The organism is Pseudomonas kitaguniensis (assembly GCF_049199985.1).
In the GTDB taxonomy this organism is placed as follows: domain Bacteria; phylum Pseudomonadota; class Gammaproteobacteria; order Pseudomonadales; family Pseudomonadaceae; genus Aquipseudomonas; species Aquipseudomonas kitaguniensis.
In genome coordinates, this window is the sequence record NZ_JBLZPT010000028.1 from 1 (window position 1) to 56274 (window position 56274).

Genomic DNA, 56274 nt, shown 5'->3' on the forward strand with positions numbered 1-56274 from the left:
ATCTAGACCGATGGCTCAGCCCAAAAATGGAAACCCCCGTAGATACGGGGGTTTCGGCCTTGTGTCAATCTATGTTGTGTCGTGTCAATCTTTATTGTTTTGTGTCAATCTTTATTGTTAGAAACCAGCTGGCTGTTGCCATCACCAAAAACACTGTTGCCATAGGTCGTTTTCCGTTGTTATTCGGCATCGGCCGGCGCGTAGTCGTCGGGCTCGCCCAGCGCGATCTGCGCCGCCGCTCCGATGAAGCTCATCAGATTATCCGCCTCATCAGCCATCAGGGCGCGCAGGCGAATCTTTTCGGCGTTGTTGCCCTCGCATGACAGCCAAGCGTGCCGCGCCTGGCGGTAGGCATTGAAGCCATCCAGCTTATGGTCATCCAGGGTGATGGTCAGCGGTTCAGTGAGCAGCGCAGGGGGCTCGGTGCGGATGTACTTACGGGTGATGGTGGCCATGTCGTCATTCCGTCGATGAGGTGGACGCCAGAGGGGCATCCTTCTACTGCGTTAGCCCCACGTTTTGACGGCGGGGCTTGTGGTGGGCCTGGGCGGTTTCCTATGCTTCTGCGTCGGCTCGCCGCTGAGCCTCGATCTGGTGGTAAGCGTCGGTGTCGATCCCCCCGCAGCGCTCGATCAAAGCCATTTCTTTGCAATTCGTACGCAGTTCCTCAAGCGTTATTGTCGGGTCGTCATCCACAGGGTTGTAACCCACTGTGTTCTCGTACCACGCCGCAAGCTGTGCTTGGTCCATGCTATCGAAATCAATATTCAGCACAGCACGAGCTAAAACCTTCGCATCTGCCAGCGCATCACCGTCACACGGGTTTTCGTCCAACCAGCTTTCAGCTGCCAAAGCTTTCAGTGCAGCGAGGGCGTTTAATTGGACTAATGCCCTGAATTGCTGGTTAAGAATGATCATTGTGATGTCCTTGAACTGATGAGGTTGCCCGGCGTACCGGGCTGGTGGAGGTAAATGGATCAGTCAATTAAGAGGCAGCTTGCACCGTCGTGATAGACGTAATCAGTGCAGTTAACAGCTTCAAAACCCTCATCCTGACTTTTCACCACCACAGCAATATCGCCCTGCGTTTCAAGCAATTCTTGCAGCTCTTTAACCAGTTCACTCAGCAGCATTTTCAGCGTCCTCATTGGTGTGTTTCAATGAGGTTATTTTGAACTATAGTTAATTAATGATCAAGCTAAATATTAACTATAGTTCAATTAATTGCGAGTCGGAAGCCCCTTTACGGCATCGTCCCAGTGCGCCGCACGCTGCGGATTTTTGATAATTTTGCTGATCCACGCTTCGGAAACCTCCCAGCGCAAAGCGAGGGTTTTGCCAGTCCAACCACGCTGTTTGAATACAGCTTTGAACTCATCCGGCGTCAGGCGCTGAACTTCCATCAAATGACTCTCCGAACTATGTCGCCCAAGCGCGCAGGATCGCCCGCACAGAGCTTTTTAACCGCTTCCAGGCTCTCGATGCCCAGTATCTCGCTGATGTGCCGCAGATCTATGCCGTGACGTTTGAGTTTTACCGCCAATGTCCGCCGCCCTGACTGCGAGCTGGCCCCCTCGATGCCCGCCATTGAGAGCAGGCGGGTGTAGAGTCGGGTCAGTTGATTCGCGCTGTAGTAAGTCTTCCCGTCGCGCACCTGGGCGCTAATCTTCAAGCCTTCGCCAGTGCGACCAGAAACGAACAATGGCGAGTAGGGATCGAGGCCACGAAAAGCCATCGCCCTGGTGGAAACCCCGTGACCGCGCACAAGCCGCTCTGAGAGGTGTGCGTCTATCGCATTAGTCAGCTTCTTGCTGGTCCAGCACAGTGGCCTTGAGCGATGGTTGTAGGCAATCTCTGCTCGTACCTGAGAATCGACCAGTACCGGGCCCGCGTCGGTGAGATAGTCGCTCACGCGCAGGCGACAAATTTCAGTCACAGTCATGCCGGTGCCGAAACAAGTCAGCAACAACGCGGCATCCCGGTTGCCGTTCTCAGAGCTGCTGACCCTGGCAACCTTCACCGCGTGTTCAAGCTGTTCATCTTCAATAACGATGGCCTTGGGCATGTATCACTCTAAGCGACAAATAGTCGTCAATCCTAACATAGCTGGATAGCAAAAAGGCCGAGGATAGCCCCGGCCTTTTGTTGTTTCTGCTGTTCACGGAAAATTATTTGGTCAACAAAAGATCAGGACAAATATTTCCGACATAGAGGGCGATAGTTTCCATCTGCGCGCTGCTGATTTCATCTCGTGCTGATGCGCCAGTAATCATTCCTATAGCAATGCCGGTGTGGTAGACATCGCGCTTGGAGTTCACCTCACTGATCGTTGCAGCAAGCATCCATCGAGCTGCGAACGGTAGACACTCAACAATAGTTCGAATGTTTGCCGGAAGTTTGGCTAGAAATTTTTGCGCATCGGCTTCGGCGATGCGGCGGTGTTCTTCTGTATCAAGCGTCAAAGTAATTCTCCAAGCTGTTAAGGGGTTAGTAGCACCTGCAGCGGTGATCACTGATCTTATACGTATCCAGGCTCAGACCAAAGGCGAAGGGGCACGGAAAATTAATCCTTGGCTTGCAGTTCCTTTTCAATATCGGCCAAGTCCTGCGCGAAAGCTTGGTCAAGCAGGCTCGGTTTCTTTTTCCACGGTTTCGTTTCCGGGTCAGGCTCTGCTGCGTAACGCGTAACGGCATCAGGATGGGCTCGCAGGTGCTGCTCTAACTGTTCCTGCAGCTGTCGACGCAGTTGTTCTTTGGTCATTCAAACAGTCTCGTTTTTATAAAATCGGGTCAGTTATTGGCACAACTTAAATTCACATGGCCACCGCCATGCGATCGGCCGGGTACTGGCGCATAAACTCCATGCTATCCCCGGCCGGGGCCTTCAACCAATCCCCGTACAACCCTTTCGGCAATATCACCACCATGCGCTTTTCATCCTGGGGCTTGTGGTAGTTGCGCATGAACGGGTGATCGTCCGCGTTGATGGTCAGCATGGTGTAGCTGTGCAGGATCTGCCCGGTACCAGGATCGCGCCATTGCTCCCACAAACCTGCAATGCCTAATAACTCACCGTCTGTACGGGTGATACGCGTTGCAATTGATTTTCCTGATCGCCAATCAGGCTCATAGATCGCCGCAGCAGGGATAATGCAGTGCTGGGCCTTTTTCCAAGCCGTGCGGAACGATGGTTTTTCGCTCGCCGTCTCCGATCGGCTGTTGTAAGTGTGCTTGGCGATTTTGGTGTCTTTGCTCCAGGACGGAATCAGCCCAAACGAGCCTGAAAGCGCTTCCACCGGCGCCGGTGATTCTGCATCGAGGTCAACGTGTTCCGCGCGGCGGATGAAAGGTCCGATGTAGCCTGGATACAGGTCCAACTTGCCCTGCTCATAGGACTCAACGCCAAAGGCCTCAGCCACCAGGTGCGGCGCCGGTGCTTCGTAATGGCTACACATACACAAACTCCCTTCTAAACCTGACGCGTTAATTGGCGTTAACGGTCCACAACTGATCAAGCCTGGTGGTGTAGCTCTGGCTCATCAACTCACGGCGCATCGCCCAGACCGGCGCCGCCGGCACTGCCGCTGCGCGCAGCGTGCCGCGTCCCCACCGATTGTTGATCTCATCGAGAACGTTCATCACTTTGTCTGCAGCAGCTGGCTGCGTGTGCGCAAACAGGTCGTCGGTGAATTCACCAGGTTGACGCAGATCCATCAGCAACACCTCAGCCTTGCTGTATCGGAACCCTGGCCGGAACAGGCGTTCCACCGCCTGCGTAGCGGCCTTAGTGATCACACGCACGTCATTGGTGGGGTAGGGCAACTCCACCAACACGCCGTTAGCGTAACGGGCTTCGTCAGGGTTAAACATGCCGGTGCGGATGCTCACGCGAATTTTCTTGCACAGCGAATGCTGGGCTCTCAGCTTTTCTGACGCACGCTGCGCGTAGGTGGCCACCGCCTCTTTGATCGGCTCTATCTTCTCCAGACGCACGCCGAACATTCTACTGCAGCAGATTTCCTGCTTAGCCGGTGCCGCATCTTCCAGAGCCAGGCACGACGTGCCCGCGAGCTCACGCACAGTTTTCTCCAGAACAACGCTGAATTTTCGCCCGAGCAAGAGCGGATCGGCCTTGGCCAAGTCCATTGCCGTGTGGATGCCGAGGGCATTCATGTGCGCGGTCATGCGTCGACCAATCCCCCACACTTCCTCAACGGCCGTGTTGCGCAACACCCAATCGCGTTTAAAAGGGTCACACAGATCCACGACGCCACCGGTCTGCGCCTGCAGCCGTTTTGCGGTGTGATTAGCCAGTTTTGCCAAGGTTTTGGTGTGGGCAATGCCCACGCCTACGGGAATTCCGGTGTGTTTTAGGACCTTGGCACGAATCTTCCGCCCAAACTCGGTGAGGTTTCCGGGCATGCCGGAGAGGTCGCAAAATATTTCGTCAATACTGTAAACCTCGCTTTCGCAAACCATTGATTCTATTAGAGTCATCACGCGTTCAGACAATTGACCGTACAACGCATAATTTGAAGAAAACGGCACAATTCCGTGACGCCGGAGTGTGTCCTTAATCTGAAAAAAGGGCGCGCCCATTTTGACAAAAGGCTTAGCGTCATAGCTCCGCGCGATGACGCAACCATCGTTGTTGCTGAGTACCACGATCGGCGTATTGGACAAGTCCGGCCGGAACACACGCTCGCAACTGGCGTAAAAGCTGTTGCAGTCCGCGAGTGCGAACACGGGGGTAGCTGAATCGAGCGGGCCGTTCACGCTCACGATGATCGCTCGTGGTCACGCACGCTGTAGTTGACCACTCCCCAAATCACCAGCTCGTCGCCTTCCATGACGTACCTTGGCGGAAATTTTGGATTCTCGGCCATCAAGACCACTTGGCCATCGCGCTTATTCAGACGTTTGCACACGCACTCGGTATTGAGTGCCGCAATGACAATATCGCCATGACGCGCCGTTTTGCTTCGGTCGACGATCACCAGGTCACCGCTAAAAATACCTGCACCTTGCATGCTGTCGCCAAGGATCTTTGCCAAGTACATATGCGGTGCACGTATATCAAACAATTCATCCAGCGATATTAGCTTTTCCAGGTGATCCGCTGCCGGCGACGGGAAGCCGGCGGATACCTGTGACGAGTAAAGTGGTAAGGCTTCACCACCGCTGTCGATTGGACCGAGTAGGGTCACGTTCATGCGCCTGACCTGAGAAAGATAACTGTATGAATAGACAGTTAACTGTTAACGGCGAAGCGCGTCAATTTGAACCGACCGAATGCAGCGTCACCACGTTGGCCACGTCGAACAGACTTTTCAAAACGCATGCCTTCACCGAAGGCACATCACGGTCTACGGATACCGGATACCTTGACCTAGCCTGTGCGCACACGCACCCGGTTGAGGCGCAGGGCGGCTTGCCGTCCTGGGGCGATTTATCCGGGTCTTAGCGCCCGAAGGGTGGCCGAAGGCCAGGGCAGGGCAGCTTCATCGCCCTGGGCCGCTTAGACAGGCTTTAACGCGGTAGTCGGGTTTGCTTGATTGCTGCGGGTGCAGGGGCCGCAGGCTCCTGCCGGGGTTTGGGGCTTGGCCCCATGCATTGTCCGCGCCGTGCCTTCGGCACGACAATGCGCGGGCATTATCAGAGAGGTGTTTACACCTCGGAAATCTCTGCTTTTCCCGAAGGGGGTAGCTGAAGGGGGTATAAAATTCCATTTATTTCTAAAGCTCTTGGTTGGGCCTGGCCAGGTGCCTATTCTCTTGCTGCCGGCACGCAAAATCAGTGGCACTTTTGCTCTCGCCGGCGCCGGCCGATCGAGGGTGCTGAAACACCATAAAATACAGGCGTGACAATGCCTCCGCGTGAGCGGATAAGAAAAAAGGCGGATTTTGATTGGGGAGAGTATTAAGAGCGTTTGCCCTCTTTGGCCACCCTGTCGAGCAACTGGTTCATCCTATCCATAGCGTTAACCGGCCCTTTAGGCTTCCCTGGCACGTTGCCTGAGGTTTGCGGCGACGTTGCCGGCGATGAGCTGTCCTGATTTTCTTTGGCCTGCCAGCGAGCCCGGGAAACCTCACGTCTGTGCTGCTCGCGAGAGTAGCTTGCTATGTCATCCAGACGCCGCTGGTTGATTGTCGCCAGTTGCACCTGCCGGCGTTTACGCGCCGAGTTCTGCACGCGCTTGAACACGGGCAACAGGCCCAAGTCCTTCCAGAATAATTTTGTGAACCGGACCAGCACGCGCGTACGCACCAGGTGCAGGCCGTTTTCATCCTTTTCATCCAGTCGCACACGCTCGATCCGGCGATAGACGTAGCCGGCGGCATCAAGAGTCTTGAACAGACGACACAACACGGGTGCTGAAATGGGCGAATCCTCTGCGATTCGTCGCTGGGTATTCAATACGTAACGGCCGTTATCCTCATCGAGGAAGCCCAGCACACCGGTGGCCAAGTCCAAGCGGACCAGAATCTGCTCGGCCGCTTTCTCGATGGCCACGAATTTTTCAATGCGCGTGCGGCGATCGCCATTTACGCGATCGAGGCCTCGCAGGTAACGACCGCGCAGCGTCGCGATGTTGCTCAACCGCTCGTACGCGGATCTGATCAGTGGGTTTTTTAGTTGTTGCTCGGACAAATGCCGGGGGGCCGCATAAACGGGTGGCATTGCCCGCGCGGGACGCCGTAAGGCGGAGTGCGGATTAGAGGGGTCAAGTCGTACGACTTTTAGCTTTGCCATTAGGCATGCCCTCCACGATAACTACTACCGTTCAGGGCAATCTGTGCTGTGTGTTGCGTGCCGTTACCGTAACGGGCATGCACAGCGGCTGAGGATACGAAGTCCATTTTTAAACGCCATTCGGCGGGAAGCTAATTTGGTTGACATTTTCCGGGTTGCAAGAACCCGAAGTGCCAGCCATAATTGGCTCACCTGATTGTGATGTGTGAACAGGTTTCCCCCGTCGAAAGAGAAAAACCTGTTCAAGATTTTCCAAAAAGCCCGGTTACCAGCCGGGCTTTTTGGTTTCTGCTATTCCGTTATGCCACTTGCAAATTCTCCACCTGTGTTATCACTTGCGTGAATCCAACTCTTGCCGCATCGGCATGCACCGACTCAAGACTTTTGTAGACTTTTCGCCGATCCGACCGGGCGATCGTCATGTGTTCCTTCGAACCATCTTTACAGACGGCGATCAGTTCCCATGCGTTTAGCTGCATAGGAACAGGGACAACGAGGGCGGATTTAAGCCCCCCTTCCTGGAACAATTTGCGCATCGCTGAGAGATCCACGGCCATCACGCCCCTCGAATCGTTGTGGTAATAACGAGCCAAGCGTAAGCGTGGTCGCATGAAAAAGCAAATTCATGCAGCCGGATTTTGATGAAGTGCAGTATTTGCAGGTACGTGAATGCAGGATTTTCAGCTTTTATGCTAATGGCTTGTCAGAGCAGAAAATGCTCACGAGGCAGACTTTGAGGAAACCAATCATCCGCGTTCCATCGGTCCAGTGCCGCCTGTAGTGAATCACCACCCTGTGTTACGGCGCTGTCGGTGTGGTTCATACAGACCACGAGGACGACGCCTTTGGCAGTGCTATAACCCGGACCGAAATCAGGCCTTTGTCCGCACTCTGGACATGCTTTTACAAACGGGTTACGAGCCTTGAGTAGGTTAATTTCAGCAACGTTTTCAACGTGCATGACCTTCTCAAGAATCGCGCGCTGCTGATCAACAAGATCACTATATGCTTCGGGGTTTTGTCTGAGGATCTGCGCTAACGTATCCAATAATTCCCCTCGGCTACCCGCCGGCAGATTCTCAAACCCTGCCTTGGCCAGCGCTCTTTGAACTTGGAGGTCTTCTTTTTTCACGTTCGATACTCCTTCACGTTCAAAAACCTCCCCCAAACAAGGGGGGAGGCTCGGCTTTGCTTAATCCATCGCGGGTCCGAAGTCTTCCTCGATCTCGGTTGCGTCCTGGATGAAAGCGGAAGGTGCTTCTTGCGTTAGCTCGGAGCTTTGAGTTACATGTGCCGAATCGGCCGATACAACCTGGCTAATCCCTAGGGAAGCTGCTATCGCGGCAGGGGCGAGCTTCTGAAGATTGCTTTCAGCGCTAGCCATAATGGTTTTACCACCCTCGATGAAGCGCTTGGCATCGCCAATCTCTACGTTGCATTGGTCGATATATTCCGGACCTCGATGCGCCGAGTGGTTATCACGCATGTTCTCCAGCATCCCAATTTGTCGTGTCGCTTTAGCGATGTTTTCGCCCTGCACTGCCACCTCATTAAGTAACTGCCTGGTGTGCTTCGCTACATCGCCGGCATCCGCCGGGTCGACCGTCACCGAGTCGCCTTTGTGGTCAACCAGAACGATCGGGGCCCCTGGACTTACCTGAACCGCTTCAACGCTGCGTGTTGGTAAGTCCTTAAGGCCAAGTGACGCCGGCTCGCCGTTATGCGTGAATTGCAGAGGCGCAGGCGGCTCTGCATGGGGAGATGTCGAAGACTTGACAGGCGAGGCTTGAGCCGCGTTCAAAGCTAAAGAAATAGCTGTAGGAGCAAGCTTTTGCAGATTGCTTTCTGCGCTGGCCACAATGGCTTTTCCAGTCTCAATGAAGCGCTCTGACTCACCAATTTCTGCGTTGCATTGGTCGATATATTCAGGCTCGCGACCTGCCGCGTGGTTATCCCGCATGTTCACCAGTCGCCGAATATGGTTTGTTGCATCAGCGATTTTCTCGCCCTGCACTGTCACCTCATTAAGTAACTGCCTGGTGTGCTTCGCTACATCGCCGGCATTCGCCGGGTCGACCGTCACCGAGTCGCCTTTGTGGTCAACAAGAACGATCGGCGCCGCTGGAATTAACGGTGTTGCTTCGACGCTGCGCGTTGGCACGGGCGTAAGCCCAAGTGAAGCAGGCTGACCGTTGTGTGTGAATTTCAACGCCTCTGGTGCGGCATTACTGAGCTGGCGTAAAGCTAACTCAGCCTGAGTGAGCTTCATCGTTCCACTTTTTATAGTCAGCTCAGCAGCGCTTATAAGGGCATTGCACTGGTCGATGAATTCAGGCCCACGGTCAGCTGCGTGGTTGTCACGCATATTGGTGTTCAGGTTGATCTGGTTGTTTGCACTGGCAATCGCTTCGGTCTGGTGGATCACCTCGGCCTGCAGCTGGCTAACCTGCTTAGCTACAGCAACCGCATCGTTTGGATCTACCATGAGCGCGTTGGCAGCGACACTTCCCGGTTCTGCGATGAGTCGACTCTCAATTTCGTTGACGATTGGAACAACGAAATCAATAGCCTCGTTGATTGAATCAATGGCTTCCGGTGACTGTTCAGCGCGCTCGTACAAACCTTCAATTGTGCTTTTGAAGGTTTCGCGGTAATCGGCATGCTCAAGGTATTTGCTCACCATTGCTATGCCTTCGGGAGTATGGTCGTTTGTCGCGACCAACCACATGGCATGATCCTCCCCGCGAAGGCTCATCATTGCGCCGGCAGAAAGCACCTCAGCCTCGGTCAGAATTGTTCCTTCGTTAGCAGGGAACTGTTTGCGCCAAGCTTCTTCACGACGCACCATTTCGCTTGGGCTTGGAGTTGCTGCTGCGGCTTGCTGCTCAAGAGCGCTTGCAAGTTGTTCCACCAGTTGAACAATGTCTTCAGGCAATGCAGTAGCAGCTGGAGTTTGTGCAGCTGGTTGCGGGGGTGCTGCTGCAGGTACTTGTGTGATGGCCGCCTCAGGTACTTCTACTGAAACAGTTACCGCCGGTGCAGCTACCTTTGGATCTGCTGACGTACTGTCCGTCTCGGCTGACCAAGCGCGTCGGAAGCCTGGAACCTCCTGGATAGTGCCGTCGGCTTGTTCCTTAGGAATGTTTACGGGTATTTGGCCAAGGTCTTTTAGCTTAACGCGGTCACCCAAGGAAAAAGCCTGTTCGGACATCACTTCTTCGAGTGCTACCCCCCAAAGTGTTTTTTGTCCACCCTCGGTGTTGATGGTTACGAAATAACTGAGCCCTTTGGATTCGTCATCCTTGTACGGGGCAGGGCCATGAGCGACAAGCTCACCGACGACAACGGAACGGTCAACGGCTACAGGCGCCGGTTGAACAACAGGGGCAACAGGCGCGCTTTCTGGTACAGCTGCTTCTGCGGTGCCAGGAGACTGAATTTGCTCACCTTCCTTGGCAATATCCAGCTCTGCAACACGCAACGATAAAGCATCGTTCATTTTCTTATCGGTGAAATGAATGTCCATGCCACCCTTAGCGGCAGCTTCAACGACAAGACGCTTAAATTCATCGGTACCATTAATGGTCAGGGTACTGCCAAATCTTTGTGTTGCGAGCTGCAGTGCAACTCCAACGCCGTCTACTGTGATACCTGTTCGACGCATGGCGATAACAGTACCAGTATCAACAAACAGAGTTTTGTCAGTGGATTTACTAATGTAATGAACATTCTGACTAAACTTCGACTTGCGCGTATAAAGATCTTTTGCAGCGAGTTCACGCGTACGTTCTTTGCTCTGTTCAGGATCAATTTGACTGCTAAATCTTTCCATAACCTTTTTAACTTGATGTCGAATGCCACTGCGCTCTGGCCCTCGCGGTGCTGTAATTGAAAAGGCTACTTCATCTTTGTCGTCGGTAATCAACTGGCGAATTTGTGCGCTACCCATAGAATGAACCTCGGTATGTATTGATGTTTTAATAAGTTCGCTGGCTTTCAAGCGCTCAAACGTAAGCACCGAAAGAAGTTGTGCTTTGTCTTGACGGGTCAAACGTTGATCCGAGAAAAGTGCTCGTCGTACGTCGAAGTACTGCTGGTTGATACGCCTCAACGCATGACGCTGTGCCGGTGCCAACTGATTCTGCTCAGCCTTGCGACTGAATTGGGCCGCTACTGAAGATGCACTTCGGTTTACCGTAAATGGAGTAACCGTTGGAAAAGTGATTTCCAATGGAGCGGCAACGAATTTTTTAAGCGGATCAAAAATCCGCCGGCCATGGGCCTGAATATCATTGAGGGTAGGTACCCGGTGAGGGTTTCGTGCGTAAGGTGGAACTGTGTTTCGGGCTCCAGAGGTTCTTGATTTAGAACGACCGGAGCCTAAAGGCTTCGTCGGATTTACATCGCCCACGTTTGTGGGTCCTCCCCGAGATTTGGGTTGTGGCGGCTCCTCTAATACCAGCGCCTCTCGAATCTCAATCTTCAAACCCTCAAGGCCGAGGGTTTGAAGTGGCTCGAACAACTGTCGACCGCGCGCTTGAATGTCGGTGACGCTTGGAATTTTATGAGGGTTCAGAAATGATGACGGGATACGCTGGACAAAAGGCTTTCGATTCCCAGCAGCTATTCTTTTTCCTGATCTTTTTTCATGCGTAGGAAAGGCGGAAGGTCGTCCTCGTCGTGATGGTCCGTCTTCCGAGGCGACCCGTGGCTTTCCTCCTCCTCCACCTGATACAGCTGATCGCAGTCCAAGATCTCCTCTTGGTTGCGGCTGTCCCACGTGAACGTGTGCATCATTGGGCAGTAGCATCGCACCATCAATGAGGCCGGGTTGTCGGCTTTGCCAGTTAGCTGCCATTTCGCTTCCGGGCAGGTTTTGCACGCGATCGGGAGCGACGGAAGAATCCCCGGCTCGAGCTTTAGTAGAACCTCGCTGATGATTTGACGGCCGCTGGATGGGGCGTATTCGGTCATGATCGACTCCGTGATTTTGATAGAACATGGTTTCACGCTCTGTCAGCAGAGCTACGCGCTCGGCTGGATCAGATGTTGCATAGCGTTTGCGAAATGAAGGTGTTGCCTTATGAACGTATTTAATTTCCCGCGCCCTTTGGGGCCACTGGATAAGCCTTTCATTGATTAATCCAGGGTCAAGAGGTTCTTTTTTTAATTCGCGATTTACAATGAAGTGGTCCTGAAAAATAGTTTCTTTTAAATTTGTAAACTTCGCATCACCGGGTAGTTTTACGGCAATGTATTCGGTGTCCTTGCCTGCATTTCTAACCCTCGTTTCCCCATACTCAGCTACCAATGAATAAAACGCGGAGCGTGAGTGTATATTTTTATCAATAACAGAGGTTACGAGAGCTTGCTTAAACTCTCTATTTTTACCGTAAAAATCGTCCCCCTTGTACCTAGATAAAACCTTAGCTGAGTCGTTTATATCAACACGAATGTTCTCACGCGGTGAAGCCAGGTTGTATTTTTGATTGATGTACTCTTGAAAAGCCTCAAAATATTTTTGGTGATCTAAATAAACACCAACCGGATTTGCTTCATTGCCGCTCAACAGATTAATGCGCGGTACAATTATGTGAACATGAGGTTTACGATCAATCATTTCCCCGGTGGACTTATCCAGTATCTTTTTCATTTTCGGAAGATGTGCTTCCGCATAGAAGTTGTATTCGTTGTCTTGGTAGGCCTGCATGAGGAACTGTTTGAACTCTTGCGTAATGGATCGCAGAGTCTGTTCAGGCACTACATCTTCTTTGAAACTCATAGTGAATGTTAGATAACGATCTTGTCCAACATCCGGAATGCTTTCATAAATAGCTCTTGTGAGGTCAAGATTACCGTCAAGAATCAGTCGGTGGTCCAATTCATCACGGGTGAACTCTCGACCTGCCTTAGTTCCTTTTTCAAGATACTCCTGAGCACCTGTATTGTATCCACCTGTTCTAATCAGCATTATCGATACCTGCCTGAAATAAAGACTCAATCGAGACGAGCAAGTCCAACCATTTAACGTATAATTGTTGGGAAACTATTTTTTTACGCGTTAGATAATCAGACCGCATAGCAAGCTGGGAAATGTTATTGCTTGACTTATTGAAAATGAATATAAGGCGTTTTTTATGATTTGCTGAACGTTTAAAAAGCGGACTTTGATTTAGTATCAATTCTCTGCACACCAGGGGCACAGTTAGCTCAGCTTTGTCTGCAATTATTTGCAGCGGCGCAACTTGCTCAGCAGTAAGACGAAATGAAACAACTGAGGACTTAACTGAATCGTCCACTACGGCTACGTCAAATGAACCAATACGGGCGACCGGATTGTTTTGCTGAACAGCAGCGGAAAGAAGCTCCCTAACAGAGGCCAATTGGTTGAGCCAATGAATGAACCTTCTTTGGCTCAGTAATCCCCGCCGAAAAGATGAGTTCACCTGGAAGGCCAAACTGTTAATGGTATCGCTAGAAACTTTATAGATAGTCAAGAGCCGGACAAGATCAACTGTGGACTCATGAAATACTAAAGGCTTACTAAGCACTAACTGGCGAAAGAAAACTGAAAGCTTGAGGCCAGATGCCTCAATCTTGCTGTCGAACTGAGCCCGCTGTGTAGCAGTTAGCCGGAAGGGCACCACGACGGACGTTCCTACTTTTGCAGGCATAGGTTTTATGCTCCAGGTCTTACCGACAACGACAACGACAACGACAACGGCCAACAACGACAACGACACTGCTTTCCCGCTTTGCGGGGTTTCAAAGGGGTTTCCCCTTTGGCGCGTCGATTGGTTACGAAAAGGCGAAGCTCTTTTTGTAAACGATCGGTAACGTGCCTGTTTGTACGATTCGAATTTGCCTACAGGCTTAGATCAGGACACGAAAAGGACATAGATACGCCCTAGGGAGGACGGAAACGGACCACACCAGCACCAGACTGGGCATATCAGGGACAGAAAAGACGGAGGCAGGACCCTTACAGGACAGAAATCATCTACCGAGGCAAACAAATGTCGTAAGCTATGCAAAACAGCAAAGGTGCAGTGGGATGGCTACAACACTTATTGAAAAGCTCGAAGCTCTGGCTAACGGGAAAACCGCCCGTAGCCAAACCGCGCAGCTACGGGACATTTATCCTCAAGTAGAAAATGCTCTTAGATCCGGAGTAAGCAGAAAGGCTGTTCTGGATGTCTTAAACGAAGATGGATTTAATCTATCTATGCAATCATTTGAGAAAGCGCTTTACAGGATTCGTAAAACACTCAATCCAATTGGCATAAAAGCATCTTCGATAACTACCGAAACCAAAAATCCCGAAAAGAATAATCAGCCTCAGCAACCGAAAAATAATCATCCCATAGATTTTAAAAAAATAAAGGATCAAGAGTTTGATCTGGTCTCTCTATCGGAGAGACCTAACAGTTAAACATCCGTGGGGTGGGCGAGTGTAGAGAAAGAAGCTATTTTACAAACTTCTTTTTAAACTCTGGTGGCAAAGATTCTATAACGGAACGCTGAGTTTTGTACTCGTTATAAAACCACTTATTGGTTTCGTTAGCGTCTTGGGTTGATACGGCAAGCCAAATCATCGTGGCTGTCATAAAACATACAACCACTGAAAAGCTTGCCAACAGAATGTAGTTAAATCTTGTTGCGTGTGTATCGCGAACGCTACCTGACAATTTAGAAAGGCGCTTTTCCATATCCTGCACTTGCTCAGATGCTTTTTTAAGTGCCGGTTCGAAGATACGTTCTAACGAAGAATGTATTGCAGTGGACAATTCTGCGCCTGCATCGAAAGCAGCTTTTGCTGACGTCGCCCTTACAGCCTCAGAAGTAGACTCTTGTAACTGTACAGATGTCTTTTCGGCTTCTTCTACAGCATCCGCTACGATTCTCAGAGACGCTGACATCGACAATTCCAGCACCTTAGGAATAGCCTTTATATCATCATGCAACCGGCCTACATCACTCAAAAGCTCGATGATGAGAGCGTCACGAGCGGTTGTTGGCAATTGACTATCATTGGTCACAATTAAGCCTCCACAAAAAGTTGATCAAATACAAAGTCAAGCTTTCGATTTACGCCTCTTGCCAACAATTTCAAGCCGTACATATCAGACCAGCGCGAGCGTTCTTGAGGCGTTGCCGTATGGGTTTTGAGCATGGATTTGTAATCGTTATCGTCATTCAACAACGTTGCCATTGACATCTTGTGAATTGACAATGCGTCAAACAGTTCTGATTCGAACACACTGCAGTCTGGATTTATCCAAAAAGACTGTTTAATGGCCTGATAATTAAAGATGATTGGAAATTCGTCTTTAACGTCCCTCCGCACCCGATTAAAAATAATCCTAATCTTTTCTGGAGGAACACCAAGAGCCGCAAGACTTTCAATCATTGTTAAGGTTTCTTTCTGTTCCTTAGTACCGGACGTGACGGGTATCACGTAGTAATCGATTTCTTCATGAGCATCTTCAAAGCCCTCAAGGTTGCGCATAAAGTCCTCAACGTTAGACGCCCCCACATCAACAATCGCATGATCGTCAATCATGAACCGCTTAAAGAGTTCGCGGAAGTTGTCACCACGTAGCTTTACTACGTCAACTCCTAAATCCTGGCCGGTCTCATTTATTGACTCAATGGCATAAAAAGTCGCTCCAACCATGCGCGGGTAAAGCAAGTTAACTGCAAGCGTTGTTTTGCCCACAGTGCCTGTGTAGTTTAAAATTACGGCTTTACGATTCATATGTGCTGACCTTTATATGTAAACATACAAAAACAACGTTCCCATAGGAACGCTGTAGCTTAAAGTTTGGTGTGCCGAATGTTTGAACACCAAGGGCGCGGCCCTTGTCATCTCGCCAACGGCCGCGTGGACCTCAGGAGCGCGGGGTGGTGAAGCTACCCCACACTCCTACGGTGAGCCTTTTTGGACGGGGCTAAGTCAAGTGTTCGCTTCGCCCGTGCTTCCGTTCGCCGTAACGGTGAAACAGTTACGACGAGCCGGGAGCGCGGCACCTGACTTCCCTTTTTTGCCTATACCATCATCCAGGTGAACCGGTAGGGGTCCATGAAGGGCACATCGTCATCAAAGCTGTCGAAATCCGGAGCCGGTTGCGACGCGGCCTGCTGTGGCGCTGGGCGCGACTCACGCTGTGGCTGTTGGCTTGGTTGCGGACGCGGTGCCGAGTTCGAAACGCCTCCCTGGCCCTGTTGGTCGCCCTGTGGACGGCCGCCCAGCAGTTGCATGGTGCCTTGCATGTCGACCACGATTTCAGTGGTGTAACGCTTGATACCGTCCTTTTCCCACTCGCGGGTTTGCAGTTTGCCTTCGATGTACACCTGCGAACCTTTGCGCAGGTATTCACCGGCGATCTCTGCCACCTTGCCGAACATCGACACGCGGTGCCATTCGGTTTTCTCGACCTTCTGGCCGGTTTGCTTGTCGGTCCACTGCTCGCTGGTGGCCAAGCTCAAGTTTGTTACCGCGCTTCCGTTGGGAAGGTAGCGAACCTCTGGATCTTGGCCGCAGGTACCCACAAGAATTACTTTATTTACGCCGCGCGCCATGATGCGCTCCTTATTCAGTTATCAGTGGTAGGAAAGGAATCAACGATTGGAAATAAATTCTACTTTGGCTTCATGATTGAGGCGCAGCGCCGCGTCAAAGGGCTTTCCTGCCTTCGTTTTGAAACCCTTAAGCACGCCTGTTTTGCCCTTTGTGAGCAGCAATTCAATTTGACCGAATGTAAGCGTTTTTCGAGCTATTTCAGGGTAAAACCGGAACGTGCAACTACGGCACGCTATGAGCTTTGTTGTGACAGCAAGATCCTTTCCGCACATCGGACACAAAGCATTAATTGTAGGCACCGAGGCAATTTGCATATCCGCCAAATCGATGTGGCTTACCTGGTGCTTTATGAACAGCTCCAGTTCATCCAGGAATGCATCTACGGTTAGCTCCCCAGCCTCGATCATCAACTGCTGCTCATGCCACAAGGCCGTCATATCAGGGCTTGTTGCGATCGAGGGCAAAGCAGCTACGAATTCCAATCCCAACGGTGTGGGAACGAATTTTTTCTTTACTATCTCGTAAAGTCCGCGCTCACGTAGCTTGGTAAGCATCGAGGCTCGTGTTGCAGGGGTGCCAATCCCGCCATGCTCGCCCTTTTTTCCCTTGTCGCGATCGAGTAGCAATTGCTTGATACGCGGGTCCGTTACGTATTTTGCAACTCGTTTCAAGTCCTTAAGCAATGATCCTTCGGAGTAAATGGCCGGCGGCCTAGTTTTCTCTTTCGTTACGGTAACGCCATTACATGAAGCAATGCTTCCCTGAGTTAACCCGGCCAAAAGTTCGAAATCACTTTCGTCAAAGATTTTTTCAACCTTTTCGTCGTTTTCATCTTCTTCTTCAACTTCATTCTCAAGTACCGTCCACCCCGCGTGGGTGACTTTGAGCGCTTGCGATATGAAGGTCTGATCTGCGACACCGAAATTCACTACTACCTTCTGGAACAGCTTAGGGGGCAGGAACTGAACCAAGTATCGCTTCACGATGGCCAGGTACACAGTTTTTTCATCGGCCGTCAGCTGCTCGATGTCGATTTGCTTAGCGGTCGGGATGATTGCCGTGTGCGCAGAAATCTTCGAATCGTCAAATGCCCTGCTTTTCCGATGTGGTTCAACTTTTGTAAAAATTCCCGCCCATTCGGGCAGCGCTCGGGACAACAAATTCAGCGTTGCCGGCACATCGCCGAACTGTTCATCAGACAAATAATTGCAATCGGATCGGTTGTAAGTGATTGCCTGATATTTATCCCTCAACGCTTGGGTGATTGAGAGAGTTTTTTCCGAATCAATCCCGTGCGCACCACTCATCAAAACCTGCAGGTCCAGCAATGCGAACGGCAAAGGCGCCGGCGTTTGTTCCTGGGTGTTCGACACCTGACCTACGACTGCTGTTGAATTGCTGCATGCCTGGGCAAGGACATCCACGTATGACTGATCAATGATTCGATTTTTTTCGTCAACTGGTGCGCCGTTCGCGGGCATCAGCTTGGCCTTAGCCATAGCACCGTTAGCACAGCGAATGGCTGCAGTGACGTTGTAATAGTACGCGGCACTATGACTACGATTCGCCAAATATCTGTTGACGATCAAGCCTAAGATAACGGTCTGCACCCGTCCAACTGGCAGGACACCTTTCATTCCCCGTGCTTGAGCTGCAAGCGTGTAGGCTCGGGTCATGTTGAACCCGTAGAGCTGATCCGCAACGCTGCGTGCAAGTGCTTTTTGATATAGACCGTAAAACTCACTGTTGTCCCTGAGTTGCCCCAGAGCCTTACGTGCAGCATTGGCGTTCATGTCGTTGATCAGGATGCGCTTCACCGGCGATCGATTGCCGTAGTGCTCCAAGACTTCATCAACCAACAACTGTCCCTCGTCGTCCGGGTCGCCTGCATGGACGATTTCCGAAGCCTGTGAAATTAGCTTGGCGACGATTTTGAGCTGACTGGCGGTCCTTGCGATGGGTTGGTACTTAATCGGTCGCAATTTTAGTGGCAGATCAGCCGCATCCCAGTTCGCATAAGCAGGGTTATGAACCTCCGGAGGAGCTAGTTCCAGTAGGTGACCAATACACCAGGTGACGACATCATTACCACTAACAAAAAATCCATCATCTCGCCTGGCATTACCTAAGCCCTCGGCAATTACTTGAGCTAATTGTGGCTTTTCAGCAATAAATACTCTCATGTACCCTCTCCGCTTTATCGTAATCAGCCCTTGGACTTACCAAATGTTCCATTGATTTTTTTGTTGATGTCGCCCGCTGATCCTGGACAACTGTTAAGAAACTGCTCACGTGCAGCTGATGTTTGATCCCATTTAATCTTTCCTTTTTTCTTTACTTCTATAGAGAAGTATTCTTGTGTGGCACTTTTGCATTCACCCCCGCCACTGTTGCCAGTTAATAAACCAAACATGCAAAGCACTGCCTTGCATGGATCGCCTGCAAACGCGGTGCTGCTGTTAGTTAAAAACAACACTAGAAGTGCTGCGGTGGTAAGGCGAAGTTTTGTGCGCTTCTTGTGGAACACAGCTTCAATAACGCTCAGGCACGGGTCGCCCGCCGTATGCACAGATTTTTTCACAATGAATTTCCTACAGAGTTACCTTGCTCGATCGAGGCAAGTGGAATAGTTGAAGGCTATTTATTGATCCTTAGCCGGTGAAGGGTCGTTGCCTGACGATGGGCTCCACTTTTGATAACCCGCGGCCGACAAGCGCTGAGCGACCTCATTCGTCAAATTGCTTGCATGGGGTTCTTTCACAGCTGCTTTCTGCTCAACCAGCCGCACAGAGACGGTGAGTGCATCGATCTTGCTTGCGTCACCTACGGGAAGTGGAGGCGGCTTAATTTTTGATCGAGCGTTAAGGATTTCATCCTCGTAATAGAAAATTTTACGAGCCTTAATTTTCATTGGTGCAGTGGCTTTGGTGCCTTGTACAAACACAATCTGTTGGTCGTAAGGCAGTTCGTTAATGTCTTGAGGGTGCATTAACGGTGTGCCTTGGTCGCTGTAGTTGTCCGTTTGATTGCGCTCATTGAGACTTCGCTTGCCAACCGATTGGGTCTGAACCTTTACTGTTCTGTTCCCCAGTCTTGCGCTGTACTCCTTGGCCAACTCTATATCACCTGGTGCAAAGACAATTTCAATATGGAACGCTTTCATAATTGAATTGCCTTTTTCAACTCCGTATACAGCCCGAATTTGATCTTTACCTTGAAAGATTATGAAGTATCGCAGGCCTGCGCCACGGGTGAGTGCCGGAGCTGTTTCCATGATTTCCATCCGACCCATGATCGCGAATTCGTCCATCAACAGTGCGAGCTGGTACTTATATTTCAGTGTGCCATCTGCACAGTGCCCACCATGCTCAGGCAATGGCTTGGAGTTTTGCCGTATGGCCTGGGTGAAAAACAGGTTCATCAACGGGCCAAACTTCTTCAGCGACTCCTCTGACATGCTGAAGTAAATAGTCGTTCTTTCTTGCCTTGCTTTGGCAAAATCGATTTGATGGTCCGTCTTGCCAGGCGACAAAGCCCAAGCCACGGTTTTTTCTGCGTACATCGAAAGTACATCACGCACGATGTCCGCTGTGGTCGACCACCCACTGCTCTTGTTTTTGGAAGCCTCAAGCACGCCGTTCACTTCACGAAGCGTTTCGTTCGAAAGCGCGTTAGGGCCGCTGCTACGCTCGTTAACGACCTGTTGCGCCCATGCCCCCATTGCAGATCCCAAAGACGCCACCTCATACGCTTGAGGAAGCGTGAACGGCATTTCGGGTGTTTCCATCAAATACAGAAGTACAGCTGTGAACACGTTGCCAGCCTTTGTATACCACTCCTGATTCTTCTCGTTGCTTGACACGAACAAGACGCTGGCCAGGGTCCGGATTTCACCTAAACGATAGAGAGGATCGTCGCTTATTTGGGAGAGTGGATTCCAGCGGTGCGTTTCAAGCCGCTCCGGTGAAAAGCGAAACACCTTGTGTCCAGCTGATGCGCGAAACCCTGAAGTTAGCTCCCAGTTTTCAAACTTCGGGTCATTGATCACCATAGAATCGGGATAGGTAAGGGCGTTCGGAATTACTTCCCCTACCCCTTTCCCTGTGCCCGGCGGTGCAGCCAGCATCACGAATTGTTGACCATAACTGGCCAGGAGCGAGTCTTTTGTGGGATGTCGACCTATTAGGAACGCTGGGTACTCTTCAATCCTTTCCTGCAGCTTATCTGGGCTGTACATCACTTTTCTCCTCCCAGCACGGCGTACCAGCAAGGGTGACCGTGCCAGGCTATTGGGTATTGTCGAATAGATGCGCGTTCACCGGACCTGAGTAGGACCGGTTTTGATGTTTCAGTCCGCCAATTGATCGTGGCGCCACTTCAAATAGCTTTCCACAGTACGGAATCCCGCCGCTGCTGCATTCCTTTCCAGCTGCCAAAATGCTTCGCCATCTTTCACTAGCGGCCGGCAGTCTTCATCAACGCGCCACAGTTCGCCGGCGATCGGCTTTTCCTCCCCCATTTCGCGCTCGAACTCATCCTGCATCGCAGCCTCAATTGCAGCTTCAAGTTCGTGATTTTCCGGGTCCGTGGCGTCAAAGTCTTCGTGATAATATTCTCCAGGGTGATGCTGCTTCACCCAATCCTTTTGTCCCCACGCGATTTTCACATCGTCGGCAGAAAACCCATAATTCACTATGGCCGCTGCTAGGTAATTCAATGCTTCTGCGGGAATTTCTGCGGAGTCCAAAGCGAGTATTTTCACCACCTCTGCGGCCGCGTCTTCGTACAGGCTGTCTATGTAGAGGGAAAACTCTGCGTCTTGCTTCTTTTGGTCTTCATGTGCTTCACGCTCTATCTCCGCTAAAGCCCCCTGATCGCGCAGAGCTTGCTCTCTTACGGCCTCCCAGTTTGGCGGTGCGGGGCATGCCCCCGAGTCAACCAAACTGGCGTTGATGACGCTCAACAGCGCCATGTTTTGATCAGGAACAATCTCGGTCACAATTGGATTTGCTGAAACGTCCTCGATGACCGGGGACAAGCCACGCTTAATGCGGCCATTTCCCACCCGGTCGATAAGCCACCGCTCGCTCCAGACGCGGCCTCGCGTTTTTTGACCATCGCGCTCCATGCTCATGGTGTACTTCATCAGCCACTTATGCATGAACCGTTGACGCTCGGGCGCCATGCGGATCGAAATGTCGTGGTAGCGCTGATAGAACGCTTCATCATGGCCACACGCGATACTGTCGCCCTGGTGAGCAACCTCGTGTTCCACCAAACCGAAGATGTAGGCCACAGCTTCCAACGGTTTGCTGCTGATTCGCTTGACCACATCGCAACTGATGGCCAGATAAGTCAAACCATCTGTCCATGCCTCTGCGGTGTTTGATTCGCCAAGCAGGATCTGCAACCGCTTTTCATCCCAACGAAGTGTGCCGTCGGTGTAGCGCTCTGCGCCGATACATGCGCCCGCGTAGTGCTGTAGGCACCAACGCAGAGCAGTCCAAGCCCTGCGCGTTTCCTTATCCAGCGATGTGCGCTCGTCAATAATCTGTGTTCGTTCGATGAAAGCGTCTCGAAACGTTGAATAGGCGGCCAGCACTGGTGCATCCAATACCGTGCCACTCCTCCAGAAATATGGAGCGCGCTCGCCGCGATTTTCAATGGCCTGAGCCGCCTCACTCACGTTGCAAAGAGCGCGCTCAAGGGCTTCCTCAAAATCGATGTAATTGTGGCACCCGAACCGCTCCAGGGTCTTGGGGTGAACAATCTGAATGAGACCTTCACGAGCAATTGCCTCGCCCTTGGGAATATCGTTGCCGTGCTCGATTAGGGTGTAAGTGCCTTTATGCCAATTGAAGGCTTTTAATCGAAAGTCCATAAGCGTGACGTGACGCTTGCCGGGCAGTAGGGTGATGACTTCCTCTTTGATATACACATCGCAGATATTCTCGTCCCCGCTGAGTAAGGATCGCGCTGACTTCTCCCTGCGGGCCTCGGTCTTGCGGTGGTCCCCCAGCCTGGCCGACACAGCGTCAGCCAGCCGCTTAAACTCTTTAGCGATCGGCTTCCAGACTGGGCAGGTCTTACGCAGGATTTCGGTGCGGGAAACGTTGAGATTGATCGCTCTTTTCGAAACGATCAAACCACCCGCACCCCAGACGTGCGAAGAATCATGGCGGATCAATACGCCTTGATTGTAGATAGAGACAGGGCCGTCTTCCTTTGCGCGGTAGTAGGCCCATTCGTCTTCAAAGTCCCACTTCTCATTGGCGGGGTTTCGAGTTATGACGCGCCCATTAAGCTCAACGCTAATCGGTGTATAGCGCACAAGATCGCGAATCTCCTGCACTGCCGATATTAGCTCTAGATCACTGAGAGCTTCGTACCAGGTACCTGAAATGCTGCAGCCGGTCGCCGGCGCTTGAAGATCTTCAAGCTCATAGTTGTAGCCCATGGCGCGAGTATCAACACTCATTAGCCAGTGATTTGAAAACCACTCGGTTTTGGCATGCGCCATGATTTGGCCGCGACCTAGCCTGAACCGGCCATAGGTCGCATCACCGTCCTGGTGAGGCGTGCCAAAGCGCCCGAAATAGCGCAACACGTCTTCGCGGCTGGCGAAGCCGTTGCCGTCATCGGCGCAGCGAAAGCCTTCCTTGGTCAGGGTCAGCCGCACTGCAGATGCGTTTGCATCCACCGAGTTCATGACTAACTCGATCACGGCCTTACCAATTGAACCTGCTTGGCTATAGATGATGTGGTGAATGATCTGGGGGTCTAGTTCGAAGGGCAGCCGCATACGACACCTCGTTAAAAAGTGATAGAAATCGTTGTTTAAGTTCGAACAGCCGTGGAGGGAGGACAGAAAAGGCTATGAATGATTTCGCGTAATAGGACGACGTTTCCCGCTTAGCCAGCCTTTTACTTTTTACCACTCGTGTTGTGATATTCACCCTTGTACTCAAACTGGCGCAGCTCACGGGCATTGGCGAATCGGGCGTCACCGTGCAGCGAGGACACAGGTTTAAGCCTCATAAAAAAAGACATTAGTGCGAAGCCCACTGGCAAGAAAGTGATGGCGGCTGTTACACACCAGCTCCAAGGCACATACAAAACTCTTGGATCACTCAGGGGCAAACGTCGCGTTTCCCACAGCGTGGTAAAGCTCAAGGCTGAAAGTTGCCCACCAGTCAATTTTAAGAACATCGCGCCGCCGGCGTAATTGCCTGCCACGAAACACACCACCATCAACACCAGCACCATTAACGTGATTTTCCACCACATAACCTCTCCTAGACGGTTTAGCCGTTACGTTTGCTGGCCAACAGGGCCAATTTGTATTCGGGTTCGTAGTGCACCTCGATGATGTGGGTGCCCTCCATGTAAATCACTACGTCAAAAGACGTACGCACCAAACGCTCGATGTAGTCATAGTCCAGACTTTTGCCCACTTCCGATTGCTTGACCAGGCTGCACACTCGCGCGTACCCCGCTTCACTGTCATTGGCGTGCGCTGTCGTGACTGTGCCTTTGGTACCGGTGTTCAAGATTTCCATGAAATGCCAAACTTCATCACCCGTAAGCTCAGCCAAGAAAAGGTGATCTGGCTTCATCCGCAAAGCACTCGCTACCAGCGCTTTGGGCGTAACCACATGCCCATAAAAAAGATGCACATGATTGGGGTGATAAGGGAGGGGCAATTCCTTGATTTCCTGAATCGTGAGCATTCGGCGATTTCGTGGAAACAGATCCATCAAGGTTCTACCGAAAGTAGTTTTCCCTGAGCCAGGTCCACCAAAGATAATGATGTTTTGGCGACGCTCAACGGCCAACTGAAAAAATTGAATCCAGTCAAAGCGCTTGTGTGCTGCTTTGAGTTGATTTTGCCAATCGGCCATCTTATTGACCGGCGCCGAAATGGCCTGGGCACCGGCAAATCGGCCGCTGTCGATGTAATCCGATAGAAGAAATCGCTCCAAAGTCGGTTTACGGAATGTCATCGACAAGGTGCCTTTTTCGCACGCCGGCGCCATGACAATCTGCCCACGTTCTTCACCAGGCAATTCCACCGTATGAATCGGTGTTTGAGCCGAAAGGTGCCGGTAATTCAAAGCACACAAGCTGTTAGCCACCTGCATGCACAGGTTGTAATCAAGCCAAGGCGCTGCTTCACATGACCACCCCTTAGGGCCATCAGTCCAGAGTTGAAAGGGCCGATTTACGGCAACGTCCGTCGTGCCTTCTCGATTTAACCGCTCTGTGATGCCGGCTTGATTAAGAAAATCCATAGCCAACGTCGATTCGGTTAGCTGGTCATCGTAATGCTCATTTGAACTGTTCATGGCAAATTACCTGTTCTCATACACCGAGGAAAAGTCGATGTCTCGGGCAACAATCACTGTCATCACAGTGCCGGCAGGAATATGTGCAGTCGGCTGTATGTTGATCGTGTTTTCCAGCGCTTTATCGGCCATGTTCTCGACATTCTGTTCGCTGTTGTTAACGGTGTAACCTCCACTTGCCCCACCCTTTTGAGTCATGTTGGAAGCCGCTTGCAACGCGTCTTGAATGATCGACAGCAAAATCGCACCGCCAAAACGCTGCCTATAGTGGTTATCAATCCAAGCCTCTGTACCGCTTGCCCCCATTGGACCTGCCCCCAAGCTCGCGAGCCTTGCCCGCACTCCAGTCTGTGTTTCAAGCTCTGTCCACGACGTGAACACTCGTACCTGGCCTTGCTTCATCTCAACACTCTGCTCGCCAGTCAGGCGGTCACCCGCTTCGGCCAATACTGTGGAACCGTCTGCCGAATACACTGGCTCTGTTAGACGGCAATCGATGATGCCTGGATGATCTGTGACAATCTCGGCATACGTAATGCACGTGGTATAGGTTCCGTGAGAAAGCAGATATTTCCGCGATGGCATCAGAAATGCTCGCGTTGCTGTGAACTCAGTACCTCCTAAATCGGAGAGGCTTCCGCGCGTTCTGGATGCTCCGCCGAGCGCACTACTACTGTCCGTGCCCGTCTCTTGAACGCCCGAGGGCAGCGCTGGTGAAGCATTTTCTGCTTTTGATCCTGTACCGCTAGCACCAAAACTGGATACATCTACAACCACTGGGGTAATCACCTGGACAAGGCCTAACTTGCGCTGGAGCGGCGTTACTTCCACACCGTCAGTGCCAGGCGTTGCAGATCGGGCTGATTGGCCTGTTGCGGTCTTACTTGGTGGAGGTTTTTTGGCTTCCTCCTCTTTTGCTAGACGTTCTTTTTCAGCTTGCGCTTTAGCCTCTTTTTCAGCCTCTCGCTTTAGTGTTTCCTCTTTAAGTTTGACCATGCTGTCATCGCTACCAGAAGAAACCTCAAGCGCAGCGTCCTTTTTAATCGTGGTTTCATCGATGTCCGTGGTTCCTTCTTTCATCTTTGAGATGATCAGGGACCAACCACCAATTATCACCGTTGCAAACACAAGCACCACGATTGCAATGCCGATATAAAGCTTCTGCTTAGCTTGTCCACCACCCTTACTTTTAGTCCTAACATCGAAAGCACCACGGGATTTTTCGCTAGGCGCAGTTGATGGTATGGCTGGGGATTCGGGAGCCGTATCCGCATCCAAATCATCATTTTCATCTTCGAGCAAAGCATTCTCATCATTGGTTTTCATGCTTGAGCTCCCGGATCTCCCCAGTAGTTGTGCCATCAAAATTGAAGGTCGTTTCCTGTTGCTGAGTTCGCGCCTCCATTACCAGGGTGTTCATGCGAAACCTGAAAAGATCGCTAACGCCGTGCACAACCATAATGTTCTGTACTGTTCGGACGTTGGCCAGCTTTTCGGTACCGTCGGGCAGTACCGTCAGCACAATCGGTCGCGGACTGTTGTTCGCAAAGCGAAAGCACGTGAATCGGCCGTTGTCCCAACCTTCGGTGGGCGATAGCTGCAGATCGCCTCGTCGTTGGTAGTTTCGGTTGATCAAATTGCCCTGGCATGGATCGGCTGGGACATTACGGTTCGCCAGGGCTTTTTTGACGGGTTCCGGATAGGTCCAGCGCAACGCATAAGTCATGTCCTCAACCCGTTTGACCAATTTCAATTCCAGCAGATATGTATGCCGATTGGTGTTAATGGTCAGGTTCGTATTGGGCTCAGCCAACGACACAGGCTTGATAGCTACCATGTTCCCAGCCTTATTTGCGCCAATCGACCAGGCTGTTGGGTCGCCTGACACGATCAATCCTGAGTCTTCATTCACGGTTTCATTGGCTGGAAACTGCACCAAAGAGGTACGCCCTACGTAAGCCTGAATCCGAAACACGTTATCGGGTGTGTACATAGCTGTTTGAACACGACTGTCCAGCGGTGATGCAGTCCCGAGTGTTTCCGCTGAAACATGTCCCGTGACAAACAAACACCCGATAGTCACGCTGAGCATTGCAGCGCTCAGCCCTAAAGGATTATTGCGCATGGCTCCCCCCCACTTCCTGAGTAGGTGAATACGCTTTCACGCCAAAGCCACGTGGGTTAATCCATTCTTCGCCGCGCTTCTTGGCTGGATTCTTGTAGTCATAACTAATGGTCGCGATCCAAACGCTAGGGCGCAGCTGTGGATCTGGTACGCCGTTCTTATCCAGCACAGTTTTGGTGTAACGCACTTGAGCGGTGCCCTGAGCATTATCGCGATCAAGGAATACAATGTTGTTAATGTCTGTACGAATTTGCCGATTGTTACCAAGGACACTCAGATAGCCCTTGCTAGAGAGCTGGAAGTTACGGTACTCGGTGAACGTATCCGAATACGACAACAGTTCAACGATGTGAAATTGAGCATCGTTGCTTGAAAAATTGTAGCTCTCTCGGAACCGAACATAGCCAGAAAGCCAATACTCGTCATCGATTTGCTCTGTACTTTTCACCTTATCCGCCGGTGTAACTACGTCGGTGAATCCAGAGTTATTGTCAACTCGCACCAGATGAAGCTCTACCGTTTTTAGAGGAGTCAGCCCCATTAATGCTGCAATGGCCATGAAAGCCAATGCCCCAAAAAAACCTGCAAGCCGCCTGGCATTACGCGTCTTTGTTTTTTCATCTGCTGCGATGGTTTTTTCAAAGTAGCGAGCTGCATGCAAATAAGCCTGCTCAGATAGGCTGATATTTTTGGCTGTAGCTGCATCAACGGTGTCTTGTGCTGCCAACGCGCGCTCGCGCTCAATAATCTGCTGCTTAGTTCTGCTATTTTTTTTGAACACAGTCATACCTCACATAAAATCTGGACACGACAACGCGCCGCGATCGGATGCATATCGCTAAAACAAGGTGAAATAAGTGCTAAATGGGTATTGCTGAAGCTACTTTGGATGCTGACTTTTTAATGCTTGTTTCAGTACGAATCCTACGTAGCCATTACTGATGCCCTTGCTGAAGTTTCCTGTGTTGTACGCCGATAGCGCAGCTTGTAGCGCTACTTGTTGGTCACTGAATTTCGCAGACGCCCGAGCGTAATTGCGTGTCAGCACGACACCACCTGCGTACACGTTCGTGCACGGGTCGTAGATCTTTTCGACGGTGAGGCCGAGGTTGACCATTGTGCGAGAATTGATCTGCATGAGGCCCATATCAATACTTGCGCCGTTCTCAATCAGACGTTTAGCCTCTGCAACAGCTTGCTGATAGCTCCTGGGCTTATTGAAGGACTGTGAACCGTTCACGCCCAATGCCCAAGGGTTTCCTGCTGACTCGTGCTGCAGCACAGCCATCATGGTGTTGCTTGACACAAAGGGCGCGCACAACACCACCAGTGTCAGCAGGTCCATTACTGCAATTCCAGCGGTAGCGAAAACCTATCTTCCGACAGCTCTGTTCGCCTGCAGAATTCCGGAAAATCCTCTGCAGCAATGGCGCTTGAAAGAAGGAAACCTTGCCAGTTATCACACCCTAACGCGTGTAGGCTGCGCAACTGTTCGTCTGTTTCAACCCCTTCGGCCAGCGTGGTCAGATTGAACTCGCGAGCGATGCTTAGGATTGTCCTGACAATACGTTCATCAAATTGGCTAGTTTCTGAGCCTATGAATGAACGATCTATTTTCAATGTGTCAACGGGAAAGCTTTTTAGGTAAGTCAACGACGACCAACCAGTACCGAAGTCATCCAACGCTACCCGAACTCCCAAATCGCGAAGCGAATGCAGGATGCGTGCTGCCTTGTCCGTGTCCTTCACAAGAAAGCTTTCCGTCAACTCAAGCTCCAGAAGCGCTGCAGGGAAACCGGAGCTGGTCAACACCTGGCTAACACGCTCTGGTAGTGATTCAACAAACTGCCGGCCGGACAAATTGACTGCGACGCGCAGATCTAAGCCCATCTGTTGCCATCGTCGACCTTGCTCGACCGCTTCACGTAGAACCCAGTCACCTATTGGGGTTATTAGATTCGTTTCTTCCGCAATGCGAATGAACGCAGATGGCGGTATTAGCCCCCTTGTAGGATGGAACCAGCGGATCAGCGCTTCTGCACCTACTATGCGGTTGGTGCGAGAGCAAAATTGTGGTTGGTAATGCAGCACGAAATGACCGTCCCGCAATGCGACTTTCAGTTCGGCCTCCACCCTCGCCCGAGTCTCAGCTCGTTCATTCATTTGCTCGTTGTAAAAACGCAGAGCATTACGTCCTTCACCTTTTCCGCTGTACATCGCGAGGTCCGCATTATGCAAAAGCGTATCTACTGTCACACCATCAGCTGGCCAGGTCGCTACGCCGATGCTGGCAGTGACCTGGTAAAAGCTTTCACCAACTAGAATGGGCAGTGAACAGGTACCTAATATCCTTTCTGCCACCATCGCCGAATCCTCAGCGCTTGGCAGGTTGCAAAGCAACACCACGAATTCATCACCGCCGAGTCTAGCCACGGTATCGCTATCGCGGACACTCGAACTCAAACGTTTGGCGATTTCCACCAACACCGCATCGCCTGTCGCATGTCCGAACGTGTCATTGATTTGCTTGAAATGGTCAAGGTCGATGAACAATACGCCAAGGAAGCTTTTTTCAAGTCGAGACACCAGGTGAATTGCCTGCTCCATGCGGTCACGCAGTAGCTCACGAGTTGGTAATCCCGTCAGCGGGTCGTTCAAAACAAGTAGCGGCGAGTCGATTACTGCGAGCGCCTGGCTTGCTACAGGTTGTATTTGATAAGCAGTGCCATCGCTGATATTTGAACGCATTACCAGCGCTTTAGATAAATTGTCTTCGTTCTGGTAAGTAATAAAAACGAACTCAGAAGTTTGCTCGGTTCCGTTAGTGAATGATTCGAATAAAAGCCGTTGTTCATCATCTGCCAGTAATTCCTGAAAACAACTGTGTTCAAGCTCCAACCATGAAAATAAATCAATCGCAGCGTTATTCGCGTAGGTAATGCGTTGCTGGCCTGCGGTAACAAACAATACTGCACAGGGCAGGTTTGAAATGATTTCACCGAACATTGTATTGGCTCCTATTAATAAAGAACGTCAATCATCACAACGCCATCGCGTCCAGGTGTAGGGAAAATGCAAATTCCTACGTCGTTAGCGCTCACGTTACAGCCAGAGACTGAGATAGAGCCTCCCGAGCCGTATCCGAAAGGAGTCAAGGCGCCGGGGTATGTTCCGCTATTGAGCGGTACAGTTGGATTAGCCGCCCAAAAACTTGCCCCTTTGTTGCCGCGTCCGTAGTCAGCTGGGCCACAGGCTCCTGGACCGTTAACTACTGAGTAGGGTGCTGTCGCTGGCCTATTCGCTGTGGCACCGCCGTAAGGCGTGCTGGAGTAGGTATAAGCGCCTCCTTGAGGGCCAGGTATACGAACGCCTCCCGTGAGACTGTTGTACATACCGTACGAAGCACCACTTCCCCCGCCGCATTCCAACAACGTGCCTTGGCTGGGAGATATGATCTGGCTTGTGCCTCCTGGGTACCCAGCCAAGCCGTCATCACCCATTGGCGGGACAAAAACAGTCCCGTCAGTTGATACGGGGCCAAATGCGATACCACCGGTGCCAACCACTACTGATAATGTTTCGCCGGCAGTCAGGTTCACTGGTGCGGAAAATACGAACCCCCCTGAATGACCGGTGATGTATTGGCTGCCAAACCTCCAACCAACACCAGAACCACCGCCACCGGCCATTGTGACCATTGCGCTTTTAACGCCGCTTGGCACTGTCCACTGAGTACTAGACGTGAACATGTACCGGTGCGCGTTAGGCATATCGGTTGCTTTGCCCCACGATTTGCCGTCGCATCCAAGCAACTTGCCGCTCGTGTTTGAAGCAATAAGCCCTACTTGCGTACAGGCATCGCCTTCTTTTGCTAGGCCAGTCACCTGGAGTGTTCCAGTTGACGTTGCAACCGCCGTTAAAGTACCGGCGTTGCTGATGTTGTGCTTAGCTCCGCTGGTGTCCTGCATGTTGATGTCGCCGGTGCGCGGCAAGCTGCCGTCGCGACGGTCAAATTCCATGAAGCCGGAACTGTCGTAACCGTTGCGTATCGCGACCAACCCAGCGACGGCGCCGGTGTTATTGCCGATCGGGTTACCTCCCTTAGCGACGAACACGCTAGGGTCGCCACCCATCGACGCGGGCAACGAAACGCCGGCGTTTGCCGGGCTGGCTGCCGTTGCTGCCAGTGTGGCCCGGCGTACGTCTACCTGGGCGCCATTTCCAGGCGTCATTAAAGGCGCCGATGTTGATACCTGGAACAGGAGGTTGCAGGTTGGTACCGTGCAACCGCTTTGAGCATCCACCTGCAGCTTGACGTTAAACGTGATCGCTTGACCGTTGTACACCACAGGGTTCAATGCCCTGCTGGGCAAAAAACCCAATCCGTTCAAATCCGCCAGGCTGGGAGTCAGCAGCCGTTCAGTGCCCAGTGTGTAGCCGTTACGCGTAACGCCCTGCCCTCGCTGTATCTGCGTAAAGAACGTTGTTGCATACGTTTTGGTCGCGTCATTAACCGTGGCCAGCTGGGTGCCCACCATTCGGGCACTATCGTCACGGCTTTGGTCAATGACACCTTGCCAATAACGTGTCCCCATGTAGGCCGTCAGCAAGCCCCCCACAATTACCACGATGGCGAGTTGAGGCAATAGGAAGCCTTTCTGCGTACGCGTGGGTGGCAGGCGCGCAGCGGGTTGTTTTTTCATCATCATCGATCCTGAAGGTGACTGAGCCGCACGCGTTCGACTTCGGGCGTGAGCGCGGCGTATTCGCCACGTTGAATATGAGCATTGACCTTGTGTTCGCGAGGCAGCGCCTGGACACAAAGCTTGCCGCTGTCGTCAAAACGTTGGTGAATAGCTAGCTGGAAGCTTGTGCTCAATAATTCGTTGGCATTGGCTTCTCCAGCGGCCTTGGCCATCGAAGCCACGCGCTCGAGCCCGGCGGCGATGGTTTTGGCATGGACAGTGGCAAACACCAGGTGACCGTCTCCTGATAAGCGAAATAACTGCGCGGCCATTTCAGCGTTGAGTACTTCGCCAAACCCCAATATCGACGCGTCTTTTGCTGGGAAGCAGCGCAGAGCTGCATGCACGCCTTTTTCATAACCGCCCAACTCCGACACGTCGATCTGTTCGCAGTAGCCGCGGCCGTGATGTCCTTCTAGCAAGTCCTCGGGCGGATCTTCCAGCGTCAGCGCGTAACCCCCCATCAAGCGCAGTCGAGCAATAATCGTTGCGCCAAAGGTCACCGTTTTACCCGCGCCGGTGTGCCCGAAAATAAGCACCAGGCCGCCGGTGTCGCGCATTTTCGAACTCAGAAGCAACTGTTGAACCCATTTGGGCAGTCCCAGTGAGTCCAGCGGCGGGCATTGAGTTCTCAGCTGACGGAGCGCGTAACGCCCTTCCCGCATGCGCTGAACACGCCAGCGGTTGCCGTCGGGCATGACAATTTTTTTTCGATCTGGATGTTGCTTAATCCCATCGATCAGCTGCTCGACCATCGGTAGATGCTCAGGCCGAGCGAGCTGTTGGCCAGGAAAAATGATCGCGCTGCCCTGGCCATCTGTGGACAGGTGTACATCCGTTATCACGGGCATGGACATGGCTGAAAACTCACATGACTTCAGGCACGGCCAAAGGTAAAGACGATTGTATTGGCGTTGCTGGAGTTACATTGAGTGCCCACAGCCGTCAAATCTAAGTCGGTGCTTCCTGACTTAACCGATGCGCCGTTGATGTTCACGTTCAGGTATTGATCGCTCATCATGGCGTTGCTGATTTTGATGCACTCCCGGCTCGGAATATTGGTCAGGGTGCCCTGGCCTTGTGTGCCGTTGGAAGCTGGAGCAAAGGTCAACTGACCCCATTGGGTAAGCAAGTTGCCAGTTGGAACACCGCTGGCAACCTCAGTCATACCCCCACCCACCCAACGGTTTTGGGCAACCTGCGCTGTGGTCAGGCCGCTGAAAGAAGTCCGATTCTGGTAGGCCGTCTGGATCGCGGGTATGGCTTGGTTGAATTCATCAGTGATTTTGTTTGCTCGAAAACTCGCAAAAATTCCCGGCAGTACCATCGCCGCCACTCCTGCCAACAGCCCGATGACCAGAATCACAACAGCCAGCTCCACAAGGGAGTAGCCCGCTTGCTTTTTGCTTTTCAAGCCTAACGCCTGATCGGGGGTGGAATGATCGCGCAGCCGCTGGCCGCTCATTGCTTCGAATTGAGTGTTGTGCATGTGAGATTCCTTGAGGTTCTACGAAACTCGGCTCGTCGCCGATGGTGTATTGAGGGATTGATGCGTTAACGGATGGTCTGAACGTAAGCTTCCACTGCTTGGTTGAATTCGAAGTTGGCCACCGCAATCAGGCTGATCACGCCACCGACAAACAGCATGGCCAAAAACCCACTGACCACTGCCTGACGCTCAGCGCGTTGCAGCTGCTTATCGCCTTGGTCGAACGCCATTAGCAACAGCGCCGCAGTGAAGTCGGTTCGCTCAGCGTAGTCCTCGATGCGATCCATCATGTGCAGCGGGAATAGGCCTGTGTTCAAAGCCGTAGCTGGCTTATCAGGTGTCTTTTCCAGCCGGGTCAGCATTTTTCGCAAGTGCTCTCTCAGCCATGGACCCGCAAACTGACGCATGCGCTCCAGCGCCTCTTTCGGCCCGTAGTTATTGGACTGCAGCAATATGGCCAGTGAGACCATGAAGGTATTGGCCTGGCGTTCGCGATACGCACGCCAAGGTAGCAATGGCACACGATCAAACCAGCCTCGCAGTTTTCCAGGCCAATTGGACCGACTCCAAGCAATCAGCCAAAGCACAGCGATTACCGCGACACACAGTAAAAAAGCGCCATCAACCAGTCCTTGAGACAAGCTATAAAGCCAGCGGCTGAGCGAAGGCCACTTGTCCAGCGGAAGGACCTGAAGATTTTGTGGTGCGATTACCAAAGCGTAAGCAAGGAAAAATCCGAGCAATGTCACCACCGACGCGATAGGCGAAATCAGCGACATGAAGTAGGCCCCTTTGACCTTGGCCGACAAACGCAAAGACTTGGCCAAGTACTGCATGGCCTCTTCAAGGCGTCCGTCTTCCTCAGCTGCGGTCAGCACCATCACTTCGTAATCTGGCACCGTATGCTGCAGAGCAAGAGTAAACGACATTCGTTTCATCTTGTGCAACCAATGCTCGTACAGCGCGGCCCAAATACTTCGACGTTTGCGTGCCCTGAGAACCATTTTTGCTAGTCGCTCAGGTCCGCCCATGTTGTGACGCAGCGCAGATGCGTAATCTTCATAGAACTCACGCCTGTTGTCGCCGAAGGCATTAAACATCCATCGGGATAACTTGTAGCGAAGGTTCACGATGACACCTCAATAACCTCATAACCTTCCAGAGGCTCAAACTCACGCTCCAGGTCACGCGGATCAATGAGGCCTTGCGAGATTTTGTACAGCGCGTGCTCAAACGCAGTTTTGCCCGTCATGTCCGGGTGATCAAAATCACTCACCCGGCTCGCTCGCCAATAAGCTTCGGCCTGAGCGTCCTTACTATCTGCGATAAACTGACGGATCACCTTGTCAGGAGCCACGATTTCCGCAACGACCGTAGAACCGGTTATGCCTCGACCCCTGCACTCTTTGCAGCCACTCTCCGCCGAACAATAGATTTTCGCAGGATCAAGCCCAAACTTTTCCTGCAGAAGTTGCAGCTTGTCTTGGGACAGAACATCACTTGCGGGGACCTTGCAGTGCCCGCACAGCACCGGTAACAGTCGCTGAAAGGCCAATGCTGACAGAAATTGTCTGTCGGCCATTAGATGCCGATCCAGGCCCAGTCGATTCAGACGAAGAATCGCGCCAAATGCTGATGAGGTGTGCAACGTGGTGTATAGCTTGTGCCCTGTCATCACGAAGTCGGCCACAATGGAGGCGGTGGACGCATCCCGAGTTTCACCGACCATTATTTCATCCGGGTCGCCGCGCAAAATGTCGCGCAAAACGCCATTCAAGGCCTTGGTGCTGTCGACCTCTTCCTCATGGTCATCGCGCTGAACGGAAATTTGCGATACGCCGTAGATTTTATACTCCACCGGATCTTCCACAGAGTAACGCTTGCGCTGCCTGCGGTTTGGGTCAACTTCCATGCAGATTTTTAGTGACGTTGATTTCCCTGAACCGGTTGCGCCGAGAAAAGCAATCAGGCCAATCGAGCGTGACAAGCTCTGTGTCAGCAGTTTTATCTGTGAGACCTCATACCCTGAATCTTCGAACGTTCTATTGCGTTCGTTAATTGTTTCAACCGCCAGAATCCTGATGACTACGTCAAAGCCGTCCACGAGGCGGATGTACTTGTAACGCAACTTGTAGTCGGTTGACTTCACGCGCATTTTGATGATGCAGCTCATGGACTTGTTTTCGACCGAGAACATGTTGTGGCTGCGCGTTTTGGAGTCTGACATCTGCGTATAGAGGTAGCTGGCCATCTGTTTGCACTCCTCCACCCCATACTGTTGATAGGGAAACAGCCGACTGTGAACACGAAACAGAGCCATACCTGTCTTTTCCCGGCAACACAGGTGAATATCCGTGGCCGTGTCATCGATCGCGGCATGAATCAATTCCTCGACGATCGACTTTGCATCACTCGCCTTATTGTCAGCGCCGTTGCCGTTGATAGCTTTGTTAATGTCTGCGATCAATGACACTTGAGCGATGCGCTCAAAGGTAATTGCGTAGCCGGCGTTGATCAGCTTTTGGCGAGTGTCTACATGCAAGCGTTTGCCCAGCGACTTATCAGACACCAGCACCATCGCATCGCGATTGCCAAGGTCGCCAATGACGATATGCGACAGGTCATTACCCTCGACCTGGAAGTCGAACGAAAGCACTCTGCGCGCCGTTGGAATATCGGACTTACTTTTCACGCGTCCCGCTTTATGAAGACCACCCACAATCTGATCGATAGACTTCTGGCTTTCGGCGGGCACTGTGTTTTTACTGCGGCCAAGATTCAAGAATCCCCGGCCGTTTGCCGGGGTCGATGGTGTATTCATAGATGCTCCGCAGATCAGCGAATCAAAGGCGAGGTGATCGCTGGTGTGATGGGGTTACCTGGTGGGATCGGGATTGCCGGCATTGATGAGGTTGAGGCTGCGCCGACACGTGATTGGCTACCTTCTCCTCCTAGAAAATCCAGCATGATCGTTTTGCGTCGGGCAACACGGCCGCGCTCATCGAGCTGGACCATGTTGATCATGTACTGTTGGATGCTTTCCAGCTTCCAGCCGTCGACCTTGGAAATAAACGGCTCTTGCATAGAAACCGGCACGCGACGGCCCTTGTAGCTGACCTCAGCGACTTCCTTGCCCTTAATCCCCCAAATAGCTTCGACCACTGGTTCTGACTCACTGACTTCTTGCTTAACGCTTGCAAGAGGATTTGCGCCGGCACTCGCTACACCCATGCCCTGGTTCTGATTGTTACGGATCTTTGCGTCCATTTCGCTATCCAGCAGCTGGGCTTGTTTCTCCAGCAACCGGCCGAATGTGTCTGTTTCTTTCTGCAGACTTTTCGGCCCATCATCCGCACTCGCTAGGCTAGGCAAGGCGATCAGGCAAAGAAGTGATATGGCTGACAACACAGCACTAGGGGTTCGCATACGCTTTACCTTTAAGTTCAAACGTCAGAGGGGTGTCCAGCTTGAAGGTCACGCTGGCCACGTCGCAGGTGTTAGGTAGACGCTGTGCCAGGTCCTCTAGCAGTACCGCTGAACCGGAGGCAGTAAAATCACCCGCCATAGGCACCCACTGCTCTTCAGGGCTGTTCAGGGCTGGGTTACCCGCCACGCGCTGCCAAGATGCTGGCACTGAAATGGCAAGACCCAAGTTCTTTGAAATTTGGGCCAAATTCCCAAGGCCTTGGCGCACTTGATCGCGCGGAGGCAGCTCGTTCGCTGCACGTGGTTCAAAGCTCGGCAATTGCACTGGCAGGGGTTGAGTAACTTTTTCAATGTCGTTATCAAACACCGGCGCCGGCCACTCGCGAGGCTTTGCCTTCAAGTATCCTGCCCATGTGGCAAAAGCCTGGGCCTTCCAGGTCAAGGTGCAAGTATCCTTGGCACACTCCAGTGAGCTGAGTCTCCAACCTTCCATCGAACGTTTCAGATCTTTAGTGGTGGAGAGGTAGGCCTTCACCGCAATGTTTGCCGGGAGTGTGCTGTTGAGCGCGAGTGATACCGCGCTGGCCAACTCTTGCTTGCGCTGTTCAACGGCTTTTTGCCGTATCAGTGCGGCATCACGCAGCGCTGCTTCCTCGGCCTGCATCTGCAGGACCCAATACACACCGCCGCCGATCAGCACCCCCGCAACAAACAAAATCGGCATGATCGGCAATGTTGTGTGCCGACGGAAAGTAGCCTTGGCCACGTCACGTTTTTTGATGGAGTGGCTGAGTATGCTGACCGAAAAATGGCGGACATCGAGGTCATAAGGCAGACCATCAAGAAATTCTGGCTGATCGGTATAAACCGGTAATTGTCCTTTGCCGTTAACGTGATCGCGAAACGCAGCCATGACCTCATTCAACGTACCTACTTGGTCCATCCGTGTGACCGGTAAGCCTTCGTCAACTGCAAGCAGCCAATACTGTGGCTCATCCTGATCACCAGCCAAGTCATCTATCAGGCGAACCAGGACGACATACGCGTCTTCTCCCACGGCTGCCTGCACCAGTGGAGCTGCCGCAATAGGCTTCTTACGGCTCTGTTGCTTTGTAAGCAGCGCGACACTGGCACGGTCATCGCGGTTGTCGCCCTTGACCGCCCAAATGTACTCCCAGGCCACGTCTGCGCCCTGCCCCAGATGCCTGACCTCAGTGCTTTTGCTTTCCAGCCCGGTCAACGACAACCAGTCAAGACCTGCAACCACCTGGCCGAAGCCTGGCACCGCAATGAGGGCCAGCATTAATTAACCCCCTCAATGATTTGCGGAGTGAGCAACACCAGAACTGCTCGGCGAGAGGTAGAGGTGGCTGCACCACCGCCAAGGATCGGGGAAAGCGTGCTATCGAATGACTTATCTGTGGACTGTTGCTGCGTGTTAGTTACGCCTGCCAATACAGCTGTTTCACCGTTCTGGATGCTGGTGTAAATCTGATATTGGTTGGCTGTGGTTTGGGGGTACTGCAGCGTTACGCCGTTGTTGTCGAATGTGCGCGTTTCTCCACGCATGGAAGCATCCATCGAGAACTGCACAATCACAGAGCCATTCGGTTGAATCGAAGACCGCATGTTAAGGAACGTGCCAGTGGTCAACTGACCCGGCTCAACACCTGGTACAACCGTAGATCCGCCATTAGCGTTGTTGCTCGATGCTGGTGATGATCTAGCTGGGTAGATGAAGTTTTCAGTATTAGCGATCGACAGCGGGCGGTTGTTCATCATGGGGTAGGTTTCGTCCTTACGAACATTCACCTTGCCCACGGTGGCCAAAGCCTGCAGGAACGTCGACGTAGTAGAATTATTGCCGTTACGGATAACGCCAATCTGGCCGAAGTCTGTAGACCCTGCCGGCATACCAACTGGCGAGAAAAATCGGACATTCCATTTTGCGGCTGCATCGTTGATCAGCCAAGACCAGTTAACACCAAGGTCATTGTTTGTACTGGAAGTCAGATCGATGATCTGCATGCGCATCCGCACCTGACGCCCTACAGACTTGTTCTCTGCTTCGATCAGCTGCTCGACCTGCTCCTGAACTTCTCGGGTGTCGGTTACGGTCACGACGCCAGAAGCGGAGATAGAGAGCTTGCCGATACCGCCTGGCGAAAGCGCACTTTCGATGGCTGTACTCAGCGTTTTAACAACGTCTATGCTCGCCGCCATTTTTGCCGATACGTCCGCCGAGGACGAAACGTTGCCAGCTTGAGTTACATTGCCGCCCTGCCCGCCGTTGCTGCCACTGCTGCTGCCCGTGGACGCTGTTTTAGCAATGGTGCTTGTCACGTCGTTGGTGTCAGTAATGGTTGCGATCTGATAGGTCCGCGTCACCAGGCGCGAAATCAGAATCACGCCGTCTTTGTAGTCCCAACCAACACCAAATTTGGAAGAGATCTGGTCGAGCAGTTCGGTCAATGTGCCGCCGTATGGGTTGGCCTGATCCAGAATGAATGTACGCGGCGCCGAATACGCCTGTGCGTTCATGCCCATCCCGTTGTATCCGCCCATACCAGTTAGCATTGATAAGCTGGGGACGGACTGAGCAATTGGCCCACTCATCGGTATTGACATGTTAGATGGAAGGCTGACGCCATTTGCAGCAGCTATGCCACTGCCGCCGCCGGACATGTTTGAAGACATTGCGCCGCCGGCGCTCATACGCTGAGCAGCAAACACTTCCAGCGGAATCAGTGCATCAGGACTGATACGAACCGAAAAGCCAACAATTTTGCTTAGACGGTCGCCAATTACAGTCAACGAAGGCCGATCTGGAAACTCGAACCGGATGGGCTGGTTGAAAACCGCAGGTAGTTCTGCCTCACGGGCAACTTTGACCGTTTTTGCACCAAGCCAAACGCTGTTCAACTCACGAACAGAAGCACCTCGGACTAAATCTTCCTGACGCAATTGATCCAAACTGTCTTCGACTTTTTTATTACCCGTGGCCGTGGCGTTTCGGATGCCGTCGCGTTCGCTAAACGTACCGCATCCGGCCAACGCGAAAGCCACGGCCACAGCAATGCCTCGTTGCAAGTACGAAGTCATGGATTTACCCCAAAATGGAAATTTTATTGAGCGCGACGACCGGATTCGGTTACGCGAATTACCCGGTTACCCGAGTACATAAGCCCTGTGAGATTCACATCAGCGGCTGACAACGACTGGAACAGTTGCTTCACAGCTCCCCGAAAATCGCCCGAAAACGATGCATTCACAGCGATTGGGACGTCAACTGAGGCTTCCCATACAAGCTGCCAGCCCGCCCGTGCAGCCCACTTGGCAAGAGCGCGGCGCAAGGTCACATCACCAGGTGTAATTACCCAAGGCGCTTCTACGGGCTTGGAAAGCACAAGCGGTGCCGGTGGCAGAACACTGTGTTTGTCCTTCAGAAATACTGAAGGTGATGGAGTAGCGTTTGTTGCCGCAGTCGTCAGGTTTTGACCAGCGAACGCTGCGAACGGGACAGCGTCAGTTTTAGACGAGGATAGTGGGGCTGCGATGACGTTGACGACGATCGGCGCCGGTGCCGGCTTCATCGGGAATGACTTTGGAGGCAAAACGGTTAAATGCTCAGGCGCGTTAGGATTCAAGAGCGGGACTGAACCCTGATTCGTCGGCCACACTGAGTCATTTGATGTTGTAACGGATTTAGAGGCGTTTGTGGTTGATGGTGTAGCCTGCTTTATTGCAGGTGGTACTGATACTGGCGTAGTTGCTGTCGGTTGTGGAACTGGCGAGGTCGTCGCAACAGGAGACCGATTCAATTCAGTCCATGACCCTGAGGGCAAAGGCAAAGTAGGTGACGAACTGCACCCCAATAGCAGTGCAGCCGACAGCATCCCGCTCGAAGTAAGTTTGAGATTCATGTGGGTTACCAAGATGGTTTGAAGGTATTGCTAGTTCTGAAAAATAAGGGACTACCTACTGAATCTTATTTCGATTCAAAAAACCTCGCGCTTTATCAATCCCCTTACCGACACCCCGAGCAGCTTGCATTGCTGCACCAGCACCTGTGCCTCGACTTATTATGCCACCAAGCCCAGTCGCACCCACTGGAGCGCCTCCCAGTACAGATGCAGCGTAACCAGGTAACTCTGTGGCGAGTAGTGTGAAAGATGCAAAATACACAAGCATCGCTATGTTACCTGCGAGACTGACATCGATAGTTCCATCTTTCACAATCACAGTGTTTATGAAGCTAATTTCCAAGGCCAGTACTATCGAAAATAATACTTGGGTCATCATGAAACCTGCAATGATCGCTACCCAGCCCCAAAACCACTGCTTCGTCTGATTGAACAACGCGAAGGCAATAAAAATTGGCCCTAATGCCAACATCACTGTAGTAGCAACCTTCAACACAATTAAAGTGCCAACAGCTACCAATATAAATGGGATTCCAGCAAGTGAGTACAAGACGAGAGCCTGCAACCCTAGGTAGATTGTAGAAAAGCTGGTTGTAACAATATTAAAGCTCATTGACTCAATCAACAGCATCATCGAATCAATGTAACTACCTATCAGAGAATCGATTTGATTCACCTGATTTCCTTCCTGGCCCGATAGGATGCCTCCCATCCAGACCGGCAGCCCCGTAACAAATGGGACTATAGTTTGAACATACCAAGTAATGTTCCAAGCACAGCCCGCAATAAAAGCAACCTTGGCAATTTCAATCACTGTCTCTCTAAAAGCTACAGTCATCCCTTGAAACAACCAGTAGATACTTTTGATCGTCATGTGAAGTAGCCAAAACGTACCGAAGAGCCCGCCTAGCCCCAACATAACCTTGGCTGTTCCGCTAACCAAGGTTGTTTGCAAGGAAGCATCAACAGCTTCATACAGCTTTTGCGCTATATTGATGTCCATTAAACCTCACTTTGTTACTCTTTATAAAATTCCTTGCTATCGAAGAAAACACGCTTATTCTCAAGTCGCATGTTGATCGACACCAAACCAGAATTAACTGAAAGCACGGCATTAGAAGTCGGAGTAGCCTCTAACCGTACAACATCGATTTTCTTCAGAAAGATATTTTCAGAAGCATAATCTATGTGATACACACCATCTTCGCTACGAATATTCAAAGTCGATGGGATCTTTACGAGAGAAGGCGCTCGCTTACTAAGGTCTTCAGTCCACTTACCTTCGAAGGCTTCTCCTTTGTGGTCACCGCATCCTGAAAATACTGACGCAAGAAGCACAATACAAATAAATCGGATTTTTTTATTCATCTACATTCTTCCCTGATTAAGGTTTATTGATTAGTTAGCCGCAGGCAGATTTTTATTTCTACCAAACATGTAATCTTCGAACGCCTGAGCGCGCTGCTGGTTTACAATTTTGTCCTGTTGTTCCTGTAGCATTTTCATATTAGCCAATCGCATCTGTTGATTTTGCACCTCTAAATACTCCTGTTGAAACCTCAGCTGCAAATCTTCTTTTTGTTGCGGTGTTTGCACCTCATTGAGTTTAGCTCGAAGTAGCTCGGCATTTTTCACTCTTTCGGTGCTTGCATCATACGTTTTTTCCAGAGCATCCATGGCAGATAGGACGCGGTCAAACCTGGCTTGAACGCTTTGGTTCTCAGATTTCAAACCGTAGCGCTCACGAAGGCTAGCAATGTCCTTAACGTCGCTGTAGAGCTGCGACCACTCACCCAACGGCAACACCTTGTTGATCGATGGGTTGCTTAGAAAATTGCCAAGCTTGTCGTTCCCCGTGACGATGCTTTTGTAGTTGTTGTATTGGTCACGTACCTGCTCAATGCCATCCTTCGCGGTTTTGAGTGCATTCGCAGCCTGGCTTGCCTGAGCTATGGCACTGTTCGTGAGGATCAACCCAGTGGTGGCATCAAGCGTCGGAACGCCAAGAGCGAATACAGTGTTTGATAATGCAGCCCCTAGTACAACGGCAGCGGCAAGTGCTGCGATTTGCATTTTCATGATAGCGACCTGCAGGTTAGTTTATTGACGTGATGTCCAGGCTTTCTCAAAAACCGGCATCCAGACCTTCGGATTTTGAGTACCGAGTTTCACAGTGATTTCGGTCGCCAGTCGGAACCCAGAAAGCCAAATGTCTGGATCAGTTGTGTTAATCCAACGACGTACATGCTCAGCTACCAAGAACGCTGGAACCCATACTTCAGGCTCAGTTGATTGCAGCTCCTTACGCACACGTTTAGCGACAGAGGCGTTTTTTGTATCGGTCGAGAGAAGTGGCAGCCAATACTTGAGTGAATCGTCGAGCTGCATTTTCAGCTTAACGGCCTGATGCCCCTGTAAGACCACCATTTCGCGGCTCAGAGGTTCAAGCTCAGCTACTGTGTCAAACACCTTTCCTTTAACGCCAAATGTTGCATAACCTTCTCGATCGGCCTTCGGGTTGGCCAACCATACCGACGTAACGACCTGTTGAATAACGGCCGCTGCGTACGGAGTATTTATCGCATCTTCTGGGGACTGGGTATCCATAATCAGAATTTCACCTCGAAGACGTCCCGCCTTGAGAATTTCTTTTATGGCTTCGGCGGTGCTTTCAAACGACAGTGGTACCCAATATTCTGCTACGCAGTTGATAAGAAGACTGCCCGGTTCTGCCTCGTGCATTATTCGCTTCATGTAGAAAAGCGTTTTCAGCAGGACTTCTAGCACCTCTGGCTGTTTTACCGAATATTCCTTCTTAAGTATTTGCGTGCAGTCGAACGCGAGACGACGATAGTTTTGAGGGTTGAACTGGTTTATCTCTGCATCTATAACCCATGCGTTCTGCCCCACCCTATTCCCAGCACCAGCTTTGCGGCACCATTTTGAAAGACGCGTGTGCAAACAGTTACCGCCACTTGGCGTGATGCTTTGTAATAACAACGACATTCCACGATTACGCACATGCGTGTGGCCCATAACAGCTGCAACGGCGTCATGAATTTTTTCTTTCTCGTTGTCATCAGCTCCACCAGCACAACAAACCACTAATTCGTAGAGCAGGGTGCGCAGACTTGTCGAATCCACGAACTGAAAAGGGTTAATCCCGGTTGATTCACCTGGACTTAGTGTGAAGTAAGGCGTTCCTAACGACTCCAGAAGATTCTTCAACGACTCGTTGTAATCAATCGTAAAACCCATTGGGTTCCAACGACTGAAAAACGATAGAACAGCTCCTACTGTGGTCGTTTTCCCGACGCCCGTAGATCCTGTGAACGACATATGCCCTGGTACCTGCTCGCCAAGGTTGTTTTGACCAGGTGCGCTATCGTGAGCGTTAAGAAGGAACAGAGAGTCGTTATGGGTGCGCATTGGAATCAGGGCTGTCCCATCACCAACGGGGTTGCCTTTGGCTTTGCCTGTCGGGGTCGCATGCAGCGAAAAGCCACAAGCCAAGTTTTCAGTTGACTTAATCATTGGATAAAGCGCATTCGTTGCACCTGGATACTGGGTATACCAGGTGTCCACGTTGCTCATCGTTGAGCGAACGAAGCCTGTTTCATTTACCGAAAAAATAGACTCCATTTTCGAGCCGTTATCAATTGCCTCATCCGGCGTCTTTCCATACGCGATTAGAGAGGCATGATAACGACCGAAGGCTTTGTCCCCCAATGTTATTGCTTCAATTGCGTTTTCAAGTTCCTCCGTCTGCCGCGAAGTACCCTCTACCGATGCGAGGTCAGAAATATGCTTTTGAAAGTTCTTTTTGGCTTTGTTTCGATCTTCAAAAATGAAGGATTGCACAAGGGTCAATTCAAACTGCTGCTCAATCGCCTCATCCCACATGCCAGGGTAAGAACCGCCTCCTGGGTAATCCCTAAGGTCGTAAGTCGTAGCAAATCTCTGCCCGCCTCGGTTCGGTCGATTTTCAATGAAATCGTAATGGTCAAAGCTTGTAACACTGTCAATCAGCGCATCGCCAATTCGAGTATCACTAACCAGCACGTCCTGCTCATGACCATTGATGAGTAGACTGAAATAACGGCCAATCTGAGAGAAAAGTGAGTCGTTACCATTTTCCTCTAGCCCCATAATTGAAGCGTCATAGCGAGAAAGCATTGTTGATGACAAAGTAAGTAATTCTGTCATCCGACGGATACCGTCGTCTAAGTCGCTGTACTTTAATACCAACGCAAGCGTGTATCCAACTTGCAAGAAAGAACCGTTGCGAAAGGGTTTCGTGTAAGCATCTGCGAAGTCTTGCAACGCAGGCAACGGCATTACGTATTCAGTATCAAGCTCAATTTGAGTCTTTGTTACGTAGGTTTGAACCATTAGGTTTTTACCTTCTTTCTTACCTAATGCAACAAAGTACCGATTGAGTCTGTAGTAAAGGCGCTTTAGTTCTTCATCATCTCGTGTTTCATGAGAAACGCCCTTAAGCCTGATCAAGCTGACTAAACGATCACCCTCAAGAGTGACGATATGTTCGTCAACTGGATACCTCATCAGCGGGGCTTTTTCCTCCGCTGACATAACGTTGCTGCGAAAACCGTTTGCCATAAAATGCACTCCAGTTTGGATTGGATGGGGTCAGCAAAAGCGCCCTGCCATATTTCTGATTCGACCTTATACGACGCCATCCAAACTTCACGCGACGCAAGTACTGGCCGTCGATGACGCACACGATACGCAGCGCGATCAACACCACGAGGAATGGGAATAGGAACACCAATCCCCAAATCCAGGAGAACAGCACAATTCCTATTACACCGCTGACAAGCCCCCCCATTAGCAAACCAATCAACGGCATTATGGGGATGTTCCAATACATGGCAGGGCGGCTCATGCCGTTATAACTTTCAGAGGTCAGCTGCCTTAAAGCTTCGTTGACGGCCATATCGCCTCCGCGTGCAAGTGATTGAAGGATTGAAGTTATTGAGGTGCACCCGTGCCAAATACCTGCCATGCAGCGGCGCCAAAGACCATAGTGCTACCCACCACAACCAGGACGCCGACCTGCTGCAGGTAGTCCATGAACGTGTGGGAACGATCACCCGTTGAGCGCGCGATCATCCACTGGATGCCTGACCACATAAGGCAGCCTAGGCCCAAGGTTCCCCCCAACGCATAGAGGCCCAGCCGAATATTGGTGCCCCATGTTTGAAGTGACTGCAGCCAATCTGCCATTGCGTAAGCTGGCATGAGGCAAATAATAATGAGCACGGTTCGTTCGAGCATTACGGGCCGGGGAAGCATTTTTTTAGGCATCGCTTTCTTCCTGAATATCTTTAGGTGTTGGTTTTTGATTAGACGCCGGTGCTTTAGGCGGCGCTGTTGGCTCAAAGCGGGGGTATTGCCGTAAGACGTCCCAGCTCTCGTAGATTGGTTGCATTGCAGGTTCAGTTGGCAACGCCGGATTCAATGTTGGGTTGACGTTTTCCAGAGCCGGAACTTGCACTTTCGAATTTTCAGCATTAGCGAGAACACGCTGGACGTGGCTGCTTCCGCCAAACTCTTTTTCAGCCTTGAATCCCCGACTGATATTGCCGCTGTAGTAGCATGAAATAGCTTGTAGCAGAGCGACTTGAGTTGGTGTGCCCCTTTCCACAGCATTCACATAGCAGTCCTGCAGAACCGACGCTGTCATGCGTAAGTTGGTACAAGGATCAAAGACTGATTCAGATTTATTTACGTCAAAGTGCTGCCGATTTATTTGCCCTAGGCCAATGCTGAAATTGGCTCCTTCTTTAACCAACTTCTTCACAGCTAAAACTGCTTCTTCCAGTGACTGAGGTTGTTTTGTCAGCGATTTGCCGACTACACCAATAGCCCACGGATTGAATGCTGATTCAGTTTTAATGATCGGAGTGAGAGTTGCTGGATGTATTGAAGGTGCGCAGTTCATAGCCAGGGCCAAAAAGGCACTGGTTGATAACATAGAACAATCCTCTAGCTTTTTGGTTGAGAGTTAATGAGCTCTGTGAGGCTTTTCACCCCCTGATCACCGTATTTTTCAACAAGGTGCTGAGTGAATTTTGCCGCTGAGACAATAGTCCCAGTGGCATAACCAACAGCGATTGCATGCTGAGTTGCAACGCTAAATAGGTCGGCACCTACAAATACTACCTTCGTTCTATTTGGAGACGTAGGTTTCTGCTCACCACCTTTTACTTCAGGAACATCTGAATCTGTTGCGTTCATGGCTTCTCCTATTACAACTTACCAAGCAAATTGGTCATACAATTTAGGTACTCGCCATTGGTTGGGAACGCGACCTTGTGGTGACTTATATTTGTATGATTTTTGATGAGACTTCCCAATAGCCTCTTCACAAAAGTTATTGGTGAAGCCTCAGCTCTGCTACTGGCAGTCAGCTGAGGTAATTCACTAATTGTTTTAGATAGCCACGGACCCCCGCTATCACTCCATTTCCCAGCCCTGACCGCGCTGAACCGAAGGAGGCCCTCGTGGACCGGGCTCGCTGTGCCGGATCGCGTAACAGGTTCTGGCGTCTGAGGCCGGCCGGTTATCCGGCTGAAAAATCATTGAAAAAGGCGGTGGAGACCGAAAAACACCTGGAATCTGTATGCACATACAGGCCATTCGAAGCTCAGATGCGTCCGGTTTAAGCCTCCACCCAGTAGAAGGGTACCACCTAGGAACGTGAATTCGTATACGTTTCTTGTATTCGATCATGTTTTTTTGGTTCCAAAGCTTGTTTTTTGCATTAAAAACAAAAGCCTATGCAAAAAAAATCTCACTCAGCCGAAAAAAAAACTATTGTGAGCATCCACCCACGCACCTATTGGAAGGTCCTACGTGAGCACACGCGCATCACTCTCAAGTCGCCTTAAGGAGGCGCTTAAGGAACTGCACATCAGTCAGAAGGAGGCCTCAATAAGGTGTGGCCTGCCCGAGCAAACCATAAGCAACATCGTCACCAAGAACATGGACGAGACCAAGACTGCTGGCCGCATTGCCTTGGGCTTAGGTATTAGCTTGGAATGGCTTGTTTATGGCACAGGTAAAATGATTGGCGCCCAAGTTAGATGGATACCTTTGATTGATAGCTTCTATTCACTAGGTTTGTTTCTTACAGAGGACAGCCTCAAAGACAAAACTGCATATATTGCGTCCGAACGAAACTACGGGCGCAAAGCATTCGCTTGGCCATTAGAAAATGGAACAATAGTAATTTGTGGTGAACACGAGAAACCTATTGATTCTTCAAAGCGTTCTTATCTTTTGATCAACGATGAAATGTCGATGATTTCTGAAAATTCTGAGGAAGCAAAAAAATACCTACATCTTATTTGTGAAATAAGGACCTGCTATGACCTCAAGGAATTCTAGGCAACCTGCATCGCATAAGGTAGGTAAAGTGATGCCAAATCCAGCCTGACTTAACCGGTAAAATCACCAGCAAAGACAAGGAAGCTTGCATGTTTGTATCCGCCATCGATTTTGTGGCAGGCACACCCAAGGTCCAACAGATCGTCGAGGCGTTCAGCGAGGCCATTGAAAATGGCGATTGGGCACCGGGCAGCAAGCTGCCGTCTGTTCGCGAGCTGACCCAAACCCTGCGTGTTAGCAAGTTCACCCTCAACGAAGCGTTGGACCGTCTGCGTGGACGTCACCTGCTCACTTCAATGCAGGGCCGTGGGTATTTCGTAGCAATGGACAGTGCCCGCCCGACCTCAATTACTTGGGTTGACCTATTACCCCAAGACCTGCTCAGCGTATTGCGTCGGCCTCTGGTCACTACCAATTGCGAACTGCGCCCCGGTGACGGGCACCTTCCGGAGGAATGGCTCAATGGCGAACCGATCCGCCAGGCCATGCGCAGCGTTGTTCGTAAGCCGTCACTACGCATCGCCGGGCTGGGCACACCGGCCGGGCTGCTACCGTTGCGGCAGGAGCTGCAACAAAAGCTGCGCAGCGAAGGTTTGTCGGTGCCGGTGGAGCAAATTATTACCACACCTAATACCGTGCAGGGTCTGGACATGCTGATGCGGTTGCTCGCACGCCCTGGCGACACCGTGCTGCTCGACGCACCGTGCTACTTCAACTTCCACGCCAACCTGGCTTTGCATTCGGTCAAGGTCATCACCATCGAGCGTCGCCCCGACGGCTTCGACTTCGACGCTCTTGAGCACCTACTAGCAGAACATCGCCCCTGCCTTTACCTAACTACCAGCGTCTTGCATAACCCAACCGGTCATTCATTTAGCCCCAGCCAGTCGTTTCGACTGTTGCAACTGACCCAGCAGTATCAGTGCCATATTGTCGAGGATGACCTCTACGGCGACCTGCACCCCAACCCTCCCCCGCGTCTGGCCGCCATCGCCGGGCTGGACCATGTCACCTACCTCTCGGGCTTCTCAAAAATACTCAGTGCTAACACCCGCGTCAGTTACGTTGTAGCCGCACCACAACTGGCAGCCAACCTGACCAACATGAAATTAATGAGCGGTGGAGTGACTTCGGAACTGTTCGAACAGATCGTCTACCGCATGTTCTGCGAAGGCAGCTATGCCAAGCACCGCAAGCGCATGGTGCAACGCCTTATGGAATCCGGTGCACGCGTTGAGCATTGGCTCAAGCGTTGCGGGTGCGAATTACCGATAGCCTATGAAGGCGGGATGTTTATTTGGGCGCACCTGCCTGTTGGCGTGAACGGCGAACTGTTGGCCCAGGAAGCCTTGAAACGCGGCATGGCGCTGGCTCCCGGCGCTCTATTTGGTTACGACCCGGCACATCGTGACTCGATGCGTTTCAATGTTGCCCACAGTGATGAATCAAATGCACAGCGTGTATTTGAGGAGTTGCTGCTGCGGGGGTGATGCTAAGGGCAGGTTCGCGCTGGAAAAACGCCCTGATGGACAACGCTCGTTCTGTTCGAAATTTTAGTTGGGCCGAAGTTTGAATGAAGCCTCTGCCTCGTACCGGGTTTTTTTTTCCAAAAAAAAACCGCTCTGGCCGAAGCCAGAGCGGTTTTACATAATTGGCGTTATTCGTAACGCGCGGGCTCACTTCACCGTTTGCTGAAAGCCACCACCTTCAGGCAGTTGGCTTTTTGCCTTGGCATAACGACCCATGACATAGCACGCCACCGGCAAATCACCTAAGCCCGGCTCGATCGAGGACACCACCGCCACAATCCGCCAGCCTTGGGCCAACGCCTCATTCACCTCCTTGACGCTGAACAGCTCTTGAATCACATCCACTTCGTGCAACTGCATCGGTCTTGCTCCTGGGCGGCCCGGTCGAGGATCGGCCGGGCGGGGGTTCCTTTCTATTTAGGGTTGGCAGCGCGGTACGCGGCATAGGCCGCGTCGCGCTCGGCCAGCGCCTCGGCCAGATCACCATCGGTAAACGCCGGCAGCGAGTTCAGCACGGCCAGCACAATGTCTTGCGCCAAGTCCGCACTTTGCGCGTCCTGCTTACGTTTCTCTCCGGGTACGACGGCCGGGGCCATGATGCGGCCACTCAGGCGCGCCCAGTCGGCCAGCATGTCCACCACATACGCGTGCAGCTCCAGGGTGATCGGGTCGTTCTTTTGCTTGGTCATGGCGGAGGTTCCTTTCAAGTTAAAACCGTTTCGGTAACGTGACAAAAAGTAAGGCTATTCGTTGCCTCACAGTGGACGCCGGCACTGTCGTGACGTGGCGTGGAAAAACCCCAAGTGGAACCGCCCAAGTCGTGACGGCACGCTGTAGACACTCCTACCGAGGCGACAACGATCATGCGCATTTTAAAAACCGTACTGCTCTGGCTGCTACAACAACTCCTTCGCGCCGCCGTCGGCCTGGCCCTGCGCGCAGCATGGGAATTGTGGCGGGCATGACGGCGCGAGGGTTCCTTTCTGTTTCGTTATTCGTAACGCGGCGGCGTTCGCTTCGCGGCATCTTCGGCCGCCTCGCGCAACATGGGAGTTCCTGTCTATTTTGGGAGTGCGGCAAGATGCTCGGAATAAACCAGGTCACGAAATTTGAGTGCGGTGGCTAAGTCGCTTTCGGCGGAAAGTACCGGCAGGATTTGCAGCACATTGCGCACGAAGTCATCGGCCAGATCTGCACGCCGCGCACGCTGTTCCTGCCTGTCCGAATCACCGCTACGATCGATCAAGTCAGCATCGGCGTGCGCCCATTGGGCCAGCACATCCGCTATATAATTAGGCAGCACCAAGGTGACTGAGCTGGCTTCTGTATCAGACATAGTAAAGCTCCTTACTTGGTAGTTCGATTTGGGTTACGCATCGTGAACAACGTGCGCAGTTCGTCTACGGTGGCCTCACGACTGCCTTGTTCATCTGGGCTGGCAATCCTCCAATTCGTCACGCCGCTGATCAGTGACGAATCACTAATGCACTCCCAACCCATGGGCACATATCGGCATAGGGTCAACCAGCTGTCATAGTCCACGCTTACCAAATAGCGCAGCCGGCCGCGCCCATCCTCATGCGGTAAACGTGTGGCGCAAGCGTGCCAAACAAACCCTTCCGCGATTAGACTTTCAAACGACGGGCATTCAAGTGGCGGTTCGGAGGGCCGTGTGCGCCCTTGAACTTGCAACCACTGGTCAAACTGCGCGCGGGGGCTCAATAGCCTAAATACCATGTCGTATTGCCACTGCTCTGCTCGCGCTGCGTCTGCTGAACGGATGCCAATAGCAATTTCGGACTCATCCAGCACCGAATGAATGGTGCGCCAGTCAGCATCATTATCCACTTCCTGATAGAGACGGTCGCGAGCCTGCTCCCAGCTTTCCCCCGGACGCGCACCGGCCTGCACCTGGGCATCAGTCAGCTTTGGAAATACTGGCTCCATGGCGAGGGTTCCTTTCAGCTCAGTTCGTTATGGGTAACGCGCGGACTATTCCTGCTCGGCCGCGCGGCGCTCTTGGGCGGCCAGGGCGTCAGCCCCGGCCAACAACCGGTGCAGCCGTGTAGCCCGCTCGGCCATCTGCTCAGCGTCCAATTGCATTTGGGCCACCGCATCACGCACGTCGACCGCCTGGCCCGTCAGCAGGTCGCCGTAACCTTCCTCGTCTAGCGCCTCACTGACCTGCGCGTAAGTGGCGGCTTGGGCCGGCGTTAGAACAGGCACAGCTCTACCTATCGATCGGACGAGCAATACACTCCAGCTTTGACGAGAACACGCCAACGCTCGATTTTTCGCAGTATTCAGCCAGCCAGGCGCGGCTCGCTTTGTTATCCAGATAGATGGCCAAGGCAATGCCGGCGATAGCCAAGATACCCAGGATCAGAAAAAGGTCGCTCCGCGAAGTGGTGCGGGGCTTTACGCTATTACTCATGGTTGCAGATCCTTGCGGTTCAATTCTTCCGTTAATTGCGCCTCAACGCCCCATTGATAGGCGGCGTCCGCGTTTTCCAACAGGTCAGCCAATTCCCCGTCCTCGATCACGCCTTGGGCGCGCAGAGCCTCGGCCAGCTCAATCAGCGCTTGCTGGTGACCTTCTGGCGATTGCATCAGCGCTGCATGATCGTCATACAGCGCTTGCCACCGCGCCAGTGTTGCGGGCTTCTTACTACGTTCCATAGGGGCTGTTCCCATGTTGATCGTTACCCATAACGGACAACGCTAGGCCGCTTCCAGCACCAGAGATATACGCCGACCCAACAGGCCAAGCGCGCGCTCCACTTGATCTATTTTCGAAGCGTGCAGGAAGTCCACCAGCCTTTCCGCGACTTGCCGTGAGATACCCATACGGCGGGCCAGCTCGGCGCGGTTGACGCCTTCGTCGACCATGGCGTTCCACAACATGATTTTCGCCACGGTCAGCGCCGGCAGGTGCAGCACCAACGCTGGATCGGAGGGCACCGAGGCGTGCGGAATAGCGCGGCGCTGCTCGACGTACAGCGACAGGGCCGACTCAAAACCGTCCAGGGCTTCGGCAAACGCTTCGGCCAGGGTATCGCCGGACGCATTCATTTCAGGAATATCAGGGCACGACAGCCACACGCCGGTGGCTTCGTGGTGCAACTCCAGCGGGTACTGATACATATGACTCACCTTCAAAGGGTACAGCCAAGCCTCAATCCTTGAGGCCCAGCTGTTTGATAATGGTTTTGCGCAACCCTTCGTGCATTTCCTTGCTGCCGTGGTCCGCAAAGATCGTTGATTTGCCATTCAAGTAAACCTTGAAGTGACTGCCCTTGGCGCTCTTGAACTCTACACCTTGGGCCATCAACCACCGCCGAAACTCGCTGCACTTCATTGCTTCAGTCCTTGCCGTTTCGGTAGAGCCATTATGCATCACTTGTGATGCTTATGCATCACATTTGTTGCCTTTTTTATTCGCCTGGCTGCTTGCGGTAGTCCGTCGATAGACCGGCCGCGCGCAGGCGATCCTCCCAAGTTTTGATAGCGCTATGAGCCTTGTTGCGCTCGCCTTCCAGCTGCTTGCACTCCCGTTGCAGCGCGTATAGCTCAGCACTTATGCCGGTGTGGTCACTTTCCATCCGCTGCACCACATCACGCAGGCGCTCAAGCTCGGCATTCATTCTTGCCAACGTGACATGCGGCACCACAACACCCGCTTGATGATCCCTACCAAGGACGCGCTTCTGCTCACGCCACTGATAGATCAACTGGCGTTCGTTTTCATCCAGAAACACGGCCTGCACGCCCTGCTCTTCCTTCAGTTTGCGTTGCCGCTCGCGAAAGGCCTTCTGGCGCTCCTTGTTGCTCATGGGCACCTTAGCATTCGGGTCTTTCGGCGCCTCGCCAAACATCGCCAGTTGCCCGTCAGAGCGAACACCGGCCAAGGCGTCTGCCAACCATGGCCAGGCTTTACCGTCGCCCTTTGCACCGTACTCCCGGTCAATTGCAACAGCCTTGCCCTCCCCAGCCAGAGACTCCAACACCTCCGCTCGCACGGCCTGGTCCACGGTCCGGCCCAGGTGTTTCGACGCATGCATATACTGATGCCTGAAACCGGTGCTACTGATAAAGGGCTTATCAAAGTCAATCGCGTGCAGCTCGGCGCCGCAGTGTGTCGACATGGAATCAGGGCTCATTCTGACCACCATGCGCATGCCTTCGACTTCCAACAAGAACTCACCGGCTTGTTTCCAGGCAGGCACTTGGCCGGCAGGCGCCGCAAACTTACTTTCCAGCAATTTCTGAATTTCGGAACAGCCGAAGTGGGTGCCGCCGTTGAGCTTTATCACGCACGCGCGATACACCACACTTGCGTCACTAAGCGTCTGCTCATCCCCGGCCAGCATGGCGTCATTAAAGAGCGTACGCACGCGCGACGCGCGCAGTTCCAGCTCAGCGTTATCAGCAGGAAGCGCGGCCAGAGCCGCAACGAACTCCGGGCGCTTTTCGAGCGGTACGTATTGGATAGATTTATTGCTGGCCATCACGGGCACTCCATAAAGCGCCCCAACCTTTCGGCCGGGGCTTCTTCCTTAGATATGGGTATCGAGCCCGGTCAAGCGGGTAAAGGCGCGTTGCAGATCTTCTGCATAAATCATGCTTTCGCGGGTCTTTTCCTTGAACTCCAGCCGCGCCCAGCGACCAGCGATCACGTCGTAAGTGTCCTGCGCATTCAACTCAACGCGGATCATGTTCACGCCATCTTTAGCGAAGTTGGCAGGCAGCTTGAATTGCAGACCTTGGTCGATAGCCACCAAGTCGCGTGCGCCGGTGATCACCAGAAATCGTCGCGCGCCGAACTGATCAAAAATCGCGGCAGCTACTTTTTGAGCCTCAGTCATACGAATCATGATGAAAGCTCCTGAGAGCCGGGTGCTTCCTGCGGTTCGAGCACCACCATAAGCGCTTCGGCAACACATGGAACCGCTACTTTTCCAGCAAACTCCAGCAATGAACTGCGGTGAATCTCTTTAGTTAGATCTACCAACCGAAGATCCATAACCCACAAGGTGGACCAAAGAGCGCTATCGTTCGTGGTATATTCTGTCCTGAGCATAATGATCTCCTAACCGGTTTATTGTGTTCCCGCTGGGGATGGTTGCAGCCATGCCCCGGCATCCTTTAACCCATGAAAGCTAATACGGGTATCACGTCCTGTGGAACCCTACCTGTCAGCACCAAGAAGCGGCGCCAAATCCCATAAGGAACCGGTGTGCCCCCATCTTTGAAACTTCTAATACGTCGATCAGTTGAGGCTCCTCGCAAGCCAAGTAACGCAGCGAGTTTTTTATCCGTGTTGTACTCAACAAAATTCAACTGAAAATGTCGGAAGTACGCCCCAACGATGTCAGGGTGCGGAGGCTCCCAGCCTTCGGAATCGCGCAGCAGGTGTGTACGCGAATACTTCCCTTCGTCTATCTCTTGCTGTGGGGCCAACCTCGGGGCCTGTAGATTGGCATTCAGTTGTTCAATCGCAGCTTTCGTGCCTGCCTGAAAAACAGTTTCCAGTTGTGCTGCTATATCCGGCAACTCGATACGCATGGTGCAGATCCTTTAAATGGAAAGAACCAGGGGCTTTCGCCCCCTGCCCTACCGTGGTGACAGCTCGATACGTCGAACGTCTGAAACACGGATGTTGACCAAATTAAGAGTTCCCGTAACTACCGCTTTCCAGTATCCGGCCTGATGGAAATGAACCAGGACGTAGAAAAGGTAGTCCGGCAACAGAAGGTCGTAACGGTCGATCCGGATGCCAATGTGTTCAGGGTTAAATTCCCGAACTGGCTCCCCGCACCTATCCTCTGACCCTCTCCGAACCAACCAGAAATGTGCCTCTGGGTAATTCGTCCGTATGGTCGCCACATCTGAAAGTCTCATCTCGTTCTCCGTCAGCGGCATGACCAGCCCCCTCAAGAGTCGAGTGGCTTTCTGCATGCCACCAACAGGATCTATTATAGGCGAAATTCGCCTATCTGCAAGAATTATTTAGGCGAAATTCGCCTAATGCTGCACAGAACCATCCGTCCTCAGATCGCGGTAGAGACGTTTTCTACACTGTAGGTATACGCAACCATGCCTTGCATGTTTGTTTCAACACCAGCGGCCACAGGCGGCCTCTATCATCTCCTGGATGTCGAATGAGGTCGTAAACCCCAGCAGCGGTGATCCTCAATCACACATTTTTCAGCTAGACCTTAAAAATCTCTTTTCATATAGGATCAGCCTCCCTCCATGAATTCACGTGAATTCACCAATGAATCCTTCAAAATTCACAGCTGCTTGCATTCCTGCCCTACAGTTGAATCCAAATTGAATTCCAGATGAATGCAACAATGGCTACACAAATGAATCCTTATTAAACCTCTTGCTTGAATTCTCAATGGATTCATCTGTGAATTCACAAAGAATCCAGCAATGAATGCTCTAGCATAACCCAATCAGAATTCATACGCCAATTCGTAGATGAATTCATATGTGGATTCATGCGAGAATTCCGAAACGAATTTCCCATGAATCCATATTGAATTCCTCAAAGGGGCAGGCTACAATCCGAGAACAGAATTCAGTAAGAATTCATTATGGATTCATAAAAGCATCCAATAACCAATTCATTAGCTGCTGATTGCTAAAAAAGCGAGGGTTTTTATGCCGGTAATTGTTTTTGTCTCTCCTAAAGGTGGGGCTGGAAAAACCACATCCGCACTGGCACTAGCTGAGCAAATCGCTCGCCGTGTCCCTGTGACCGTTATCGACGCCGATCCAAACCATCCGATTGCGTCGTGGGCAGAGGGCGGGGAAACCCCCAAAAACATGACTATAATTTCAGATGTTACTGACAAAACGATTGGAGAAACTATTGCTGATTCTGCAACAAAAACCCCCTTCGTGATTGTTGACCTTGAAGGCACAGCGGCCACAA

At 51.9% G+C, this 56274-nt stretch carries 63 protein-coding genes (1 of these 63 only partly in view); 4 read left to right on the plus strand and 59 right to left on the minus strand.

Going from position 1 to position 56274, the window contains the following annotated elements; genetic code table 11:
- Positions 1–179: 179 nt before the first annotated feature.
- From ACOZK9_RS23955 to ACOZK9_RS24025, 15 genes are all read right to left on the minus strand, one after another.
- Entirely contained in the window at positions 180–455 is a 276-nt protein-coding gene (locus ACOZK9_RS23955) for a hypothetical protein (protein ID WP_421556698.1), read from the minus strand.
- Positions 456–555: 100 nt separating this feature from the next.
- A complete protein-coding gene (locus ACOZK9_RS23960; RefSeq protein WP_421556699.1) occupies positions 556–918 on the minus strand; it encodes a hypothetical protein in 363 nt (120 codons plus the stop codon).
- A 59-nt stretch (positions 919–977) separates the two neighbouring features.
- Complete coding sequence (locus ACOZK9_RS23965) at positions 978–1133, minus strand: hypothetical protein (RefSeq protein WP_421556700.1); 156 nt, start codon at positions 1131–1133, stop codon at positions 978–980.
- Positions 1134–1220: 87 nt separating this feature from the next.
- On the minus strand, positions 1221–1403 hold the full coding sequence (locus ACOZK9_RS23970) for a hypothetical protein (protein ID WP_421556701.1): 183 nt from the start codon (positions 1401–1403) through the stop codon (positions 1221–1223).
- Positions 1403–2065, minus strand: coding sequence for a tyrosine-type recombinase/integrase (locus ACOZK9_RS23975; RefSeq protein WP_421556702.1), 663 nt, complete (start codon positions 2063–2065; stop codon positions 1403–1405). Before ACOZK9_RS23975 ends, ACOZK9_RS23970 begins: the two co-directional genes overlap by 1 nt.
- Positions 2066–2168: 103 nt before the next feature.
- A complete protein-coding gene (locus ACOZK9_RS23980; RefSeq protein WP_421556703.1) occupies positions 2169–2462 on the minus strand; it encodes a hypothetical protein in 294 nt (97 codons plus the stop codon).
- Between the two features lie 101 nt (positions 2463–2563).
- The gene (locus ACOZK9_RS23985; protein WP_421556704.1) at positions 2564–2761 is read right to left on the minus strand and encodes a hypothetical protein; all 198 of its coding nucleotides are present in this window, start codon (positions 2759–2761) and stop codon (positions 2564–2566) included.
- Between the two features lie 52 nt (positions 2762–2813).
- Positions 2814–3455, minus strand: a complete 642-nt coding sequence (locus ACOZK9_RS23990; RefSeq protein ID WP_421556705.1) for an SOS response-associated peptidase — start codon at positions 3453–3455, stop codon at positions 2814–2816.
- Between the two features lie 28 nt (positions 3456–3483).
- Positions 3484–4776, minus strand: coding sequence for a translesion error-prone DNA polymerase V subunit UmuC (gene umuC / locus ACOZK9_RS23995; protein WP_421556776.1), 1293 nt, complete (start codon positions 4774–4776; stop codon positions 3484–3486).
- 2 nt (positions 4777–4778) lie between these two features.
- The gene (locus tag ACOZK9_RS24000; protein WP_421556706.1) at positions 4779–5213 is read right to left on the minus strand and encodes a LexA family protein; all 435 of its coding nucleotides are present in this window, start codon (positions 5211–5213) and stop codon (positions 4779–4781) included.
- Positions 5214–5919: 706 nt separating this feature from the next.
- Positions 5920–6681, minus strand: a complete 762-nt coding sequence (locus ACOZK9_RS24005) for a hypothetical protein (protein ID WP_421556777.1) — start codon at positions 6679–6681, stop codon at positions 5920–5922.
- Between the two features lie 371 nt (positions 6682–7052).
- Positions 7053–7310 (minus strand): plasmid replication protein RepB, encoded by a 258-nt coding sequence (locus ACOZK9_RS24010; RefSeq protein WP_421556707.1) that lies wholly within the window; start codon positions 7308–7310, stop codon positions 7053–7055.
- A gap of 146 nt (positions 7311–7456) precedes the next feature.
- Positions 7457–7885: a hypothetical protein gene (locus ACOZK9_RS24015; protein WP_421556708.1), complete on the minus strand. Its 429-nt coding sequence runs from the start codon at positions 7883–7885 to the stop codon at positions 7457–7459.
- Between the two features lie 60 nt (positions 7886–7945).
- Entirely contained in the window at positions 7946–12724 is a 4779-nt protein-coding gene (locus tag ACOZK9_RS24020; RefSeq protein WP_421556709.1) for an LPD7 domain-containing protein, read from the minus strand.
- Positions 12714–13496 carry a hypothetical protein gene (locus tag ACOZK9_RS24025; RefSeq protein ID WP_421556710.1) on the minus strand — a complete coding sequence of 261 codons (783 nt, stop codon included), beginning with the start codon at positions 13494–13496 and terminating at the stop codon, positions 12714–12716. The genes ACOZK9_RS24020 and ACOZK9_RS24025 overlap by 11 nt, the downstream gene beginning before the upstream one ends.
- Before the next feature lie 311 nt (positions 13497–13807).
- Between ACOZK9_RS24025 and ACOZK9_RS24030 the strand changes: the two genes are divergently transcribed.
- The gene (locus tag ACOZK9_RS24030; RefSeq protein WP_421556711.1) at positions 13808–14185 is read left to right on the plus strand and encodes a hypothetical protein; all 378 of its coding nucleotides are present in this window, start codon (positions 13808–13810) and stop codon (positions 14183–14185) included.
- 34 nt (positions 14186–14219) lie between these two features.
- On the opposite strand, the gene ACOZK9_RS24035 is transcribed toward ACOZK9_RS24030, so the two are convergent.
- The 31 genes from ACOZK9_RS24035 to ACOZK9_RS24185 all read right to left on the minus strand — a co-directional run bounded on the left by ACOZK9_RS24035 (position 14220) and on the right by ACOZK9_RS24185 (position 46650).
- A complete protein-coding gene (locus ACOZK9_RS24035; protein ID WP_421556712.1) occupies positions 14220–14792 on the minus strand; it encodes a hypothetical protein in 573 nt (190 codons plus the stop codon).
- Positions 14793–14794: 2 nt separating this feature from the next.
- Positions 14795–15511 carry a StbB family protein gene (stbB, locus tag ACOZK9_RS24040; RefSeq protein ID WP_421556713.1) on the minus strand — a complete coding sequence of 239 codons (717 nt, stop codon included), beginning with the start codon at positions 15509–15511 and terminating at the stop codon, positions 14795–14797.
- Positions 15512–15801: 290 nt separating this feature from the next.
- A complete protein-coding gene (locus ACOZK9_RS24045) occupies positions 15802–16335 on the minus strand; it encodes a single-stranded DNA-binding protein (RefSeq protein ID WP_421556714.1) in 534 nt (177 codons plus the stop codon).
- Positions 16336–16374: 39 nt separating this feature from the next.
- On the minus strand, positions 16375–18519 hold the full coding sequence (locus tag ACOZK9_RS24050) for a type IA DNA topoisomerase (protein ID WP_421556715.1): 2145 nt from the start codon (positions 18517–18519) through the stop codon (positions 16375–16377).
- Positions 18520–18542: 23 nt separating this feature from the next.
- Positions 18543–18917 carry a TrbM/KikA/MpfK family conjugal transfer protein gene (locus tag ACOZK9_RS24055; protein ID WP_421556716.1) on the minus strand — a complete coding sequence of 125 codons (375 nt, stop codon included), beginning with the start codon at positions 18915–18917 and terminating at the stop codon, positions 18543–18545.
- A 60-nt stretch (positions 18918–18977) separates the two neighbouring features.
- A complete protein-coding gene (locus ACOZK9_RS24060; protein ID WP_421556717.1) occupies positions 18978–20573 on the minus strand; it encodes a type IV secretory system conjugative DNA transfer family protein in 1596 nt (531 codons plus the stop codon).
- Between the two features lie 111 nt (positions 20574–20684).
- Positions 20685–23138, minus strand: coding sequence for an ATP-binding protein (locus tag ACOZK9_RS24065; protein WP_421556718.1), 2454 nt, complete (start codon positions 23136–23138; stop codon positions 20685–20687).
- 122 nt (positions 23139–23260) lie between these two features.
- Positions 23261–23623 carry a hypothetical protein gene (locus tag ACOZK9_RS24070; protein ID WP_421556719.1) on the minus strand — a complete coding sequence of 121 codons (363 nt, stop codon included), beginning with the start codon at positions 23621–23623 and terminating at the stop codon, positions 23261–23263.
- 17 nt (positions 23624–23640) lie between these two features.
- On the minus strand, positions 23641–24681 hold the full coding sequence (virB11, locus tag ACOZK9_RS24075; protein WP_421556720.1) for a P-type DNA transfer ATPase VirB11: 1041 nt from the start codon (positions 24679–24681) through the stop codon (positions 23641–23643).
- Between the two features lie 6 nt (positions 24682–24687).
- A complete protein-coding gene (locus ACOZK9_RS24080; protein WP_421556721.1) occupies positions 24688–26007 on the minus strand; it encodes a TrbI/VirB10 family protein in 1320 nt (439 codons plus the stop codon).
- A complete protein-coding gene (locus ACOZK9_RS24085; protein ID WP_421556722.1) occupies positions 25994–26806 on the minus strand; it encodes a TrbG/VirB9 family P-type conjugative transfer protein in 813 nt (270 codons plus the stop codon). Before ACOZK9_RS24085 ends, ACOZK9_RS24080 begins: the two co-directional genes overlap by 14 nt.
- A complete protein-coding gene (locus ACOZK9_RS24090; RefSeq protein WP_421556723.1) occupies positions 26796–27593 on the minus strand; it encodes a VirB8 family type IV secretion system protein in 798 nt (265 codons plus the stop codon). Before ACOZK9_RS24090 ends, ACOZK9_RS24085 begins: the two co-directional genes overlap by 11 nt.
- A gap of 93 nt (positions 27594–27686) precedes the next feature.
- Positions 27687–28151 (minus strand): lytic transglycosylase domain-containing protein, encoded by a 465-nt coding sequence (locus ACOZK9_RS24095; protein WP_421556724.1) that lies wholly within the window; start codon positions 28149–28151, stop codon positions 27687–27689.
- Complete coding sequence (locus ACOZK9_RS24100; RefSeq protein WP_421556725.1) at positions 28151–29812, minus strand: putative bifunctional diguanylate cyclase/phosphodiesterase; 1662 nt, start codon at positions 29810–29812, stop codon at positions 28151–28153. Before ACOZK9_RS24100 ends, ACOZK9_RS24095 begins: the two co-directional genes overlap by 1 nt.
- A 14-nt stretch (positions 29813–29826) precedes the next feature.
- Positions 29827–31509 carry a hypothetical protein gene (locus tag ACOZK9_RS24105; RefSeq protein ID WP_421556726.1) on the minus strand — a complete coding sequence of 561 codons (1683 nt, stop codon included), beginning with the start codon at positions 31507–31509 and terminating at the stop codon, positions 29827–29829.
- Positions 31510–31511: 2 nt separating this feature from the next.
- Positions 31512–32408: an ATPase, T2SS/T4P/T4SS family gene (locus tag ACOZK9_RS24110; protein ID WP_421556727.1), complete on the minus strand. Its 897-nt coding sequence runs from the start codon at positions 32406–32408 to the stop codon at positions 31512–31514.
- A gap of 20 nt (positions 32409–32428) precedes the next feature.
- Entirely contained in the window at positions 32429–33040 is a 612-nt protein-coding gene (locus tag ACOZK9_RS24115) for a type 4 pilus major pilin (protein WP_421556728.1), read from the minus strand.
- Positions 33041–33105: 65 nt separating this feature from the next.
- Positions 33106–34170, minus strand: coding sequence for a type II secretion system F family protein (locus ACOZK9_RS24120; RefSeq protein ID WP_421556729.1), 1065 nt, complete (start codon positions 34168–34170; stop codon positions 33106–33108).
- On the minus strand, positions 34167–35861 hold the full coding sequence (locus ACOZK9_RS24125) for a GspE/PulE family protein (protein WP_421556730.1): 1695 nt from the start codon (positions 35859–35861) through the stop codon (positions 34167–34169). Before ACOZK9_RS24125 ends, ACOZK9_RS24120 begins: the two co-directional genes overlap by 4 nt.
- 14 nt (positions 35862–35875) lie before the next feature.
- Positions 35876–36466, minus strand: a complete 591-nt coding sequence (locus tag ACOZK9_RS24130; protein WP_421556731.1) for a hypothetical protein — start codon at positions 36464–36466, stop codon at positions 35876–35878.
- Positions 36453–37769 (minus strand): type 4b pilus protein PilO2, encoded by a 1317-nt coding sequence (pilO2, locus tag ACOZK9_RS24135; RefSeq protein WP_421556732.1) that lies wholly within the window; start codon positions 37767–37769, stop codon positions 36453–36455. The genes ACOZK9_RS24130 and pilO2 overlap by 14 nt, the downstream gene beginning before the upstream one ends.
- Positions 37769–39568 (minus strand): hypothetical protein, encoded by a 1800-nt coding sequence (locus tag ACOZK9_RS24140; RefSeq protein ID WP_421556733.1) that lies wholly within the window; start codon positions 39566–39568, stop codon positions 37769–37771. Before ACOZK9_RS24140 ends, pilO2 begins: the two co-directional genes overlap by 1 nt.
- A gap of 23 nt (positions 39569–39591) precedes the next feature.
- On the minus strand, positions 39592–40389 hold the full coding sequence (locus ACOZK9_RS24145; RefSeq protein WP_421556734.1) for a toxin co-regulated pilus biosynthesis Q family protein: 798 nt from the start codon (positions 40387–40389) through the stop codon (positions 39592–39594).
- Between the two features lie 55 nt (positions 40390–40444).
- Complete coding sequence (locus ACOZK9_RS24150) at positions 40445–41392, minus strand: TrbL/VirB6 family protein (protein ID WP_421556735.1); 948 nt, start codon at positions 41390–41392, stop codon at positions 40445–40447.
- A 14-nt stretch (positions 41393–41406) separates the two neighbouring features.
- Positions 41407–41757: a hypothetical protein gene (locus tag ACOZK9_RS24155; RefSeq protein WP_421556736.1), complete on the minus strand. Its 351-nt coding sequence runs from the start codon at positions 41755–41757 to the stop codon at positions 41407–41409.
- Between the two features lie 30 nt (positions 41758–41787).
- A complete protein-coding gene (virB5, locus tag ACOZK9_RS24160) occupies positions 41788–42468 on the minus strand; it encodes a P-type DNA transfer protein VirB5 (RefSeq protein WP_421556737.1) in 681 nt (226 codons plus the stop codon).
- A 21-nt stretch (positions 42469–42489) separates the two neighbouring features.
- Positions 42490–45009 carry a VirB4 family type IV secretion system protein gene (locus ACOZK9_RS24165; protein WP_421556738.1) on the minus strand — a complete coding sequence of 840 codons (2520 nt, stop codon included), beginning with the start codon at positions 45007–45009 and terminating at the stop codon, positions 42490–42492.
- A complete protein-coding gene (locus ACOZK9_RS24170) occupies positions 44939–45346 on the minus strand; it encodes a VirB3 family type IV secretion system protein (protein WP_421556739.1) in 408 nt (135 codons plus the stop codon). The genes ACOZK9_RS24165 and ACOZK9_RS24170 overlap by 71 nt, the downstream gene beginning before the upstream one ends.
- 35 nt (positions 45347–45381) lie before the next feature.
- Positions 45382–45717, minus strand: a complete 336-nt coding sequence (locus tag ACOZK9_RS24175) for a conjugal transfer protein (RefSeq protein ID WP_421556740.1) — start codon at positions 45715–45717, stop codon at positions 45382–45384.
- The gene (locus ACOZK9_RS24180) at positions 45710–46387 is read right to left on the minus strand and encodes a lytic transglycosylase domain-containing protein (RefSeq protein WP_421556741.1); all 678 of its coding nucleotides are present in this window, start codon (positions 46385–46387) and stop codon (positions 45710–45712) included. The genes ACOZK9_RS24175 and ACOZK9_RS24180 overlap by 8 nt, the downstream gene beginning before the upstream one ends.
- A gap of 11 nt (positions 46388–46398) precedes the next feature.
- Entirely contained in the window at positions 46399–46650 is a 252-nt protein-coding gene (locus ACOZK9_RS24185; RefSeq protein WP_421556742.1) for a hypothetical protein, read from the minus strand.
- Positions 46651–47268: 618 nt separating this feature from the next.
- Here ACOZK9_RS24185 and ACOZK9_RS24190 point away from each other — a divergent pair.
- Together ACOZK9_RS24190 and ACOZK9_RS24195 are read left to right on the plus strand one after the other, a co-directional pair.
- Positions 47269–47802 (plus strand): helix-turn-helix domain-containing protein, encoded by a 534-nt coding sequence (locus ACOZK9_RS24190; protein ID WP_421556743.1) that lies wholly within the window; start codon positions 47269–47271, stop codon positions 47800–47802.
- Positions 47803–47891: 89 nt separating this feature from the next.
- Entirely contained in the window at positions 47892–49292 is a 1401-nt protein-coding gene (locus ACOZK9_RS24195; protein ID WP_421556744.1) for an aminotransferase-like domain-containing protein, read from the plus strand.
- 186 nt (positions 49293–49478) lie between these two features.
- On the opposite strand, the gene ACOZK9_RS24200 is transcribed toward ACOZK9_RS24195, so the two are convergent.
- The 13 genes from ACOZK9_RS24200 to ACOZK9_RS24260 all read right to left on the minus strand — a co-directional run bounded on the left by ACOZK9_RS24200 (position 49479) and on the right by ACOZK9_RS24260 (position 54896).
- Positions 49479–49691 carry a hypothetical protein gene (locus ACOZK9_RS24200; protein ID WP_421556745.1) on the minus strand — a complete coding sequence of 71 codons (213 nt, stop codon included), beginning with the start codon at positions 49689–49691 and terminating at the stop codon, positions 49479–49481.
- 53 nt (positions 49692–49744) lie between these two features.
- Positions 49745–50020: a hypothetical protein gene (locus ACOZK9_RS24205; RefSeq protein WP_421556746.1), complete on the minus strand. Its 276-nt coding sequence runs from the start codon at positions 50018–50020 to the stop codon at positions 49745–49747.
- Between the two features lie 371 nt (positions 50021–50391).
- Positions 50392–50667: a hypothetical protein gene (locus ACOZK9_RS24210; protein WP_421556747.1), complete on the minus strand. Its 276-nt coding sequence runs from the start codon at positions 50665–50667 to the stop codon at positions 50392–50394.
- An 11-nt stretch (positions 50668–50678) separates the two neighbouring features.
- A complete protein-coding gene (locus ACOZK9_RS24215) occupies positions 50679–51278 on the minus strand; it encodes a hypothetical protein (protein WP_421556748.1) in 600 nt (199 codons plus the stop codon).
- Positions 51279–51323: 45 nt separating this feature from the next.
- Positions 51324–51557, minus strand: coding sequence for a hypothetical protein (locus ACOZK9_RS24220; protein WP_421556749.1), 234 nt, complete (start codon positions 51555–51557; stop codon positions 51324–51326).
- A gap of 4 nt (positions 51558–51561) precedes the next feature.
- Positions 51562–51765, minus strand: coding sequence for a hypothetical protein (locus tag ACOZK9_RS24225; protein WP_421556750.1), 204 nt, complete (start codon positions 51763–51765; stop codon positions 51562–51564).
- On the minus strand, positions 51762–52010 hold the full coding sequence (locus ACOZK9_RS24230) for a hypothetical protein (protein ID WP_421556751.1): 249 nt from the start codon (positions 52008–52010) through the stop codon (positions 51762–51764). Before ACOZK9_RS24230 ends, ACOZK9_RS24225 begins: the two co-directional genes overlap by 4 nt.
- A 42-nt stretch (positions 52011–52052) precedes the next feature.
- Positions 52053–52475 (minus strand): type II toxin-antitoxin system HicB family antitoxin, encoded by a 423-nt coding sequence (locus ACOZK9_RS24235; protein WP_421556752.1) that lies wholly within the window; start codon positions 52473–52475, stop codon positions 52053–52055.
- A gap of 31 nt (positions 52476–52506) precedes the next feature.
- On the minus strand, positions 52507–52689 hold the full coding sequence (locus ACOZK9_RS24240) for a type II toxin-antitoxin system HicA family toxin (RefSeq protein WP_421556753.1): 183 nt from the start codon (positions 52687–52689) through the stop codon (positions 52507–52509).
- A gap of 76 nt (positions 52690–52765) precedes the next feature.
- Positions 52766–53839 (minus strand): hypothetical protein, encoded by a 1074-nt coding sequence (locus tag ACOZK9_RS24245; RefSeq protein ID WP_421556754.1) that lies wholly within the window; start codon positions 53837–53839, stop codon positions 52766–52768.
- Between the two features lie 48 nt (positions 53840–53887).
- Positions 53888–54205, minus strand: coding sequence for a hypothetical protein (locus tag ACOZK9_RS24250; protein ID WP_421556755.1), 318 nt, complete (start codon positions 54203–54205; stop codon positions 53888–53890).
- Positions 54202–54411, minus strand: a complete 210-nt coding sequence (locus ACOZK9_RS24255; RefSeq protein ID WP_421556756.1) for a hypothetical protein — start codon at positions 54409–54411, stop codon at positions 54202–54204. Before ACOZK9_RS24255 ends, ACOZK9_RS24250 begins: the two co-directional genes overlap by 4 nt.
- A 65-nt stretch (positions 54412–54476) precedes the next feature.
- Positions 54477–54896: a hypothetical protein gene (locus ACOZK9_RS24260; protein ID WP_421556757.1), complete on the minus strand. Its 420-nt coding sequence runs from the start codon at positions 54894–54896 to the stop codon at positions 54477–54479.
- A 1104-nt stretch (positions 54897–56000) separates the two neighbouring features.
- Between ACOZK9_RS24260 and ACOZK9_RS24270 the strand changes: the two genes are divergently transcribed.
- A protein-coding gene (locus ACOZK9_RS24270) for a ParA family protein (RefSeq protein ID WP_421556758.1) crosses the window boundary here: on the plus strand, positions 56001–56274 show its 5' portion. 434 nt of this gene lie beyond the right edge of the window; only the first 274 of its 708 coding nucleotides appear in the window; it begins with the start codon at positions 56001–56003; the stop codon falls past the right edge of the window.

Bases quoted from the DNA above. Each gene is read 5' to 3' on its own strand.
- ACOZK9_RS24255 (WP_421556756.1), bottom strand. From the start codon at position 54,411: ATGCTCAGGACAGAATATACCACGAACGATAGCGCTCTTTGGTCCACC.
- ACOZK9_RS24090 (WP_421556723.1), bottom strand. From the start codon at position 27,593: ATGACTGTGTTCAAAAAAAATAGCAGAACTAAGCAGCAGATTATTGAG.
- ACOZK9_RS24215 (WP_421556748.1), bottom strand. From the start codon at position 51,278: ATGGAGCCAGTATTTCCAAAGCTGACTGATGCCCAGGTGCAGGCCGGT.
- ACOZK9_RS24155 (WP_421556736.1), bottom strand. From the start codon at position 41,757: ATGAATAAAAAAATCCGATTTATTTGTATTGTGCTTCTTGCGTCAGTA.
- ACOZK9_RS24165 (WP_421556738.1), bottom strand. From the start codon at position 45,009: ATGGCAAACGGTTTTCGCAGCAACGTTATGTCAGCGGAGGAAAAAGCC.
- ACOZK9_RS24250 (WP_421556755.1), bottom strand. From the start codon at position 54,205: ATGATTCGTATGACTGAGGCTCAAAAAGTAGCTGCCGCGATTTTTGAT.
- ACOZK9_RS24200 (WP_421556745.1), bottom strand. From the start codon at position 49,691: ATGCAGTTGCACGAAGTGGATGTGATTCAAGAGCTGTTCAGCGTCAAG.
- pilO2 (WP_421556732.1), bottom strand. From the start codon at position 37,769: ATGCTGGCCCTCATTGCGGTGCCAGGCTTCGGCCAGGTGGTTGCAGGT.
- ACOZK9_RS24145 (WP_421556734.1), bottom strand. From the start codon at position 40,389: ATGAATCTCAAACTTACTTCGAGCGGGATGCTGTCGGCTGCACTGCTA.
- ACOZK9_RS24150 (WP_421556735.1), bottom strand. From the start codon at position 41,392: ATGGACATCAATATAGCGCAAAAGCTGTATGAAGCTGTTGATGCTTCC.
- virB5 (WP_421556737.1), bottom strand. From the start codon at position 42,468: ATGAAAATGCAAATCGCAGCACTTGCCGCTGCCGTTGTACTAGGGGCT.
- ACOZK9_RS24105 (WP_421556726.1), bottom strand. From the start codon at position 31,509: ATGAAAAAACAACCCGCTGCGCGCCTGCCACCCACGCGTACGCAGAAA.
- ACOZK9_RS23960 (WP_421556699.1), bottom strand. From the start codon at position 918: ATGATCATTCTTAACCAGCAATTCAGGGCATTAGTCCAATTAAACGCC.
- ACOZK9_RS24205 (WP_421556746.1), bottom strand. From the start codon at position 50,020: ATGACCAAGCAAAAGAACGACCCGATCACCCTGGAGCTGCACGCGTAT.
- ACOZK9_RS24130 (WP_421556731.1), bottom strand. From the start codon at position 36,466: ATGCGAACCCCTAGTGCTGTGTTGTCAGCCATATCACTTCTTTGCCTG.
- ACOZK9_RS23985 (WP_421556704.1), bottom strand. From the start codon at position 2,761: ATGACCAAAGAACAACTGCGTCGACAGCTGCAGGAACAGTTAGAGCAG.
- ACOZK9_RS24030 (WP_421556711.1), top strand. From the start codon at position 13,808: ATGGCTACAACACTTATTGAAAAGCTCGAAGCTCTGGCTAACGGGAAA.
- ACOZK9_RS24060 (WP_421556717.1), bottom strand. From the start codon at position 20,573: ATGTACAGCCCAGATAAGCTGCAGGAAAGGATTGAAGAGTACCCAGCG.
- ACOZK9_RS24005 (WP_421556777.1), bottom strand. From the start codon at position 6,681: ATGCCACCCGTTTATGCGGCCCCCCGGCATTTGTCCGAGCAACAACTA.
- ACOZK9_RS24110 (WP_421556727.1), bottom strand. From the start codon at position 32,408: ATGTCCATGCCCGTGATAACGGATGTACACCTGTCCACAGATGGCCAG.
- ACOZK9_RS24050 (WP_421556715.1), bottom strand. From the start codon at position 18,519: ATGAGAGTATTTATTGCTGAAAAGCCACAATTAGCTCAAGTAATTGCC.
- ACOZK9_RS24065 (WP_421556718.1), bottom strand. From the start codon at position 23,138: ATGCGGCTGCCCTTCGAACTAGACCCCCAGATCATTCACCACATCATC.
- ACOZK9_RS24115 (WP_421556728.1), bottom strand. From the start codon at position 33,040: ATGCACAACACTCAATTCGAAGCAATGAGCGGCCAGCGGCTGCGCGAT.
- ACOZK9_RS24095 (WP_421556724.1), bottom strand. From the start codon at position 28,151: ATGGACCTGCTGACACTGGTGGTGTTGTGCGCGCCCTTTGTGTCAAGC.
- ACOZK9_RS24210 (WP_421556747.1), bottom strand. From the start codon at position 50,667: ATGTCTGATACAGAAGCCAGCTCAGTCACCTTGGTGCTGCCTAATTAT.
- ACOZK9_RS24080 (WP_421556721.1), bottom strand. From the start codon at position 26,007: ATGAAAACCAATGATGAGAATGCTTTGCTCGAAGATGAAAATGATGAT.
- ACOZK9_RS24260 (WP_421556757.1), bottom strand. From the start codon at position 54,896: ATGCGTATCGAGTTGCCGGATATAGCAGCACAACTGGAAACTGTTTTT.
- ACOZK9_RS24245 (WP_421556754.1), bottom strand. From the start codon at position 53,839: ATGGCCAGCAATAAATCTATCCAATACGTACCGCTCGAAAAGCGCCCG.
- ACOZK9_RS24000 (WP_421556706.1), bottom strand. From the start codon at position 5,213: ATGAACGTGACCCTACTCGGTCCAATCGACAGCGGTGGTGAAGCCTTA.
- ACOZK9_RS24235 (WP_421556752.1), bottom strand. From the start codon at position 52,475: ATGTATCAGTACCCGCTGGAGTTGCACCACGAAGCCACCGGCGTGTGG.
- ACOZK9_RS24195 (WP_421556744.1), top strand. From the start codon at position 47,892: ATGTTTGTATCCGCCATCGATTTTGTGGCAGGCACACCCAAGGTCCAA.
- ACOZK9_RS23970 (WP_421556701.1), bottom strand. From the start codon at position 1,403: ATGGAAGTTCAGCGCCTGACGCCGGATGAGTTCAAAGCTGTATTCAAA.
- ACOZK9_RS24085 (WP_421556722.1), bottom strand. From the start codon at position 26,806: ATGCGCAATAATCCTTTAGGGCTGAGCGCTGCAATGCTCAGCGTGACT.
- ACOZK9_RS23975 (WP_421556702.1), bottom strand. From the start codon at position 2,065: ATGCCCAAGGCCATCGTTATTGAAGATGAACAGCTTGAACACGCGGTG.
- ACOZK9_RS24125 (WP_421556730.1), bottom strand. From the start codon at position 35,861: ATGAATACACCATCGACCCCGGCAAACGGCCGGGGATTCTTGAATCTT.
- ACOZK9_RS24225 (WP_421556750.1), bottom strand. From the start codon at position 51,765: ATGAGTAATAGCGTAAAGCCCCGCACCACTTCGCGGAGCGACCTTTTT.
- ACOZK9_RS23965 (WP_421556700.1), bottom strand. From the start codon at position 1,133: ATGCTGCTGAGTGAACTGGTTAAAGAGCTGCAAGAATTGCTTGAAACG.
- ACOZK9_RS23955 (WP_421556698.1), bottom strand. From the start codon at position 455: ATGGCCACCATCACCCGTAAGTACATCCGCACCGAGCCCCCTGCGCTG.
- virB11 (WP_421556720.1), bottom strand. From the start codon at position 24,681: ATGAACAGTTCAAATGAGCATTACGATGACCAGCTAACCGAATCGACG.
- ACOZK9_RS24240 (WP_421556753.1), bottom strand. From the start codon at position 52,689: ATGAAGTGCAGCGAGTTTCGGCGGTGGTTGATGGCCCAAGGTGTAGAG.
- ACOZK9_RS24100 (WP_421556725.1), bottom strand. From the start codon at position 29,812: ATGTTCGGTGAAATCATTTCAAACCTGCCCTGTGCAGTATTGTTTGTT.
- ACOZK9_RS23990 (WP_421556705.1), bottom strand. From the start codon at position 3,455: ATGTGTAGCCATTACGAAGCACCGGCGCCGCACCTGGTGGCTGAGGCC.
- ACOZK9_RS24020 (WP_421556709.1), bottom strand. From the start codon at position 12,724: ATGCTGATTAGAACAGGTGGATACAATACAGGTGCTCAGGAGTATCTT.
- ACOZK9_RS24185 (WP_421556742.1), bottom strand. From the start codon at position 46,650: ATGAACGCAACAGATTCAGATGTTCCTGAAGTAAAAGGTGGTGAGCAG.
- ACOZK9_RS24230 (WP_421556751.1), bottom strand. From the start codon at position 52,010: ATGGAACGTAGTAAGAAGCCCGCAACACTGGCGCGGTGGCAAGCGCTG.
- ACOZK9_RS24175 (WP_421556740.1), bottom strand. From the start codon at position 45,717: ATGCCTAAAAAAATGCTTCCCCGGCCCGTAATGCTCGAACGAACCGTG.
- ACOZK9_RS24045 (WP_421556714.1), bottom strand. From the start codon at position 16,335: ATGGCGCGCGGCGTAAATAAAGTAATTCTTGTGGGTACCTGCGGCCAA.
- ACOZK9_RS24180 (WP_421556741.1), bottom strand. From the start codon at position 46,387: ATGTTATCAACCAGTGCCTTTTTGGCCCTGGCTATGAACTGCGCACCT.
- ACOZK9_RS24140 (WP_421556733.1), bottom strand. From the start codon at position 39,568: ATGACTTCGTACTTGCAACGAGGCATTGCTGTGGCCGTGGCTTTCGCG.
- stbB (WP_421556713.1), bottom strand. From the start codon at position 15,511: ATGAATCGTAAAGCCGTAATTTTAAACTACACAGGCACTGTGGGCAAA.
- ACOZK9_RS24070 (WP_421556719.1), bottom strand. From the start codon at position 23,623: ATGTGGTGGAAAATCACGTTAATGGTGCTGGTGTTGATGGTGGTGTGT.
- ACOZK9_RS24170 (WP_421556739.1), bottom strand. From the start codon at position 45,346: ATGGCCGTCAACGAAGCTTTAAGGCAGCTGACCTCTGAAAGTTATAAC.
- ACOZK9_RS24010 (WP_421556707.1), bottom strand. From the start codon at position 7,310: ATGGCCGTGGATCTCTCAGCGATGCGCAAATTGTTCCAGGAAGGGGGG.